Raw genomic sequence first — 52,720 nt, 5'->3', positions numbered from 1 at the left:
ACGCCCACCGGGTCCATGCTCTGCCGCGGCCCGATGACCGGCGCGGGCAGCCACCGGCGGGCCAGCGGCAGCAGCACCAGGCCGATCGGCAGGTTGACCAGGAAGACCCAGCGCCAGCCGAAGTCCGGGCCGAAGGCGGTGACCAGCGCGCCGCCGATCAGCGGCCCGGCGGCGGTCGAGATGCCGATCGTCGCGCCCAGCGCGCCGAAGGCCCGGGCCCGGTCGTAGCCCTGGAACATCTGCTGGATCAGGCCCGACACCTGCGGGTTCAGCACGCCGGCCGCCACGCCCTGCAGCAGCCGCGCGACGATCAGCACCGGCATGCTGCCGGCCAGCCCGCAGGCCGCGCTGGCCAGCGTGAACAGCGCCACGCCGGTCATGAACACCGCGCGGCGGCTACGGGCGTCGCCGAGCCGCCCCGCCGGAACCAGCAAGAGGCCGAAGGTCAGCGCGTACCCGGACAGGATCCACTGCAGCCCGTCCTCCGTGGCGTGCAGCCCCTCCTCGATGGAGGGGGTCGCCACGTTGACGATGCTCACGTCGAGCCCGGTCATGAAGGCCGCGACGAGACAGACGCCCAGGGCTTTCCGCCGAGTATCCGACATGCCTCGTCCTATGCCCCGCGACGGGTATGCCGACCTTCACGTCAGAGGCCGTATTCCTCCAGCAGGCGCAGCCAGATCTCGCTGACCGTCGGGTAGGCGGGTACGGCATGCCACAGCCGCTCCAGCGGCACCTCGGCGGTCACCGCGATCGTCGCCGCGTGCAGCAGCTCGGCGACGCCCGGGCCGGCGAAGGTCACCCCGAGCAGCACCTTGCGCCCCTCGTCCACGACCGCCTTGGCCCGTCCCTGGTACCCGTCGCCGAGCAGGTGGGCGCCGGACACCTGGCCCAGGTCGTACTCCACCACCCGCACGTCGAAGCCCTCGGCGCGGGCCGCCTCCTCGGTCCTGCCGACCGCGCACACCTGCGGGTCGGTGAAGACCACCTGCGGCGCGCCGTACTTGTCCGCCTCGTCCAGCACCGACGGCTCCTGGCCGCGCGCCCGGGCCACGATCGCGTCGCCGCAGATCCGGGCCTGGTACTTGCCCATGTGGGTGAGCAGGTTGCGGCCGTTGACGTCGCCGACGGCGTACAGCCAGTCGCTGCCCGGCACCCGCAGCGACTCGTCCACCTCGATCGGCCTGCCGTCGTGGCTGGCGGGCTTGCGCCCGGTGGCCACCAGCAGCTCGTCGGCCTCCAGCGTGCGGCCGTCCTTGAGCGTCACCCGCACGGTGCCGTCGGCGGCCCGGCTCACCTCGCTCGCCTCGGCGCCGAAGAGCAGCTCGATGCCCTTGCCGCGCATCGACTCGGCCAGGAGCTCACCGGCGAACGGCTCGTTGCGCTCCAGCAGCCGCCCGCCGCGCACGATCATCGTCGTGTGCCCGGCGCCCAGCGCGTGCAGGGCCTGGGCCATCTCGCACGCCACCACGCCGCCGCCGAGCACGATCAGCCGCGCGGGCACCTCCTTGACCGTGGTCGCCTCGCGGCTGCCCCACGGCTGGGCCTCGGCCAGCCCCTTGATCGGCGGCAGGACCGGGACGCTGCCGGTGGCCAGCACCACCGCCCGCCGGGCGCGCACGGTCGTCACCGAGCCGTCCGGCGCGGTCACCTCGACCTCGCGCTCGCCGCTGACCCGCCCGCTGCCGCGCACGAAGGTCGCCGGCTGCTTGGTGATCCACTCGACCTGGGAGCTGTCGTCGAGGTGGGCGATCACCTCGTCGCGCCGCGCCAGCACCTTCGCCACGTCGACCGGCCCGAGCTCCAGCCCCGGCAACCGGCCCACCTCGTCGGCCAGCTCCATCGGCCGCAGCAACGCCTTGCTCGGCATGCACGCGTAATAGGAGCATTCGCCCCCGGCCAGGTGCGACTCCACGACCACACAACTCAACCCGCCGGCGGCCACCCGCCCGGCCACGTTCTCTCCGGCCGGACCCGCACCGACGATGATCACATCCGCTTCTGTCATGTTCTGACGGTACGGCTTGCGCCATCGGGGGACGAGAGGGCGCGCCAGCCCAGCGGGCTCGACAAGATCATCATGCTCGACGGCTGACCGTAGGCCGACAGCCGGTCGATCAGCGCCTCGAAGGCGGCCATCGAGGTCGTCGCCACCCGGATCAGGCAGCAGGTGTCGCCGGTGACCCGGTGGATCTCCAGGATCTCCGCCCACCCCGGCACCGACTCGTCGCGCAACACGCAGCGCGCGCCGTAGCAGCTCATCCGGATCATCGCCGAGACCGGCCGCCCGGCCGCCACCGCGTCCACCCGCGCGTGGTAGCCCGCGATGATCCCCGCCTGCTCCAGCCGGCGTACCCGCTCGGCCACCGCGGGGGAGGACAGGTGCACCCGGCGCGACAGCTCGCTGTAGGACAACCGGGCGTCGGCCTGGAGCTCGGCGAGGATCTGCCAGTCCATCGCGTCCATGCGGTCACTCCCTGTCATGGTGAAAGCCTTTCCGCCAAGAGCCTTGTGAACGGCAAGCCGTACGGGCGATGTGCCATCGGTCCGGACTTCGGAAGCGGCTCGATGGCCACGACCATAGTGGGTGCCGAGCCGTACCAGGGAGAGCTGATGATCAGACCGGTGAACGCCGAGCAGCGCGCCGAGCGCGCCGCGGCCAACGAGGGACGGCCCACGCTGGAGTTCTCGCGGGGCACGCCGTACGACGACTACGTCGGGACCGAGGTCCTGCACGGGCTGCAGAACACGGTCACCGGGCTCCCCGAGGAGCGGGCCTTCCTGGTGACCACCCAGGTGATGGAGCTGTACTTCGGGCTGCTGTGCGCCGAATGGACCCTCGCGCAGGAGCAGCTCGACGCGGGTGACGCGGCCGCCGCCGTCACCACGCTGCGGCGCAGCTCACGGCACGTCGAGGCGCTGAACGCCGCCTGGGCGTCGCTGAGCTGGCTCACGCCACGGCAGTTCAACGCCTTCCGCGACGCGCTGGGGGAGGCGTCGGGGTTCCAGTCGGCCAAGTACCGGCAGGTGGAGTTCCTGCTGGGGGAGAAGAGCGAGGCCATGCTCCGGCCGCACCGGCGCAGCCCGGCCTACCCCGAGCTCCTGGCCGCCTTCGAGGGGCCCAGCCTGTACGACAGCGCCGCGGCCCTGCTGGAGCGCGAGGGCTTCACCGGGCCGCAGGCCTGGGTCGCCATCCACGCCGCCGACCGGCCCGACCTGCACGAGCTCGCCGAGGCACTGCTCGACCTGGCCACCGGCTTCGCCGACTGGCGCCACCGCCACGTCATGTCCGTCCGCCGCTCCATGGGCGCCAAGCCCGGTTCGGGGGGCTCCAACGGGCTGCGCTTCCTGGAGGAGAACCTCCGCCGCGAGATCTTCCCCGCCCTCTGGCAGGCCCGCACCCACCTCTGACCGGCCCGGAACCTCAGGGTCTCCTCCCTTCTTTTTCTCTCTTCCTCGATCCACCTGTACCCCCGCGCCCGGCACCGTCGGCCGCCCCCCGGCCACCGAAGTCGGCGAGCGTGCCAACTCACCCCCCACCCAAGTGAGACCCCACCCCAGAAGGGAAGGACCCAGCCATGCGAGATGGAGCCCCCCAGGAGGTGGCGATCGTCGGAGCCGGCCTGGTCGGCTGCCTGCTCGCCTGCTTCCTCGCCCGCCGCGGCCACCAGGTCACCCTCTACGAACGCCGCCCCGACCCCAGACAGGCCGGCGCCGAACGAGGCCGCTCGATCAACCTGGCCCTGTCGGAACGCGGCCTGGACGCCCTGCGCCGCCTGGGCCTGGACAAGCGGGTGCTGGCCGAGGCGATCCCGATGCCCGGCCGCATGATGCACGCCGTGGACGGCACCCTCACCTTCCAGCCCTACAGCGCCGACCGCCGCCGCGCGATCAACTCCATCAGCCGCGGCGACCTCAACCGCGTCCTCCTGGAGGCCGCCGACGCCCACCCCTCGGTGACCGTGCGCTTCGACCACAAGCTCACCGGCCTCGACCCCGACCAGGGCACCTTGACCTTCGACAACGGCCGGACCGAGCAGGCCACCCTGGTCATCGGCGCCGACGGCGCCTACAGCGCGGTCCGCGCCCTGGCCGAACTGCCCGCCACCCGCGACCAGCTCGACCACGGCTACAAGGAGCTGACCATCCCGGCCCCGCACCCGTTCGAGCCGGGCGCGCTGCACATCTGGCCGCGCGGCAGCTCCATGATGATCGCCCTGCCCAACCCGGACGGCTCGCTGACCTGCACCCTGTTCTGGCCGAAGACCGACTTCGCCGCGCTCGACACCCCCGAGCGCGTCTCCGCGCACTTCGCGCAGGTCTATCCCGACGCGCACGCCCTCATGCCCGACCTCGCCCAGGAGTACGCCGCCAACCCGGTCGGCAGCCTGCTCACCGTGCACACCGCCCCCTGGGTACGGCGCGGCGAGCGCATGACGGTCGCGCTGATCGGCGACGCCGCGCACGCCATCGTCCCCTTCTACGGGCAGGGCGCCAACTGCGGCTTCGAGGACTGCGTCGAGCTCGACCGCTGCCTGGAGGAGGCGGACGGCTTCGACGCCGCGCTGACCCTGTTCGAGCGCCGCCGCAAGCCGAACGCCGACACCATCGCCCGCCTGGCGCTGGACAACTTCGTGGAGATGCGGGACAAGGTCGCCTCCCGCGCCTTCCTGGCGCGCAAGAAGGCCGAACACCTGCTGGAGCGGCTGTTCCCCGGGAAGTACGTCTCGCGCTACGAGCTCATCTCGTTCACGACCGTGCCGTACGCGGAGGTCGAACGCCGCATCGCGCGGCAGAACAGATGGGTGGCGGCCGTCGCGAGCGCGATCGTGCTCGCCGTGGCGTGGTGGACGATACTGGGATTGAACCAGTGACCTCTTCCGTGTCAGGGAAGCGCTCTCCCGCTGAGCTAATCGTCCGGGATCATGGAGGTGGAGACGGGATTCGAACCCGTGTAGACGGCTTTGCAGGCCGTTGCCTCGCCTCTCGGCCACTCCACCGAGCAGGAAGTTCCGAGCGGAAGACGGGATTCGAACCCGCGACCCTCACCTTGGCAAGGTGATGCTCTACCCCTGAGCCACTTCCGCGTTGCCGCTTGTTCGCGGCGACGTAGAGAACTGTAGCGAAAACCGGCCGACTCCCCAAACCGGATGGGCCGATCCTTCGACCGGGCTCGAAACGTGCCTCGCCTACGCTCGAGAGATGGACGCCGACATCGCACCCGTCGCCGCGCTGATCGCCGAACCGGCCCGCGCGGCGATGCTCAACGCCCTGGTGGGCGGGCGGGCTCTGGCCGCGGGCGAACTCGCCCGCCTCGCCGGGGTCAGCGCGCCGACCGCCAGCTCCCACCTGGCCAAGCTGCTGGACGGCGGCCTGGTCGAGGTCGTACGGCAGGGCCGCCACCGGTACTACCGGCTGGCCGGGCACGAGATCGCCGAGGTGCTGGAGACGCTGTCGCGGATCAGCAACCGCCCCGCCGTACGGTCACTCAAGCAATCACGCGAGGCGCGGCGGCTGGAGGAGGCCCGCACCTGCTACGACCACCTGGCCGGGCGGGCCGGCGTCGGGCTGCTGGACGGCATGGTCGCCCAGGGCTACCTGCTCGGCGGCGAGCTGAGCGAGCGCGGCGAGCAGGTGCTGACCGAGCTCGACGTGGACGTGCCCGGCGCGCGCCGGGCCCGGCGGCACTTCGCGCCCGAGTGCATCGACTGGACCGAACGCCGCGCCCATCTCGGCGGCGCCCTGGGCGCGGCGCTGACCAGGGCGATGCTCGCCTCCGGCTGGATCGAACCCGGATCCTCGCCGCGTGCGGTGGTGGTCACCGAGCGGGGTAGGGAGGGCCTCGCGACATGGTTCGCTTGTAAGGAGCTAACATCGCCTTAGCCGGTTACCTGAGAGCGAAAGAGTGCGATATGCGCGACAACGAAGTCGTGAACGTCGGTCCCGAGCCGTTGAGCTTCGCCGACGTCATCCGCGTTGCCCGAGGCGGTGCGCCGGTCCGGCTCACCGAGGACGCCGTCGCCGCCATCGCGGCAGCCCGGCAGCGGGTCGAGGAGCTCGCCGAGAGCCCCGTGCCCGCCTACGGGATCTCCACCGGGTTCGGCGCGCTCGCCACCCGGCACATCGACCCCGCCCTGCGCGCCCAGCTCCAGCGCTCCCTCGTGCGCTCGCACGCCGCGGGCAGCGGCCCCGAGGTCGAGACCGAGGTCGTGCGCGCGCTCATGCTGCTGCGCCTGCACACCCTCGCCACCGGCCACACCGGCGTGCGGCCCACCACCGCCAAGGCCCTCGCCGGGCTGCTCAGCGCCGGGATCACCCCGATCGTGCACGAGTACGGCTCGCTCGGCTGCTCCGGCGACCTGGCCCCGCTCGCGCACGTCGCCCTGGCGCTCATGGGCGAAGGCTCCGTGCGCGACGCCTCCGGCCAGGTCACCAGCGCCGCCGAGGCGCTCAAGCAGGCCGGCATCGAGCCCGTCGAACTCGCCGCCAAGGAGGGCCTGGCTCTCATCAACGGCACCGACGGCATGCTCGGCATGCTCATCCTCGCCCTCGACGACCTCACCCGCCTGCTCAAGACGGCCGACCTCAGCGCCGCCATGAGCGTCGAGGCCCTGCTCGGCACCGACCGCGTCTTCGCCCCCGAGCTCCAGGCCCTGCGCCCGCAGCCCGGCCAGGCCCTCGCCGCCGCGAACATGGTCCGCCTGCTGGCCGGCTCCGGCATCATGGCCAGCCACCGCGACCCCGAGAACTGCACCCCCGTCCAGGACGCCTACTCCCTGCGCTGCGCCCCCCAGGTCGCCGGCGCCGCCCGCGACACCGTCGCGCACGCCGCCAACGTCGCCGCCTGGGAACTCGCCAGCGCCGTCGACAACCCCGCCGTCCTCGACGACGGGCGGGTCGAGTCCAACGGCAACTTCCACGGGGCGCCCCTGGCGTACGTGCTCGACTTCCTCGCCATCGTCGCCGCCGACGTGGCCTCCATGTCCGAGCGGCGGACCGACCGCTTCCTCGACGTCTCTCGCAACCACGGGCTGCCCGCCTTCCTCGCCGACGACCCCGGCGTGGACTCCGGCCACATGATCGCCCAGTACACCCAGGCGGCGATCGTCTCCGAGATGAAGCGCCTGGCCGTGCCGGCCAGCGTGGACTCCATCCCGTCCTCGGCCATGCAGGAGGACCACGTCTCCATGGGCTGGAGCGCCGCCCGCAAGCTCCGCCGGGCCGTGGACGGCCTCACCCGGGTGCTGGCCGTCGAGATCCTCACCGCCGCCCGTGGCCTTGACCTCCGCGCCCCGCTCACCCCGGCCCCGGCCACCGCCGCCGTCGTCGCCGCCCTCCGCGAGACCGTCCCGGGTCCGGGCACCGACCGGTACCTCGCACCGGAGATCGAGTCCGTCGTCCACCTCGTCGCCGACGGCACCGTCCTGACCGCCGCCGAATCCATCACCGGCCCCCTGGCCTGACCGGCGCCATGCCCTAACCGGCCGTGGAACTGGGCGACGACTACCCCAACCGGCGACTGCCCCAACCGGCGCTGGGCCTGGCCGACGACTGCCCCGACCGGCGCTGGGCCTGGGCGGCCCCGGTCGTGGCGGACGCCCTGCGGCAGTGCCCCCACAGCAGTGCCCCCGCACCAGTGCCCCCGCATCAGTGCACGGGTGGCAGTGCTGCGGGGGCGGGGCTTGCTGGGTGGCAAGGCCGACGTGGCGAGACCCGCGCGTGCCCCTCGCCCGGCGAGGTCCTCGTGCAGCTAGCCCTGCGCGGCGAGGTCCTCGTTCCGCGAGCCCCGCACGGCGAGGTCCTCGTTCGGGGCCGGCGTGCGGGGCTCGCGTGCTGGGTCGGCTGCAGCTGGATGAGGCTGGCCTCCTCACCCTCGTCGGCCCCTACCGGTTACCGGCCTCTACCGGTTACCGGCCTCTACCGGTTGCCAGCCGCTACTGGCCCCCTCTACCGGCCGTCCCCTCTACCGGCCTTCTACGGCGCTCCTATGGCGGCCCCGCGAGGCGAAGGACCCGCGCGAAGGAATCCTCGCCAAGGGTCCCCGCCCGCGAGCGCACTCCGGGCACCCCTAGGGCGCGCCCAACCCGGCGAGGCGCGCACCTCACCCGAGAGAGGATGCGGCTGGGCACCCGGCCAAGCGAGGACGTGAGGCTGGCAAGTGCCTGTGAGGTTGCCCGCGCACCCTTCCACCGACCACATCGGGGCAGCGATCGTGGACCAATGACCCCAAGGCTCCTCACCACCGCAGCCTGCGCCACCCTCCTGGCGTTGGCCGCAACACCAGCCCAGGCCCACCCCGGAAACACCACCCAAGCCGCAACCGGCCCAGCCGGAGCAGCCCAATCCGGGAACACCCACGCGAAGCCGGTCGAAGCCGGAGCGGTGGACCGTGAGAAGCCCGACAACACCAAGACCTTCCCCACCTCCTTCCCCCTCCCGGACGGCTTCCAGCCAGAGGGCATCGCCATCGGCCCCGGCCCGGTGGCGTACTTCGGCTCCCGCGCCACCGGCTCCCTCTACCGGGCAGACCTGCGCACCGGCCAGGGAACGGTCTTCAGCCAGGGCCCGGGCACCCCGTCCCTGGGGTTGAAGAGCGACCACCGCAACCGCCTGTTCGTCTCAGGCGGGAACGCCGGAAACGCCCGGGTCGTGGACACGGCCACCGGCGCGGTCCTCAAGAGCTACCAACTAGCAACCGGCCCCTCCTTCATCAACGACGTCGTCCTGAGCCGGGGAACCGTCTGGTTCACCGACTCGACCAACCCTGTGCTCTACAAGCTGACCCTGGGCCGCAAGGGCGCCCTCCCCGACTCCGCCCAGCCTGTCCCGCTCTCCGGAGCCATCCAGTACGGCACGGGCATCAACGCCAACGGCATCGAGGTCACCCCCGACCGGACCGGCCTGCTCATCGTCCAGTCCAACACCGGCAAGCTCTTCCGTGTGAACCCCTCGACCGGGGCGACCACCGAGGTGGACCTGGGCGGTGCGGCCCTGACCAACGGCGACGGGCTGTTGTTGCGTGGCAACACCCTCTACGTCGTGCAGAACCGTCTCAACACCATCGCCGTCATCGAACTCTCGCCCGACGGGAGCAAGGGGACGGTCGTCTCGCGCATCACCGACCCGCGCTTCGACGTCCCCACGACGGTTGCGGCGTTCCGTGGACGGTTGTACCTGCCGAACGCCCGCTTCACCACGCCCCCCACCCCGGAGACCGACTACACCGTAGTCGCCGTCAAGCGCCCCCGCCGCTGACCCCTCACCGCCCCTTCGAACCTGCTGAATCCGCGGAATCCGCGGAACCCGCAGAAATCGCAGAACCGGCCAGCCGAACCAGCCGAACCCACGCCCTCTCAGAGGACCCGATCCCGGCGTCGAACCTGAGCCCGCCGTCCGAACGTCAGCACGCCGTCGAACCCGAGCTTGCCGTCGCAACCCGGGCCCGCCATCGAGCCCAAGCCCGCCGATGCTTCCGAGCCCGCCGTAGACCCAGAGCCACACCCGTGGACCGAGCCACCCGAAACCATCCAGCACCCCAGGGGCGGATGAGCGGGAGGGGAAGTCGGCCATGGGGTGGCTGGCGAGCGGGGTTGCTGGGTGGTCCGGGTTGGGCGCCGCAGCGGGAGGCGGAGGCGCTGGCAGGTGGGAGCCAGCGGGGCGGACCCGTGGGCGCCGCCGGCCGAGGCCCCCGCCGGGCGGGAGCCCAGCCGGGCGGGAACCCAGCCGGGCGGGAACCCAGCCGGGCGGGAACCCAGCCGGGCGGGAGCCCAGCGCGGCGGGGGCCTGGCCGGGGGTGGCGGTCTCGCGGAGGCGGCGGCCAGTCAAGCGGCGCCCAGTCAAGCGGCGCCCAGTCAAGCGGCGCCCAGTCAAGCGGCGCCCAGGGAGGTCGGGGGTCACTGAAGCGGAGGCCCAGTGAGGTGAGGCCCAGTGAGGCGAGAGCCATTGGGAGGTTGGGCGGGTGAAGGTTAGGCGGGTTGGGTGGGGAGGGTGGCGATGACGTCGACCTCGAGCAGCAAGCCGGGCATGAAGAGGCGTGATACCTCGACCGTCGTGCTGGCCGGAGGGGGGCCGGTGATGTAGCGGCGGCGGACGGCGCCGTAGGCGGCGCGGTCGTCCATGTCGGTGAGGTAGGTGCGGATGAAGGCGACGTCCTCGAAGCCCGCCCCCTGGGAAGCGAGGATCTTGGCGATGTTGGAGAAGACCACCTCGGCCTGGACGCCCATGTCGCCCTCGCCCACGACCTTGCCGTTCTCGTCGAAGGCGGCCTGGCCGGAGATGTACAGGGTCTGGCCGGTACGGACGGCGTGGGAGTAGAAGCCGTTCGTGGCCGGGATGTCCGGCGGGTTCAGGGGCTCGAGATGAGGTGTGGTCGTCGGCTCGGCGTCGTCACCCGAAAGGAGAGGAGCCGCGCCCGAGCCAACAGGAGCCACGCCCAAGCCGTGAGGAACGTCCCCCGAGCCCTCAGGAGCGTCAGCCGGCGGTGAGGCGTGGGCGGCCAGGTAGGGGGCGATGGAGGTGACGTCGCGCGGGCCGTAGCCGGCCGACTCGGCCTCCTCCAGCCGCCGCAGCGCGGCGGCGGCCAGGGTGTCGGCGGGGCGGACGGCCAGGCGGAGGTCCTTGGCCGCAAGGGCCAGGGAGAAGCGCGTCTCGGCCGCGGGCTGCCGCAGCCGGTCGGCGATGCCGCCCAGGGGGGTGGCGGCCAGCACGTCGAGCAGCGCCTCGGGATCGGGCACCCCGGCCAGCGCCTCGGCCACCAGCACCTGGGCGGGCAGAAGCACGCTCATCACCGCGAGCTTCATGGCCGCCCCAGCCCCCAGGGGCCCCACCTCGCGCACGTCGCCGAAGACGGACAGGATGTCCCGCACCCCGGTGAGGTCGCCTCCGGCCAGCACGGTGAGGGTGCCGCCCGCCGCGGGCTGGACACTGCCGAGCACGGGGGCGTCGACCAGCCGCACGGAGTCGGGCAGCAACGCGCGCAGCTCGGCCACGGCCTCGGGGCCGATGGTGGACATCTCGATCACCGTGCAGCCCGGCCGGAGCCCGGGCCGGGCGGCGGTGAGCACCTCCAACACCGCCGCGGGGTCGCTCAGCATCGTGATGACGACGCCGGCCCCCTCCACCACCGGGAGCAGCTCGGCCCCACGCCGCCACGTCGTCACGTCATGTCCGGCGCCGGCCAGCCGCCGCGCCATGGGGACGCCCATGCGCCCCTGTCCAAGGAAAGCAATCACGGCACCATGTAAGTCCCTCGCGAGACATTCCACAACCGACTAGATTTCATGCCAGCCATGATTGACACGAATACCTTGAGGTTGTTCGACGAGATCGCGCGCAGCGGCTCGTTCACCGCCGCCGCCGAACTCCTGGGTTACACCCAGTCGGCGGTCTCGCGCCGGATCGCGGGGCTGGAGCGCGAGGCGCGCGGCCCGCTGTTCGAGCGCCTGGCCAGGGGCGTCCGGCTGACCCCGGCCGGCGAGGCCCTGCACCGGCACGCGACAGCCGTACTCGACCGCCTGGAACGCGCGGAGGAGGACCTGGCGGCCATCCACGCGGGCCTGGGCGGCACCGTCCGGGTCGGCGCGTTCGCGACGGCCAACATCGAGCTGGTCCCCAAGGCCATCCGGGCCTACGCGACCTCCCGGCCGCGGGTGCGGGTACGGCTGACCGAGGCGCTGAGCGGGCGGCTGTTCGAGCGGCTGGGCGCGGGGGCGCTGGACGTGGCCGTGGTCAGCGACTACCCCTCCGGCCTGGTGAGCGGCGACGCCGAGCTGGTCGAGCTGATCGAGGACCAACTGCTCGTCGCCCTGCCGGCCGATCACCCGCTGGCCGGGCGCGAGCGCCTCGATCTGGCCGAGCTCGCCGGCGAGTCCTGGATCGAGGCCGCGCCGCGCGGCCAGCCCACCCAGCTCCTCGCCGCCTGCGCCGCCGCCGGGTTCACCCCGCGCAGCGGTCCCCGGGTGGCCGAATGGTCGGGGAAGTTCGGGTTCGTCGCCGCCGGGCTGGGCCTCACGCTGGTGCCCAGGCTGGCTGCGCGTGCCGTACCGGCTGATGTGGTGACCAGGCCCTTGACGCGCGGGCCGGTGCGGCGGGTCTACGCCGCGCTGCCCGAGCGGCCCCTGCCGGCGGCTCTGGAGCTGGTCGCCGAGCTGGAGCGGGCGGCGGCGGGCCTGCGGGAGCAAGGCCCAGACGGCTCGGATTCCCTGGGACAATAGGCACGTGCACGACAGTCTCGCCCACGTGGGCGGCCTGCTCGCCACCGGCCTGCGCGACGTGACCACCGACCTGTCGGCGCTCGACTCCGCGGGCTGGTGGGCGGTGGTCGTCGACTACGAGGGCAAGGTCACCTGCGCCCGCTTCGAGGAGGTACGGCGGGCGCCGCTGCCGCCTGCCACGACGCCTTGGCACGGTCCAAGGCCGGAGGAGTGGCGCAGCTCCCTCGATCAGGCCGCCTACGAGGCCGGCGTCGAGCGGATCCGCGCCTTCATCGAGCAGGGCGAGGTCTACCAGGCCAACCTGTGCCGCGTGCTCAGCGCCCCGCTGCGCCGCGGCGCCGACCCGCTCGCCCTCGCGCACCGCCTGGCGGAGGGCAACCCCGCCGCCTACGCCGCGACGATCGTGCTCCCCGGGCTCGCCGTCGTGTCCGCCTCGCCCGAGCTGTACCTGTCGCGCGCGGGCGCGGTCGTGGAGTCCAGGCCGATCAAGGGCACCGGCGTCACCGCCGCCGACCTGCTCGACAAGGACTACGCGGAGAACGTGATGATCGTCGACCTGGTCCGCAACGACCTCGGCATCGTCGCCGAGGTCGGGTCGGTCGAGGTCCCCGAGCTGTGCGCGGTCGAGGACTACCCCGGCTCGGTGCACCTGGTCTCCACGGTCCGCGCCCGGCTGGCCCCGCAGTACGGCTGGCCGGAGCTGTTCGCGGCGACCTTCCCCCCGGGCTCGGTGACCGGGGCGCCCAAATCTTCGGCTCTGCGCATCATCAATGCGCTCGAACCCGAGCCGCGCGGGCCCTACTGTGGGGCAGTGGGCTGGGTCGACGCCGACCGGCAGGCGGCGGCGCTGGCCGTGGGCATCAGGACGTTCTGGACGTCCGGCGACGAGATCCGCTTCGGCACCGGAGCGGGCATCACCTGGGGCAGCGACCCCCGTCGCGAATGGCGCGAGACCGAGCTGAAAGCCTCGCGACTCATCGCACTCGCTTCTTCTTCAGGAGGTTCGGCATGACAACTCCCGTCTGGGTCAACGGGGCACTCCTCGACCCGGAACAGGCCAAGGTCTCGGTCTGGGACCACGGCCTGATGGTCGGCGACGGCGTCTTCGAGACGATCAAGATCGTCAACGGCCGCTCGTTCGCCCTCACCCGGCACCTCGACCGGCTCGCCCTGTCGGCCCAGCGCATGGACCTGCCCGCCCCCGACCTGGAGGCGATCGCCGACGGCGTCGGCCAGCTCCTCGACTCCGCCCCGGCCTGGACGCTCGGCCGCATCCGCATCACCTACACCAGCGGCCCCGGCCCGCTCGGCTCCGACCGCGGCAAGATCGGCGCCACCAGCGTGGTCATCGTCGACGAGCAGCCGCCCTTCCCGGCCACCGCCGACGTCACCGTCGTGCCCTGGCCGCGCAACGAGCGTGGCGCGCTGTCCGGCGTGAAGTCGACCTCCTACGGGGACAACGCCAAGGCCCTGGCCTACGCCAAGGCCCGTGGCGGCGGCGAGGCCATCTTCGGCAACCTCGCGGGCAACCTGTGCGAGGGCACCGGCTCGAACATCTTCCTCGTGCACGGTGGGCGGCTGGTCACCCCCACCCTCGAGTCGGGCTGCCTGGCCGGCGTGACGCGCGCGCTGGTCCTGGAGTGGTTCGGCGCCGAGGAGACCGACGTGCCGCTCCAGGCGCTCTACGAGGCCGAGGAGGCCTTCCTCACCTCGACCACGCGCGACGTGCAGCCGATCCGGATGGTCGACCAGACGCTGCTGCCGGTCGCCCCCGGACCGGTCACCAAGAAGGCCATGGAGGTCTTCGCCGAGCGCGCCGCGGGCGACCTCGACCCGTGACGAGCCTGCGCGGCCCCGGGAGTCCCGGGGCCGCGGCTCAACCGCGTGCTCAGTAGGTCTTCTGCGTCTGGACGTTGAAGTCGTCCATCTTGACCTGCTTGGCCGGGTCGGTCAGCGGGTCGTCGATCTGGATGACGTCCAGGCCCTCCAGGATGTCGCTGGAGTAGATGTAGCCGTTGTAGTAGTACGCCGACCAGGAGCCCGCGATCGGCGTCCCGGCGGTGCTCGGCCCGCGGTCGAAGAAGCCGATCTCGCGCGGCGCGGCCGAGTCGGTGAAGTCCCAGATCGAGACGCCGCCCTGGTACCACCCCTGGACCATGATGTCCTTGCCCTTGACCGGGATCAGCGAGCCGTTGTGCGCCACGCAGTTCTCCCGTGCCGTCTGCTCGCGCGGCATCTTGAAGTAGCCGCGCCGCTCCAGCTTGCCGTTCACCACGTCGTAGATCGCGTTGGCGCCCTTGGTGGCCGGCGTCCTGGAGTCGCAGGTGGCCATCCCGCCGCCGCCGAGCTCGTCGCCGAAGACGACCTTGGTGCCGTCGTTGTTGAAGGTCGCCGAGTGCCACAGGTCGAAGTTCTCGGTGTCGCGGATCTGCTGCAGCACCTTGGGCTTGGCCGGGTCGGCGATGTCCAGCAGCACCCCGTCGCCGAAGCAGGCGGCCGCGGCGAGGTCCTTCTCCGGGAAGGCGGTGACGTCGTGGCAGCCGGTGAAGCCGCCGCTCTCCTGGCCGTCGGGGAAGATGTCCTCGCTGCTGGAGACCTTGGCCGAGCGCGGGTCCTGCAGCGGGATCGCCACCACCTGGATCATCCGGTGCGGCGGCGGGCAGGTCTTCACCGACGGGGCCGGGCCGGGGGAGGAGACGTAGACGTACAGCGTCTGGCCGTCCTTGCCCGGGACCATCGTGTGGGTGTGCGAACCGCACTTGGTGGCGACCGAGGAGATGTACTTCGGCTGCTTCTTGTCCGTGATGTCGAACAGCCGCAGCCCCTCCCACGCGTCGCCGTGCTTGGAGGTGCAGGTCTCGTCGGTGCGGGTCTCGTCCACCGACAGGATCAGCAGGTTCCCGTAGACCGACACGTCGTTCTGCTGGCCGGGGCACGAGACCGTGCTGACCACCTTCGGCTTGGCCGGGTCGGCGATGTCGACCACGCTGAAGCCGTCGAAGTTGCCCACGTAGGCGTAGTCGCCCTGGAAGGCCAGGTCGGAGTTCCAGGCCAGCGGCCCGTTGAGCGGCGCGGGCCGCGGCAGGTTGGCCACCAGCTTCACGTTCGGGCTGGTGGTGATCTCCTTGGCCGCCGGGGCGCTCGTCCCCGCCGACTGCGACTGGGCCTGCGGCTCGGCCGTGGGCGGATCGGACTCGCCCGGAGCGCAGGCGCTCAGCACGAGCAGCGCCGCGCAGACCGCGGCGGACACCTTGGTGAAGATCACCTGAGCTCCCCTTCGACGTGAGTGCAGCACTATGGAAGCTATGGCAGGAAGGTTCCAGACCGGTTGGGTAATTGTCACAGTTCTGCTGACAGTTGGCTGCACCGGGTGTGCCGAAGAGCCCACCGGCGTCGTCGGCACCGGCCCGCCGGTGATCGTCCCGGGGGCTCCGGGGTCGCCCGGCCGTACCGCCACCCCTGGTGAACGGCTCGCCAGCAGCCGCGAGCCGGTCGCCGCGGACGTGCGCTTCGCCGAGGGGATGATCCCGCATCACCGGCAGGCCCTCGACATGGCGGGGCTGGCTGCCGGCCGTACCGGATCGAAACCGGTGCGGGCCCTGGCCGAGCGCATCGCGCTCACCCAGGAGCCCGAGATCCGCCTGCTCACCGAGTGGCTGGCCGCCCTCGGGCGCGCCCCCGGCGCGCACGGGCACACCTCCGGCCAGGCGTACGGCATGGCGTCCGAGGAGCAGCTCGCCGCGTTGCGGGCGGCGCGGGGGCGGGAGTTCGACCGGTTGTTCGTCGAGCTCATGATCAAGCATCACGAGGGGGCCATGAAGATGGCCGAGGAGGAACTGGCCGCGGGCAACGACCACCGGATGCTCATGATGGCCCGCGACGTCTACACCGACCAGGGCATCGAGGTCGCGCGCATGCGAGCCCTGACATGACGACGGCGAGCCTCCCCGATGGGAGCCTCGCCGTGGTGCGTCTCAGCCGGTCAGGACGGCCAGAGCATGTTGGTCAGCTCGGCGTCCAGGTCCATGAAGTCGGTCTCCCGCCCCGCCGGGACCAGCTCGTAGGTGCGGTGCAGGAACTCCGTCAGCGGCGCCAGCGGCACCTCGAAGAGCGCCTGGCCGAACGGGGAGGTCAAACTGATGTGCAGGGTGCGCTCGCCGTCGGCGCGTGCGGGCCACACCTGCACGTCGCCGTCCCCGACGCGGCGCACGATCCCCACCGTGAGCAGTTCCCTGGCGAAGATCCACTCGACCGGTTCGTCGTTCCCCACGTGGAAGGCCATGCGAATGGCGTACGGGTCGTCGGCTGTGTAGCTCAGCCCGGCGAGCAGGGGGACGGTCGTCCGGTCGGGGACCACAAGCCGAAGGCCAAGCTCGGCGGAGACGGTGGTGCTGTTCATCGTCAGCCAAACCTTTTCGTCGTACGGTCCCCCAACGGGGCTTTCACTGCTCTGACGGACTTCGCCCTGAGCTATGACGCGGAACGAAGAAACCTGTAGGAAAGATTCCGCTTCCAGGGCCTTCTGTAACGCACATCACAGCAGGACATTTAGCCATCTACCTGGCGAAACATCCGCAAGCGGGCCATGTTTGCAAGGGTTTTGCGTCTTGCAGAGCTGGCCCCGACGGACCCTTCCGCATCTTCCGGGCGAAAGATCACGTTAGGTGCCTACCGGGACAGCACGATGCTATGCGACTCGCTGCCATGCTGGAGGCCAAGCGCCACATTGACCACGAAACCGCGTCCGTTTCGCGGGTGCGGCCGGAGTGCGGTATGGTTTTCCACGTCGGACCCACGCGGGACCGGCAGATCCCGGGCGATTAGCTCAGCGGGAGAGCGCTTCGTTCACACCGAAGAGGTCACTGGTTCGATCCCAGTATCGCCCACCCTGGTCAGAGGCCGTTTCCCACGATGTGGGGGACGGCCTTTCTGATCGTTAGGGGAGAATCCGGGGAGACAAGATCATCCTCGGGTCTCACCCCGCGCGGCGGATCGGGGTGACCGTCGCGGACGCCGTACCGGCACGCCACGGCTCCATCCACCGGTCGAGCAGCGGCACGGGGGAGCGCGGGTGGATCTGGAAGCGCTCCTGCACGGCCGACTCCCACAACCCCTCCAGCAGGTCGAGCAGATCGGTGACCATGCCCTCGGTGATGTGCCCGTAGAGCGCGCTCATCGAGGCGTCCTCGTGCCCCATCCTCGCCTTCTTCAGCGAGGACCTGATCCCGGCGTCGTCCATCCAGGTCTGGTGTCCGTGGCGCATGCCGTGGGGCGTGAGCCCGGGCACCAGCGGCAGCCACGTAGCGATCTGCCGGCTGGCGTCGTCGTCGCGGTCGAAGGACCATTGCCCGCGCCGGCGCGGCATCACGAACTCCTCCGGGATCGGCTCCCACGCCCACGCCATCTCCGGCGGCCGTGCCGCGTACGGCCAGGCGGGACGCAGTGGCCGCCCCGGGAACGGCATGGCGTCGCCCTGGTCGCCGCCGCCCACCTGGACGACCACCGGGCGCGGCGGCCGCGCCCGCCTCCCGGTCCTGGCCGGGTAGAACCCGTCCGCGGCCGGGCGCATGACGTCGCTGAAGTCGCCCCGCCCGTAGTGCGAGCCCGACGACGTCAGGAACAGCGCCCGGCGACCCGGGCACCACTCCACCGACTCCTCGCCGTCGACGGCCGGCAGGGCCTTGTCCCGGCCCGAGCAGCCGCACGCCCTGGCCCGCTTGGCGAGCTCGGTCAGGAGCGTGTGCAGGAACGGCGGCAGGTGGATCTTCCGGATGCTGCCGTCCTTCGGGTAGCCCCAGTAGAACCCCCCGAGCTCGTACAGCTTCCACTTCACGTGCAGCATCTGGCCGGGCAGGAGTGACTCCGGCCGCACCCCGAGCACCTCAGACCAGCGCATCCCGGTCCAGGCCTTCGTGACGAGCATCGCGAACACGTCCATGTCGCCGGCCAGAAGCGCGGCCCGCTCGGCCACGAGCAGCGCCTGCAGGGGAGTCGTCCAGGGCTTCTCTTCCTTGAGCGCCCGGGCCACGCGGCGCGTCGCCTTCTTGCCGGTGCCTCGCGGCCGCAACGCGGGGTTGAGCGGGATGTGCACGGGCACCGCGGCGTTGAGGATGGTGATGAGCAGGGACCGGCAGTCGTACGCCGTCCGTTCGGCGTAGTCGGCCCGCACGATGTTGCGTTCCCACGGGGCCATCTCCTGGGCGGTGATGCTGGCCAGCGTGCGATGGCCCCAGACGGGTATGAGGTGCCGTTCGAGCAGGATCAGGTACTTCCTCATGGTCGACGGCTCCAGGGCCAGGCCCGCGTACCAGATCGCCGCCCACTCCTCGAAGGTGATCTTCGGGGCCTTGGGGTCCAGCCACTTGCCGCGCTTGATCAGGGCGACCTGGTACCGGCCGAACTCGTCGGCCTCCTCCTCGCTGGCGAAGCGCTCGCCGTCGTCGTTGCGGGTGTAGGGGACGTACTTCTTCTTGTCGGAGGGGCTCTGCACGCGGACGCGCCAGAGCCCCCGGTGCAGCTCGACGTAGTAGGACATCGATCACTCTCCGGTCCGGAGTCGCGGGGGGTCAGAGCCAGGGGAGGGGGCGGTCAGGCCCAATTCTTACCTTGGGCTGGTAGTAGAAGCGGGTGATACCGGATCCCAGGTCTTCGATGTCGAGCTGCAGGTCGACCCGCATCAGGAGCGGGGGCAGGGGGACCACGATGCCCGCGGGCGTGATGGTCGGCTCGATCTCGCCATCGAGGTACTCGTCGATCACGAAGTGCACGCGTCCCCAGGGCTCCCCCAGCACACCCAGCGGACGAGGTTTCAGAGAGCTGGCGATCGTCGTGCTGGTGACGGACAGTCTGCGAACGAGGCGGCTATCGATCTGGTCGCGATCGACGTGCGCTTCTACGACACCGTCGTCGCGCACGTACGCCGCGGCGGACAGGCCGGCGGGCAGCGCAGAGCGAGGCCGCGGGACGTATAGGACAGAGTGCATTGAGGGCCCCCCGGTTGGGCGGTGGTGCTGTGGTACGGATGTACACAGTCAGGCGTGCGAACGCAGACACACCTGTTGGAGCTTGAACCGGGAGTGTTACACCGGGAGCCGCCCTCGTCACAGGGGGACGTCCTGGCCGAAATGGGCAAATCGGCCCTTAATGGTGCAACAGATAGCGAATTTGCACCTTAGGGATAGTAATGGTTAATAACTTTCTAACCTGAGTCCCCCTTGCGCACTCGGTCGAGATGCGCTGCGAACTCTTCAGCTTGGCGCTTGATCAGTTCCCGGTCCTCGTCCGAGAGGGTCTCGGGGATGCTCACCAGCATGTGCCCACGATCGACTTCCACTGGCAGGACGGTTGTGGGTGGCCGGGTCATGCGGGCAAGGACCTCTGCGGCATCACGCCGGCCCACCTCTTCAAGGTCCGCCGGCTTGAGGCCCACGACCTCGGCCATGTGCGCCAGCGTGGCCGCGGTGGTGACTACCGGCACGCGCCCGCCTTTGGCCCGAATCCTGTAGCCGCGTTCAACATGCCCCCAGGTGTCCGGGCTGACGCCCGCCCTCACCGCCGCCTCGGCGACGCTCAGTCGTGGGCGCATTGACGTTCGGGCGAGCTTGATCAGCGCCCCCTCGCCACCTGCCTCCAGTTCGCTCGCCATCGCGGCTGGTCCTCTCATCCGGTGCAGCGGAGTTCAGAGAAATACAGAGTAACGCCGCTGGTCAGTGGCATGAAGAGGCCATGGGTGGACATGATATTCCATCGTTTTCTCTGTCCTCACTTGTCTTTCTCTGGCCAACTCTGCAATTCTCTGTCCATGACCCGACATCAGACCTCAAGATCGAAGCGGCTCACACAGGATCCCCGAGCCATCACCCGCCGGCGTATAGCCGCCGGGTTATCAATCACAGCCCTTGCGCACAGGGCCGGGATCAGCATCGGCTTCCTCTGTCATATCGAGAAGGGCGAGAAGTCGGCGTCTGCGGAGACGCTCGGCAAGCTCTCGGCCGCCCTCGACTGCGAGATCACCGACCTAATGGCCGAGGAGCTCGTGGGATGAGCGCGCTGCCCGACGTCCCGCCGTACCGGTGCTACAGCAGCGAGGTGGCGGCCGAGCGGATCAACGGCGCGTTGCCTCCTGGCTCCACGCGGCTGGCGACGAAGTCGCTGCTGGATGCGGCGGCTCGGTCGGGCGCCTGGCACACCCGCCTCGGCAGGAGCATCGCCTGGACCGACGAGCAGCTCGGCGAGCTCATCAAGTCATGGCAGGTCAACGGCGAGGCGGGCGCGGAGGCGAAGGCCTCGCCCGCCACCAAGACCACGACGTCTGACCCCGCCGCGGCGATGCCGTACGGCAACATCCGCAAGCTCAAGTCGCGGCCCGGTTCCCGCTACGCGAACGCCCATGCCTGACCTGGAGACCACCATGCCCGCCGAGTCCCCGACCGTGGTCCGGATCCACAGCATGTCGACGCCGGACCCCGAGCTCTCGGTGATCACCGTCGTCGTCGACCCGGTGGAGAACCGCGTTGTCGTGCATGTCCCGGAGCAGGAGCAGATGCTCCAGATCACTGTGGCCGAGGCATGGGCTGTGTGGGCCACCCTGTCCGACGCGCTCGGCGCGGACGAGCAGCCGCCCGAGTGGGTTGCGGCCTTGTCCTCCGTGACGTACGGCACGCGGTCGTCCGAGGCGGACGAGCCGCCGTTCTAGCCCTGCCTGTCCTCCGAAGGGGCGCGCACTCTACACGCCCCCACCGACAGAAAAAGGCGGCCTCCCGCTCTCACCCGGGGACCGCCAAATCGAGAAGGAATCTCATGATCAACACTATCTACGTCGACTGGGTCCCGCAGCAGCGGACCGACCTGGAGCCCTCGCCCGCGCCCAAGAGCCCGCCCTGCGCGATGGCCATCGAGGAGGCTTGGGGCCGCTGGAGCGAGGCCCACCGGGTGCCGGCCGGTCAGCCGTGATCGCCCCGGAGTACCTGGAGTGGCGCGACCTCGGCCACGCGGGCGGCTGCACGCGGACCGGCTGGGAGGCGTCGACCAAGGCCGTCGACTTCCCGGGCGGCCGTCGCGAGTTCGCGGTCCGGCTGGTGTGCCCCAAGCCGAAGGGCTGCGGCATGTTCCACGAGTGGTCCGCGATCATCCCCCCGGGCGACGACAGCGAGGACTCGCGCACGGGGATGTCCATCGAGAGCGGTCCCGTGGAGTACATCGGGTACGGCACGGCGCCGATCAAGGCCGGGAGCGTGTGGCTCCACGCGGGGCCGCCCCGGCAGCGCGGCCGCCTGGGTGAGGACAACAGCCCGGAGTACTTCGTGGTCAGCGTCACCGCTGCCCGTCCGCGCACGATGGCCGACGCGCTCGGCGTCGTCGGGCCGGCCATCTCGCGGGGGCGGCAGGTCAAGGGCCGGTGGTTCGCCGGCGGCATCGTCGACCACGAGCGGTACGGCCCCAGCGCGTCCCCCATCCGCGACGACCTGGCCAGCCGTACGGCCGCCGTGCGCTGGGTCCTCGTAAACGCACAGACCAGGCAGGACACATGATCATCAGGACCGATGACGAGAAGCGAAGGTTGCAGGTGCTCGCAACCGAAAACCTGTTGCCCCTCCAAAGGCGACCCGATCTGCCCCTCATGATCTGGGAGATCGGTCACGTCTGGAAGCCGGTCGACGGTCACGACCCGGTCCTTGCCGGGCACCCCGACGATGATGGGCGCATCCCGCAACGGGAGACGTGGGCGGTCCGCGCGTGGGCGGCCGCGATGGGCCTGCCCTCTCCCGCCTGGGAGCTCGCTCAGAACTCGCACCATGGCGAGGGAGTGTTCCTAACGCGGGGCACTTACGAAGGCTCCCAGGTGTACCTCTCCGCCACTCTCGATGCCGAGCCTCGGAAGCCCCGCGCGGCCAGCCCGACCGTCTACCGCCGGCCTGACCACCAGTTCACGGCCCTGGCCGGCGGGGTCGAGGACCTGGAAGCGATCGGCATGTCCCAGCTGCTGGCGTGCGACGTCATCCCGGCCCGGTTGGTCGGCATCGACGAGTGGGGCCTGGCCGGGCTCGGGTTCGAGCTCGGCGACCTGGTCGACGGGGACCCGCTGTTTCGGTACGCGTGCCTGCCCGAGGGCTGGACCCGGAAGCCGTCCGACGGCCCTCGCACCGGCTACCTGGTCGACGAGCGCGGGCAGCGCCGGGCGGTGCTCTGGTACAAGGCCGCCCCGTACGACCGCCGGGCCACATTGACCCTGCTGGCATTCCCCGAGAGAGAGGCACTGTGAGCGTCGCAGAGAAGACCACCCGGCAGACCATGGGCAAAGCCGTGCCCGGACAGCTCATCGTGGGGCCGGACCGCACGCAGGCAAGCGTCGTCTTCGGCAACCCCGCCAACCCCGACGTCGTCCTCTGGTTCGACCGTCGTGACGATCTGCTCGCGCTCGTCAACGCGGCCAACAAGCAGCTCGCCCGGATGGACCTGGACGCCGAGCGCCGGGCCCAGCTGGCCCGCCCTGCCGGTCGCCATCACGGCGGACCAACCCAGGCCCCGGCCCCTTCTCCGGTCCGGCCGTTCGTCCCCGAGGCACCCGAAGTGCCTGCCCCGCCGGCGACCCCTGGCCGGGGTCCGGTGGTGCCGGGCCCTCCTCTGGCGGCGGTGCCCACCGGCGCGGCCGCCGCCCCCGAATTCTGGCCACTTCACTGGCCGCCGTCGGCCGCTGGCTCGCCGCTCGCTGGCAGTCGTTCCGAGCCGAGTCCGGCGACTTCGTCCACGTGACGTCCTGGACCTGACCAACCCGCTCGTGCTGGCCCACTTCCCCGGGCCAGCACGGCCGCGGCGGGCCGTCCCCGCCGCGCCCGCACCCAGCGAGCGCGCCACTGTCACCCGGTGAGCGCCGGCCGCACCGGCGCCCACCCGCACCACCCGGAGAGTGATCATGACCATCACCCATCCCGCGCCCACTCACCCGGGCCCGACTGTCACCGCCACGATCATCCGCTCGCCGCTCGACATCGAGCACGCCGTGGAGCTCGTGCAGTTCTTCCACCACGGCATGCCGCAGGGGATCCTCCCGCTGCCCCGAGTGGCCGCGCTGGAGCTTACGGCCCGCCTGGACGAGCCGCCGACGAACGAGCCGTACCTGACGGCCGACGTCGTCGCCGACGTCCTGGCCGCGTTCGACCCCAAGTTCGAGCACACCGTCGACCAGTGGACGCGAGAGCTCATCACGCTGATCATGTGCGCGTCCACGGAGCAGCGCCGCCAGATCAGCGGCGCGTACGCCGCCCTGGTCGCCGCGGTCTCCATCGGCGACGGCGAGGACGGCACCGGGCGATTGCGACGCCTGCACGAGGAGCTGCTCGCGCAGACCTCGGCCCGGCCGTGACTCCTGCCCAAATCTCCGCCCTGGCCAAGCAGGTCGACGCCCGCCGGCGCGCGCTGAAGCTGCCCAAGTGGAGGGTCTGCGTGACCCTCGACGTCAGCCGTTACACCTATGACCGCGCGCGGGCCGGGCACGCGAGCCGGAACCTGATCATCGGCATGCTCCTGTGGCTCGACGGCCATCCGGCCCCAGCGGAGAGCGCTCCTACCTGTAGAGAGGCAAGCACCACCATGGCGGCGCCGAGCCCCAGCGGGCTCCCCCCACACGCCCAGCCCCCGCGGGCGGGCACATGACCCTGACCGGAACGTTCGTCCTGGCCTACACCCACGCCAGCGACACCCTGGAGGCTCTGGCCAACGCTGCCCTGGGCACGGCGGCGCTCGGCCTGCTGCTGCGCTACCTCACGCGGCCGCCCGCACCGGGCGCCTGCCGCGAGAGCGTCGCCGAGTCGTACGGCGTGAGCATCGGCCAGATGCGCGCCGGCCACGCCGAGCTGGCGGCCTCGGGCCACCTGCTGCAGGCCCGCCGCTCGGTCGGCCAGGGGCGGTGGCAGCACCTGATCGTCGTCACCGACACCCCCGAGCGGCTGCCCGCGACGCACGAGGCGTGGGTCCTCCTGGACGCCTCGCTGGCCGCTGAGCAGGCCCACATCTCACCGGAAACCGCACATGTGACGACCTGCGACAACGCGGAAGAACCGCAGGTCGTGACATCTGCCGAAAAACCGCACATAGAACCAGTTACCCCCTTCTCCTGTGACCTTGACCCGTCCGGGGTGTCGGTGGTGGCCACCGTCCAGGAGCTGACCCGTCTCGCCGCCCTCCCGCCGTTGGAGGCACCGACGAACGAGCTGGCGGACATCTGGCTCACCCCGGGCCAGGTGCTCAGCCTGCTGCGCAAGTTCCCGGCCCGGTACGGAGATCTGGCCCTCGGGTTCCTGGCGAAGCGCTCGCTGCCGTGGTACCTGGCACCGCGCGTCGTGGCGCTGCTGGTCGCCGGTTACGACACCGGGCAGCTCGGCCGGGCGCTCGTCGGGATCGAGGAGGGTGGTCACCCCGTCGCGCTGGCCCGCTGGCGGCTGGACCGGCTCCTCCTGGAGCCCGAGCCGGACCAGGTCGCCTGGCGGCCGCCGAGCACGTTCGTACCCGTGCAGACGACCCCGCCGGATCCGGTGGCGGCGAGCGCCCGAGGCGCTGCGCTGGCCCGGGCCGGGCTGCGCGCGAGGGGCCTGCCCGCATGACCAGGTGCCCGCACAACCGCGCCGACCCCCGGATGTGCCCGGAATGCCGGGACATCCGGCTCGGCCTGCGCGCGGCCCCGGTCACGGCAGTGGCCCGGGCCATCGCCCGGCAGGCGACCGCCGATCAGGGCCTGGTCGCCCCGCCGGACCTCGACGTCATGCTCGCCGCGTCCGCAGACCTGCTGCAGGTCCTGGCCCGGGCCGGGTTCGTCGTCGTCCGGCAGCGCGACGCGCAGCACCTGGTGCACGTGGCCGAGGGGCTCACCGAGCTGCGCGCCGCGGTGCTCGTGCGGGTCAGCGACGCCCTGGCCGAGGCGCCGCGCCTGCAGCTGGTCAGCCGAAATGCCGTTCCGCCGGACGGATCTATGCACGATCATGAAACTGAGGGTCAACCCCCGTTGACCGATCCGAGTCCGGGATGACGCTGGAGGCCACCGTGATCCCCACCCGCCACGACCTCGAACCCTGCCCCCACGGATGCGGCGAGCCGGTGCTGTGGACCATGACCGAGCACGGCCGCCGGATGCCAGTCGACGCCCAGCCGGACGAGCTCGGCAACCAGGCCGTCACCCGCGACGGCACCGGCCGGTGGAAGTCCCGCTCGCTCAACGGCCGCGACGCCCGCCCGCCGGACCCGTGGGAGCACACCTACCGGCCGCACGTCGCCACCTGCACCGAGCCGCCGCCCCGGCAGCTCGCCCTCCCCGGCCTGCCCGGCCGGCCTCGTACCCGCCGGCGGGCGCCCGCCCGCCGCTACCCCGGATGGACAACACGATGACCGACACGCACGCCGAGCTCGCCGAACTGCCCGCGGCCCCGCTCGATTTCGACGCCTACCACGTGTTCGCCGAGGACCTCGTGCCCGGCCAACTCCCGCGGCTCACCCTGACGTGCCCGCCTGGCCACTGCCCGGACGACCACACCCACTGCCCCGTCGGCGACTGCGTGTACGACCTGATCCCGGCCGCCAAGCGGGGCTCGCACATCGCGCTCGGCACCCTGCTGGACCTCGCGATCAAGCACGATGTCGAGCGTCGCGGCGGAGTCGAGGGCGTCGGATGCGGAGTGGCCGACGCGGCCGGGGTCAGGGAGCTGCGCGTCCAGGTGGCCGAGCGCCTGGCCCAACTGCGCGCTGTGTGGTGCAACCGGCTGCAGGTGGCCGTCTGCGACCGTGACGCCTCCGACGGCGCCACCGCGGCGGCCGCGAGCGTCCGCGTCGACGTGCTTCGCCAGTGCATCGCCGATCTCGACGCGGCGCTCTGCCGTGGCTAGGCCGAAGGGCGCCCCCGGGAAGGACCGGCCGCTGCCGCCCTCGCCCCCTCGGCCAGGCCGAGAGCCGCTGTGCGTCTTCGGCGTCAACCTCAGCAGCGGGTGGAGGTGGTTCGAGCGGACCGGCTGGGAGCGCGTCTGCGACCGGCACCCGGGGAGAGCCAGAGACTATGTGCCCGACACCGCGGTGACCCTACGGCAGGATTCGGGGGCGGGGTTGTGACGACCGACGCCGACGCCATCTTCATCCTCGGGAACCGGGACCCTGACGCGCCGCCGAGCTGCCTCATCAGCTGGTGCGGTCAGGACTGGGTTGCCGACGTCAAGCACGTCAGATCGACCGCGCTCGATCTCATGACGTGCGCGGCTTACGCCGACATGCTTCTCCACCTGACGCTGCAGCTCGGCATCGACCCCAGCACCGCCGGCGGCTTCGCCGGCTCCCTGATCTACACCCAGACCGGCCGCCAGTCCTTCGGCAGCGCGCACACGATATCTCTGCTGCCCGTCGGCTCCACCCGGCAGCGGATGAGCGCGGTTCGCATCACCCGTGGCCGCCTCTCCGGCCTCGTGACCGCCGCCGAGGCCCGCGAGATGAGCCTGGTCTGGCTCTCGGCCGCCGAGGCTGCCGAGTCGGACCAGGTCGTCGCCGAGGCGCTGCGCGCGGTCGGGCGCCTCGACGAAGACCGTGTGGAGCAGGTGTTCACGTACATGCGGGAGCTGCGCTCCAGCGGAGAGGCTGATCATGACTGATGTGTCCCCTCGGCCCAAGGTTCGCAGGCGCCGCGGCTCGATCACGGCGGGTGTGCTGCTGATACTCGACGCCTTCCGCGTCGCGATCGTCGTCAGCTTCCAGGCAGGGGTCTACTGCGCGGCCGCCGGCGTGCTGCTCGTCTTCCTGGCGGTCCGTGACCGCCAGCTGGACGAGCAGCAGGCCCTTAACGACGAGCTAACCCACGCGCTCGAAAAGAGCCGCCAGCAGGCTGGGACGTGAAATCACGTCGTCCGAGGCTTGGGCCCGCGGGGGAGCGCCCCGACGCCCCGCGCTCGCAACTCCTTGCGGATGGTCACCGCGGTGACCGAGGAGCGTGCCGCGAGCGTGTCCGGCGTGTCGAGGCCCTTGCGGACGCGGTCGGCGCACGCTGCGAAGAAGGCGGCCTTGGCCGCGTCAAGCTGCCGGATCAGGTCCTGGACGGTCTGGTCGTGCTGGGGGATGGGGTCGCTGCTCATGCCATCTAATCTAGCGCAACGCCCTTACGAAAAATAGTAGCGAAAGCAGCTTGCGAAACCTGAGCTCGTGGGTCATACTTAATTCATAAGGGAGTTACGAAACAGGGAGACGAAATGAACATCCAGCAGATCACCGCCAACCTCACCGCCGCCCGCGCCGCCAACGACAACGCCGAGATCCGCCGCTGGGAGACCGCCTACATCCAGCTGATGGACCAGACCGAGGCCCGCCTCAACCGCCTCGCCGCCCAGTAGAGCCACCGGCCCGGGGGAAACCCCGGGCCACCGCACCACCCAGGAGCACGCCCTGAGCCCCACCACCGAGGGACACACCCCGTCGACCAGCCCGGCCTTCGAGGTCGCCCTCCTCGTCGACGAGCTCATGCCACTCCTGGAAGCCCTGTACGACCTGCTCCCGGAGCCCGTGGCCACCCCGGCCACGGGCTCCACCCACGCCGTCGTCATCGACTCCCCAGCCCCCTGGCACCCCGAGGCCGGCCCCGTCCTCTACCTGATCTCCGAGGAGGCGCGCCGCCTGGAAGCCAGCATGCGCCGCGACGTGACCGGCCGGCTCGGCGAGCGCCGCGGCGGCAGCGACCGCAACACCGTCGCCGCCCTCCGCGCGATCGAGCAGCTCGCCCACGCCGTCCCCGAGGAGCGCGCCCGGGCCGCCTGCCGCATCATCGCCCGCTGGATCCGCTCGGCCCGCCAGGTCGCCGACATCGGCCTCGAGGAGCGCGCCGTACCGCTCCCACGACTGCCCGGCCAGCTGCCCCCGCCCTGCCCGTACTGCGGCACCTACAGCCTGCGTGTCCTCGTAGGAGATGGCCGCATATGGTGCATCAATAGGACATGCGAGGACCAAAACGGGCACCGCCCGCGCGGCCATCTCGACCAGGGCCGACAGGAGGGCGGAATCACATGGGCCGACGGCCGGACGACGTACCGCAGAGACTGGGCGTGACCGGCTGGACCGCCCGAGAAGCCGCCGAACACCTCGACCCGCCCCTGACCGAGGACGAGGTACGAGCCCTCATCACGATCTTTCAGGTGCCAGCGATCGGCCAGCGCACCGGCGGCCGCGGACGCCCAGCCGACGAATACGCCCAGGACGCGATCCTGCACGCCCACGCCATCGTCATCGCCGCACGTCACGGCCACCTCGCCAGCCCCTACGTCACCCCTGGTTGACGAGCACCGCATTTTCTGGCCTAATTCTGTGCCAGCAGACCTATGCCGAGATTCGTCCGGAATCCGGTTCAGGTGGATGCGCCCGGCCGCGGGGGTCGGGGCCTGGGCAGTCTTTCGGAGGCCGCGACGTTCACCGGCGTCGCGGCCTCTCTGCATCTAGCCGTAGTAGTGCTTCGTCGTGATCTTCCGCCGGACCACCAGCCGATAGATCCACAGCGGCAACCACACGAACACGCCCCACAGGCCGCACGTGAAGATCGTCACCATCAGGTGAAAGCCGTGGCTCTTGCCCGACAGGCCGCGCTGCTTCTGCACGCTCCTCGACGGCATCGCCGCCTGCGGATACGGCTGCTGCGGATACGGCTGCTGCTGGGGGTAAGGCTGATGAGGCTGCTGCCCATAGTGGGGCTGCTGAGGGTCAGGATGCACACCGATCTCCTGATGCCGAAGGATCCCCCGATCCGCCGTCACCGTAACGGTCCAAAAGCGCCCCACGAGGCCGATGTGACCAACCCGGTATCAGGGAGCCACCCCATGCCGAAACGCGCCCCACGCCGCTGCACAGCGGCCGGCTGCCCCAACCACGCCACCGACGGCCGATGCCCCCAGCACCGACACCCGCCCCGCCGCACCCAGGGCAAGCCCCGACCCTCCTCCTACCAGCAGGGCTACGACGCGGCATGGGCCGAGCTCTCCAAGAGGATCCGCCGCCAGCGCCCCATCTGCGAGACGCCCCGCTGCAGCGAGCCCTCCAAGCACGTCGACCACATCGACGGCGACAACACCAACAACGAGGAGTGGAACCTGCAGGCGCTCTGCCACCCCTGCCACTCCCGCAAGACCGCCAAGCACGACGGAGGATTCGGCAACCCCAGGACGCCACGCTGAGGAACGATGGACGGATGAGCTCACTGATCGACTTCATCGACGCACGCCTCAACGAGGACGCACGCATAGCCCGCGCTGTTCCCGTGGCCAAAGGATGCGCACCACCCGCACACTGGAGCCCCGGCGCCGACCCGCACGGCGCGGAACAGTGGGTGATGGGGACCTTCCAGGACATCGACGCGCACACCCCCGAGGCGGCCGAGCACATCGCTCGGCACGACCCGGCACGTGTCATGCGCGAGGTCGAGGCCAAGCGCCGAACCCTCGGCCTGCACCGGAACTGCGGAAGCGGCTCTGGCTACTGCGATGAAGGCGGCCATGGCTGGAGCGCGGAAGCCGAGGGATTCGCGGGCTGCAGCGATCTGGTCGACCTAGCCTCGCCATACAGCGATCACCCCGACTTCAGGACCATCTGGCGCCTGGTCAACTAGCCCACCCCCACCGAGCACGTCGTTGACGTGCTGCTCGGCACCCGCCGATCATCACGCTTCGTGACCGCCGCCCCCGGGGGAGGGGCGGGTCGGATCTCTGCCGGGAGGGAGCCCGAACGCGCGGGGGGGAACCCGAAGAGAGCGTGACAGGTTTCGGGACCCGTTTTTCCGGATGATCTTGAGGGGGTGGTGACGGTGGGTAAGCGAGGCCCGGCGCCCAAACCGACGAACCTTCGGCTGCTCCACGGCGACCGCGCCGACCGGATCAACGACGCCGAGCCGGTGCCCGCGGCCGCCGACATCAAGATCCCGTCGTGGCTGCCGGTGACCGCCCGCGCAGTGTGGCGTCAGTACGCGCCCGACCTGCAGTCCAAGGGCGTCCTGACCGCGTGGGATGTGGAGGCGTTCGCGATCTTCTGCGACGCGGCCGCCCGCCGGCGCAAGGCGGTGAAGGAACTGCGCGAGCACGGCGAGGTCAACCGCATCCCGATCATGGACGCGATGGGGAACGTCGCCGGCTATCGGCTGCAGAAGAGCCCGTGGACGCTCGTGCTGAACGAGGCCGACGCCCAGGTGCAGCGGTACGGCGCCCGCTTCGGCCTCACCCCCAGCGATAGATCCCAGCTGCGCATCGGAGGGGGCGGGCACCGTGACCCGACGGAGGACCTCCTCACCTGACCGGGACCTGACGGATCACGACCGGCGCTGGCGGCCGGCCGACCGCAAGGGCCCGCCGTGCGGGTACACGCTGCGCGGCAAGACCTGCACCAAGAAGGGCGCGCACTACTGCGAGCCCCGGGCCGACCGGTTCGTGCTCTTCTGCGCGCAGCTGCTCGTCTTCACCAAGGGCCCGCACCGGCGCAAGCCGTTCATCCTGCGGTTCTGGCAGGAGCACGAGATCGCCCGCCCGCTGTTCGGCGAGGTCGTCTGGTCGGCCGAGTGGGAGCGGTACGTCCGCCGCTACCGGCTCGCGCACATCGTCGTCGCCCGCAAGAACGGCAAGAGCGAGATCGCCGCGGCGATCCTGCTCTACCTCCTGGTCGGCGACGACGAGGAGTTCGCCGAGGTGTACTCGGCCGCCGCCGACAAGGTCCAGGCGCGCAAGGTGTTCGAGCCCGCCGTCCGCATGGCCCAGCTGTCGCCGGCGCTGAGCAAGCGCCTCAAGCACCTGAAGGACCAGCAGCGCCTGGTCGACGAGAAGTCCCACAGCCACTACGAGACCATCACCGGCGACGCGGACAAGGAGCTCGGCCACAACCCCCACGGGTTCAACCTGGACGAGGTCCTCTCCCAGCCGGACGGCGCGCTGTGGAACGCGATGGTCACCGCGGCCGGCGCCCGCGAGCAGGAGCTGATGTTCACCACCACGACCGAGACGAACGACTCCGCGTCGTTCGGCGCGGCGATGATCGACGACGCCGAGCGCATCCAGGAGGACCCGGCCCGGGCGCCGCACGTGTTCACCTTCGTGCGGAAGTTCCCGCACACCAAGAAGCAACTGGAGCGGCTACAGCGCATCTTCGCCGGGCACCCCGACGTGCCCGTGTCCCTCGACCCGTACGACGAGCGGAACTGGAAGTGGCCGAACCCGGCGCTGGACGACTTCAAGAGCCGCGAGGCGATGCGCCGGCAGGCCGTCGACGCCCGGGCCTCGACCCGGGCCGAGAACGGCTTCCTGCAGTTCCAGCTGAACGTCCGGGTCCAGCAGGTGACCCGGTACATCTCCCTGGACGAGTGGGACGCCTGCACGGGCGAAGTCGCTCCGTCCTCGGAGTGGATCCTGCCGAAGATCGACGGCCGCAAGTGCTGGGGCGGCCTCGACCTGTCCAGCAAGCTGGACCTCACCGCCTGGTGCCTGCACTTCGACAACGGGTGGACCTGGTGGCGGTTCTGGTGCCCGGAGTCGGTGGCGCCGATCCTGGACGACCACACCGGCGGCAAGTTCAGCGAGTGGGTGCGCGACGGCTGGATCACCCTGACCGACGGCGACACGATCGACTACGACGCGATCTACGACGCGATCGAGGAAGACCACAACCGCTTCCGCATCGTCGACGTCACCTACGACAAGTGGTCCGGTGAGCCGGTACGGCAGGAGATCGTCAAGCGCACCAACCTGACCATGTTCGAGTCGAACACCACCTACGAGCGGATGACCGACCCCATGAAGGAGCTCGCCCGTCTGCTGAAGAAGCACGACGGCGAGCTGCTGCACGGTGGCCACCCGGTCGCCCGGTGGATGGCCGACTCGCTGGAGGCCAAGAGCCCGGCCGACGACCCCGAGCGGCTGCGGCCGGTGAAGCCGAACCGGGACAAGGTCGGCAAGCGGATCGACGGCATGATCACGCTGCTGTACGGCATCGACGGCCGCCGCCGCGGTGCCGAGTCCGAATCCGTGTACGAGTCGCGCGGCCTGACCGTGCTGTGAGGAGGTGGGCCATGCTGAAGCGGCTACGCCAGGTCGTCGCGGGTGTCGACGCCCTGGACGCTCTCGGGGTGTGGGCGGTGCTGGCCATCTCCGTGGGCCTGGCCCTCGTGGCCGGCGTCGGCGTGGCCCTCATCGTGCACGGCGCGCTCGTGCTCGCCGGCGTGCTCTGGGCGGCCGCGGCCGCCGAGCGCGGCGCCGTGGCCGCGGCCGCCCAGCAGCCGGGCCGCTGACGTGGGCCTGATCCGCAGCGCGGTGCGCGCTGCCGTGATGCCCTCTTCGGGCCCGGCCACCCCGGAACGGTGGGTCGAGGAGTGGTTCTCCGGAGGGTCGGCGAGCTCGGCCGGCGTGTGGGTCAGCGAGGAGACCGCGCTGCACTACGCGCCGTACTTCGCCGGCGTGCGGGTGATCGCCGAGGACGTGGCCTCGCTGCCGCTCATCACCTACGAGCGGCTGGCCAGGGGCAAGCGGCGCGCGAGCGAGCACCCGCTGTACCCGCTGCTGCACGACCAGCCCAACCCCTACATGACGTCCGTCGGGCTGCGCGAGACGCTGCAGGGGCACGTGATCACGTGGGGCGACGGCTACGCCTACATCATCCGCAACAACGCCGGCGACGTCGTCGAACTGTGGCCGCTGCGTCCCGACCGCATGCACCCGGAGTTCACCCCGAGCGACCGGCCCGGCAAGGGCAAGCTGATGTACCGCTACGACGACCCGGTCAACGGCATCAAGGCGATGCTCCACCCGGACGAGGTCCTGCACATCAAGGGACTGGGCGGCGACGGCATCCGCGGCTACTCCGTGATCGGCATGGCTCGCCAGTCGCTCGGCCTGGGCGTCGCCGCCGAGGTGTTCGGCGCCCGCCTGTTCTCCAACGGCGCCCGCCCGGGCGGTGTGCTCAAGCACCCCGGCCGCCTATCCGAGGGCGCGTCCAAGCGGCTGAAGGACGACTGGGAGACCATGCACCGCGGCCTGGACCAGGCGCACCGCGTGGCCATCTTGGAGGAGGGCCTGGAGTGGCAGGCCCTCGGCATCCCGCCGGACGACGCCCAGTTCCTGGAGACCCGCAAGTTCCAGGTCACCGAGATGGCGCGCTGGCTACGGCTCCCGCCGCACAAGCTCGCCGACCTCGAGCGCGCGACGTTCTCCAACATCGAGCACCAGGCGATCGACTACGTGACGAGCGCGCTGCGGATCTGGCTGGTCCGCTGGGAGCAGGCGATCGGGCTGAGGCTCCTCACCGATACCGAGCGGCCGACGTACTTCGCCGAGCACCTGGTCGACGCGCTCCTGCGCGGCGACACCAAGAGCCGGTATGAGGCCTACGCGATCGCCCGGAACTGGGGATGGGCGTCGGCCGACGACATCCGGGAGCTGGAGAACCAGAACCCGCTGCCCGACGGCCGCGGGGAGGTGTATCTCGTGCCGCTCAACATGAAGCCCGCCCCCACCCCGGAGGAGGCGGCCACACCGCCGCCCGCGCCGGCACCGCCGGCACCGGAACCCGACGAGGACCCGGACGGCGACCCGGACGACGGCGACCCGGAGGAGGATCCGCGACGGCTGCGCGGGGCCCGCGGTATCGAGGCCCGCCGCGAGATCGCCGCGGTGTATGCCGCCCGCCTGCTCGACGTGGACCGCGAGCTCGCCGAGATGGAGCAGACCAAGGTCGGCGCGCTCGTCCAGGCCCTCGCGGACGGCGGATCGATGAGCACGTTCCTCGCCGAGCTGGAGGAGCTCTACGAAGGCGAGATCCGGCAGGCGACGATCGACGCCTGGCTGCCGATCTTCCTGGAGTTCGCCGCGGCGATCGCCGAGGACGCTGCCGCCGACGTCGGCGCCGAGGTCCCGGACCTGGACACGTGGGTGCACGCCTACGTCGCCTCGCACGTCGGCTACCGGATCGCCTCCGAGCTCGGCCAGCTGACCGGCCTGGCCGGCCTGGCCGACGCGGCGGCCGCGCTCGCCGAGCGGCTGCAGGCGTGGGTGGAGGGCCGGCCCGAGCGCATCGCGCGCTGGCAGGCAGCCCAGCTGCCCAACGCCGTGGCGCGCGAGGTATGGAAGGTCGCCGGCGTCACCTCGCTGAAGTGGCTCACGTTCGGCTCGGACGACTGCCCGTTCTGCAGCGCCCTCGATGGCGAGGTGGTCGGCATCGATGAGGCGTTCGCCGTCGCCGGCAGCTCGCTCGGCCTCGGCGAGCAGATGAAGATCAGCCGGACCGTGCAGCACCCGCCGCTGCACCCCGGCTGCGACTGCCAGATCCAGCCCGCATAGGAGATGCCGTGTCACTGTCACACGCCAAAATCCCTCTTCGGATCCGCGTCGGTGACAGCTCCGAGGAGCTGGTCGTCGCCGACGTCATGTTGCCCGTCCAGATGACCCTGGTCGACGGCATGCTCACGGCCCGCATGGATCCTGCCGCCTACCGCGACGCCATCGTCCAGGCCTTGCGTGACACCGCCGACCACATCGCAGAGTCTTCGGTCGAAATGGAGGGGATGTCATGAGCACGCGTCACCTTCGCGGGTACGGCTACGCCGAGATCGACGCCCGGGCCGCCGAGGGCGGGCCGATCCCGTTCACGGCCGCCACGGCGGGCATCAAGGCCGACGGCCTGAACCTGCAGATGGACCGCCTGGACCTGGCGCGGTACCTGGCCAACCCGGTCGTCATGTACGACCACACCTACTGGGGCCGCGACTCGCTGCCGATCGGCCGGGCGGTCGAGGTGACCGTCGACGGCGACCGGCTGCGCACCCCGCTGGACTTCGACCTGGAGGACGACTTCGCCGCCAAGGTCGACCGGAAGATCCGCAAGGGCTACCTCAACGCCGTCAGCATCGGGTTCGGCGCGTACGGCATCGATGAGCAGGGCGTCCCGGAACGCTGGGAGCTGTACGAGATCAGCGTCGTGCCGCTGCCGCTCGACCCCGACGCGATCGCCGACCCCGACCGGTCCATGGCCCTGGCCCGGGCGCTGATCGGCGGCAGCCGTACCGAGGCCGTCGACCAGCAGGCGGTACGGCAGGCGATCGAGTCCCTGCAGGGGCTCCTCCCGCCGGCGGCCGCGCCGCCGGCCGCCAAGTCGGCGGCCGCCGACCGAGCCCGCCGGCTACGGGCGCTGGAAGCGTCCCTCTAACACCACGTCGTCTCCGCCCCAGGACACCGGTCCTGCGCTGGCGGCTGCCCGAAAACACAGATCAGGAGGCAAGGGTGGACGTCAACGCCCTCAAGCAGGAGCGCGCCCGGCTAGCCAAGCAGGCGCGCGACATCATGAACGTCGCCGAGGCGGCGAGCCGGGGCATGACCGGCGAGGAGGAGACCGAGTTCGACCGGCTCATGGAGCAGGCCGACCGGGTGGAGCGGACCATCGAGCGGGAGGAGCAGCTGCGCGAGCAGGAGAAGCGCATCGCCGACCGCAACCCGCCGAAGAAGGACCCGGCCCCGGGCGTCGGCGACGACGTCGCACGGGCCGAGGCCGCCTGGCGGACGTTCCTGCGCGACGGCCGAGCCGGCCTGAACGCCGAGCAGGTCCGCGCCCTCAACATGGGGTCCGACCCCGAGGGCGGCTACCTGGTCGCCCCGCAGCACTGGGTCGAGCAGCTCATCAAGAACATCGACGACGCGGTCCCGCTGCGCGGCCTGGCCACCGTGATGACCCTCACCCAGGGCGAGAGCCTAGGCGTGCCGACCCTGGACACCGACCTGGCCGACGCCGACTGGACGTCCGAGCTCGGCACCGGCAACCAGGACGACTCGCTGCGGTTCGGCGCCCGCGAGCTCCGCCCGCACCCGCTGGCCAAGCGCGTCAAGATCTCCCGCACGCTGCTGCGCCGCGCGGCGATGAACCCCGAGACGATCGTCCGCGAGCGGATGGCGTACAAGTTCGGGGTCACCACCGAGAAGGCGTTCATGACCGGCGACGGCAACCAGAAGCCGCTCGGCCTGTTCACCGCCTCCAGCCAGGGCATCTCGACCGCGCGTGACCGCGACATCAAGATCAGCGGCTCGGGGTTCGACTCCACCAACGGCGCGTCCGCGGACGACCTGATCGACATCAAGTTCGCGCTCAAGGCCGCCTACCACCCGCGCGCACGCTGGCTGTTCCACCGGACCGTGTTGGCCGAGATCCGCAAGCTGAAGACCACCGACAACCAGTACATCTGGCAGGCGGGTCTCGCGGGCGACCGGCCCGACACCATCCTCGACATCCCCTACGTGCTGTCGGAGTGGGCGCCGGCCGCCATCGCCGACGAGGCGTACGTCGGCATGCTCGGCGACTTCTCCAACTACTGGATCGTCGACACCCTCGCGTTCGACGTTCAGCGCCTGGTCGAGCTCTACGCCGAGAGCAACCAGATCGGCTTCATCGGCCGCCAGGAGATCGACGCCATGCCGGTCCTGGAGGAGGCCTTCATCCGCATCCAGGCCGAGGCCAACTGATCGGCCACCCCACCATCCGAGCCACACAGGAAGGCTGATCATGTCCAGGCAGGACCTGAAGAGCAACATCTCCGTCGCCCGCACGCTGGCCCCCGCCAGCCAGGCCGACCCGGCCCTCCCGGTCAACGGGACCGGCGTCGACCTGTCGGGGTTCGACTCCGCCCTGGTCGTCATCAACGCCGGCGTCATCGCCGGCGCCAGCGCCAGTCTCACGTTCGAGGTGCAGGAGAGCGACGACAACAGCTCGTTCACCGCGGTCGCGAACAGCGACCTCGACGGCACCGAGCCCGTGATCGCCGCGGCGAACGATGACCAGGTGCACCTCATCGGATACCGCGGCACCAAGCGCTACATCCGGGTCGCGATCACCGCCAAGGCCGGCACCACGCCCACCATGCCGTGCGACGCCACCGTGCTGCGCTCGCGCGGCCGTCGCAAGCCGTACTAGCCGACCCCGGCCCGGCCCGGGTCACCCCACGCCCGGGCCGGGCCGGCCACCACGGAGGAGAGATCCATGGAAGTCGAGATGGTCACGCTGTACGCCGACCATGAGCGCAGCGTCCAGCCCGGGCAGCGGGCGAAGTTCACCCCGGAGAAGGCCGAGGCGCTCATCGCCGGCGGGTTCGCCAAGGAGGTCGTCTCCGGTGAGGAGCGGCACGCCCGCCGCTCGGAGGCCGACAAGACACGCAGGCGGACCACGGGCAAGACGCCCGCCAAGGCCCAGGCCGAGACACCCGAGAAGTCGGCGGACGGCCAGGGCGGCGGGCCCGAGACGCCGCCGAGCTGATGCCGTACGCGACGCCGGAGCAGCTGGCCGTCCTGATGGGCCGCGGTGACGTCCCGTTCACCGCGGCCGAGCAGGCCCGCGCCGAGCTCGTGCTCACCCTGGCCAGCGGCGTGATCGACGGCGAGACCGGCCAGCCGCTCGACCTGGCCACCACGACCGTGGAACTCGACGGCAACGGCACGCAGCTGCTTCTCCTGCCGCGCTGGCCGGTCACCGCGGTCACCGACGTGAGCGTGGTCGACGACATCGACCAGGCGCCAGCGGACCTGGTCGAGAACGTGGACTACCGCTGGTCGCGACACGGGCGGCTGCGGCGGCTGCGCTGCCGCTGGCCGTGCATCGAGCGCGCGATCACCGCCACGGTCACCGCCGGCTGGGACCCGATCCCCGACGAGGTCCGGGCGATCTGTCTGCGCCTGGCCCAGGCCGGGTGGGACAACGCGGCCGGGCTGGAATCCGAGCGGCTGGGCGACTGGTCCGTCAAGTACGCGGTGCCCGGCATGAACCCCACCACCAGCGAGCGTTCCGCACTCGGTCTCTACCGGGCACGTCCTTGAGAGCTACGGAGTAGATCCGCCAAGCCCGCGCGGCGTGCCCGGCGTGCCTGGCACGTTCGGCGGAGCTGCCATCGCCTTGGTGTAGGCCTTCGCCAGGTGCTCCATCTCGTAGACGATGCGCAGCAACTGCTCCGTGAAGCCCAGCGTCATCTCCGCCCGCTTCTTGTCTGGGGTCGGCAGCTCGTGGTTCGCCTCGTTTCCGTGCAGCCGGATCTTGTCCACCCATGTCTTCATGGGTGGCGTGATGTACCCCTGGGTCTCCAGAGCGCTCAGGTAGTGGGCGAAGGTCTTGCCGGCTGGCTCGCCCTTATCGACGGCCACGTACATGAGGATCTTGCGGCACATGATCTCCGACGCCGTGTAGCAGCCCGCACCGAGGCTGGAACGCGCTTCTCCCCAGGCGTCGTCGACGGACCGGGGGAGTCCCTGGAGGCTTGAGCCGGGGGAACTACCAGGGACGATCACAAGGGAGACGGAGAAGCCAGGGCTGTACACCCCTCTTGCGTGGGCCACCATGCCCATGTGGCAGACCGTGCAGCGGAGCCACCACACCCTAGGCATCTGGGTCTGACGAGCCGGCGCGGCCGCGATGACCGCAGCACCGACTCGGGTTCCACAGTGGCCGCACTCGACCTCCATGTGAGCGTCAGCTCTAGCCCTGGCGTCGAAGCCGTAGTGAGTGACATCCCCGTGGCCAGTGTCGGCATCCATGTAGTGCATCGAGACGTCCTTTGATCCCTTCGCGTCAGTCCGGTTGACGCGCAGCCTTGCATCCTTTCACGCCCGGCATTCTCTGGGCCCGTCTTCAGGAGAACCTGTGGCACGAACACTGATCGCCCCCACACCGTCCAGCGAGGACGGCATCAACCTGGAGGCCGTCGACGGCCCCGCCGAGCTGACCGACGGCAACAGCTTCGCCTGGACCGCCAACCGCCGCGTCTGGATCAAGAACGGCGACGACGCCGCGCTGACGGTCAACTTCGTCACCCCCGCGACCGTCGGCCGCGGCAACCGCGCCGTCGCCGACGGCGGCGGCGCCATCCCCGCCGGCGAGCACCGGCTGTTCGGCCCGTTCGGCCCGGAGTACCGGCAGGCCGACGGCACCGTGCACTTCAACTACTCCGGCACCACGCCGACCAACGTGACCGTGGCGGTGCTCGACTGATGGGCCGCTACGAACGCGTCGACGACGCCGGCAACGTGGTCGAGACGAGCTACGCACCGGACGGCACCTACGAGGACACCCGGCTCGGCCTCGCCGCGCTGGAGAACGCCAACGGCTGGCGCGTGGCCACCGAGCCCGCCCCTGACGACGACCCGGCGCCGAGCACGCCGCCGGCCGCCAGCGCCACGGCGGGCAAGCCGACCCGGAAGCGCGCGGGCTGACCATGCTCCCGGACCGGCTGATGCGCCACACGATCACCGTCCAGCCGTACATCGGGTCAGGGCCGGGCGGCCGCGTGTTCGGGGCGCCGGTCACCTACCGCGCGTACGTCCAGGACAAGCGGCAGCTCGTCCGCAACGCCGCCGGCCAGGAAGTCGTCAGCGAGGCCACCGCCTACGTGGGCGATCCCGCCGCGAACATCCCAGCCGACTCCAAGGTCACCGTCCCTGCCGGCCGCACCGCCCTGGTGATCACGGCCAACCGGCGCGAGGGCGCCCTGCACGCGCTGCGTGACCACCTGGAGATCACCCTCACCTGATCCGGAGGTGCCCGTGGTAGCTCGCATCCGCATGGACCTGAAGTGGAAGGGCGGGCTGGCCAAGGCCCGCTCGCGGGCCGCCACCATGCGCGGCCTGGAGCGCGCGGCCGAACACCTCTACGACGCCTCCCAGGAACTGGTGCCGACCGAGACGCTCGCGCTGAAGGAGTCGGGCACCGTCTCCTCCGACGCCTCACAGCTGCGCGCCGCCGTCTCCTACGACACCGAGTGGGCGGTCTGGCAGCACGAGGACCCCGACCTGGAGCACGAGGCAGGCGAGCGCTCGAAGTACCTGGAGCGGCCGTTCAACACCGAGCGGGACGAGCTGCGCAGACTCATCGCCGCCGAGCTCGGCCAGGAGCTGGGATGAACCTGCTGCAGGAGTTCGGCCGGCTCCTGGCCGAGCTCGGCCTGGGCGACTACCAGGACGGGCCGGGCGGCGACATCTACCTGCGTGCCAGCCCCCCGGAGCCGGACACGTGCCTGGTCGTCACCCGCTACCCGGGAGCCGAGGCGAGCTCGGCCCAGCCGTACGAGCGGGTGAACCTGCAGATCATGATCCGCGGGCCGGCCGACGAGGAGAACGCGACCGAGGACCGCGCCCAGGCGGTCTACGACACCCTGCACGGCCTCGACTACCGGCCCCTGGCGGGCGGCACCTTCCTGGAGCTCGCGATCGGGCTGCAGGGCGGGCCCATCCCGATGCCGGCCGACGCCAACCGGCGGCCGCGCTGGACGGTGAACGTCGGCCTCGACATCCAGCGATCCACCCCGAACAGACCCTGATTGGAGGCTGCCGTGACGCAGCGGCGTATCAACGCGCGAGACATGATCTTCCAGGTCGAGGACGCCACCCCGGACACCTGGCTGGCCGTGGAGCGACTTCAGAACTTCAACGTGAACCCCGGCGAGAACGAGGAGACCGCCGAGGTCACCGACTACGACAGCGACGGCGCCTACGAGCAGGAGATCATGCAGCGCGGCGCCAGCATCGAGTGCGAGGGCCTGGTCCTCATGGACGACCTCACCGGCGCGCTGCCGCCCGGCCGCGCCCGCATGGAGGCGATGTGCGGGGAGGACAAGGTCGGCTACGACAGCCTCGGCCGGGTCCGTTTCCGTCACCCGTTCAGCACGACGTGGCGGATCTGGACCTGCACGTTCTCGCTGGGCGAGCAGGGCGGCGAGACCAACGACAAGACCTCGTGGTCCTGCACCGTCACCAAGTCCGGCAAGACGACCACCGCGGCGGTGGTGTGATGACCGAGATCAAGCCCGACCTCGAGCACGACTACGACGAGCAGGAAGAGAGCCAGGAGTCCTGGGACGACTTCTGGGCCGACGTCTCCGGGGCGGCGAAACCGCGAACGGAGATCATCCGCGGCATCACCGTGCCCGTCCCCACCGGGCTCACGGTCCGGTTCGCGGAACGAGCCGAGAAGCTGCAGGCCTCCACGAAGACCGAGGACATCGCCGCCATCCTCAACGACTTCTACGGCGCTGACGTCGTGGAGACGTGGAAGGAAAACGGCATGGAGCTGGAGGAGTTCCAGGTGCTGCTGGCCTGGTCGGTCTCCCACGCGATGAAGAAGCCGATCACCTTCCGTCAGGCCCACGCCGAGGTTCGCGAGCTCACCGCGGCCGTAGAGGCTGCTGAGCAGGCCAGGGCGGGAAAAGCCGCCAGGCGGGCGGGCTCGGCCCGCTAAAGCGGCACTGGGGGCTGATCGTCGCGGACTTCCGCCGCGAGTACGGGGTCACCCGCACCGAGCTCGCCGACATGCCGTTCAGCGAGTTCACCACCCTGCTGTACGGGCTGTCGGCGTCCTCGCGGTACGCCAACGCCGTCGCGCGTGAGCCGATCGAGCTGCACGGCGAGGCCGCCGCTTCCTACATCGACACCCTTTGACGTGATCCCCGGGAGGTGACGCTCCCGTGGCTCTCACGATCGGTGAACTGGTCGCCTACATCACGGCCGATGACTCGGCCTTCCGCAAGACGCTCGACGGCACCCAGGCCGCGCTGGGCGGTGTGGCCAGGAAGACCGGCGCCATCTCTGGTGCCGCGCTCGTGTCCGGCGGCGCGCTCATGGGCCTGGGCGTCGCCGGCGTCGGTGTCGCGGCCGGCCTCGCCGGCGGCTTCATCAAGGTCACCGCGGCGATCGCCAAGATCGGCATCACCGCGGCGATGGAGGCCCAGGCGGTCAAGTCCGCGTTCGCGAGCCTGGGCGAGTCCGTGAAGTCGGACCTGGCCAAGTCCGCGACCGTTCTGCAGGGCCCGCTCATCGCGATGGCCGGCGAGGTCAAGAAGACCTTCTCCTCGACCATCGCGCCGGCGCTGCAGCAGATGTTCGGGCAGATCGCCCCGCTCATCGGCCAGTTCACCGCCGGCGCCCAGGCGATGCTCGGCCCGCTCCTGCCCGCCGTACAGGGCATCGTCGCGGCGACGGCGCCGATGCTGACCCAGCTGGCCGGGGTGATGGGCCAGTTGGGCGGGCAGCTGGCCGGGTTCCTGGAACCGATCAGCGCGGCGTTCGCAGCGAACTCCGGGTTCCTCGCGCAGCTGGCCACCGGGATCGGCGGGCTGCTCCAGGCGCTCGGCCCACTGCTCGCGGCGTTCGTGCAGTTCGCCGCCGTACTGGTCGGTCCGCTGTTCGCCGGGCTGCAGACCATCGCTACCGCGCTGTCGCAGTCGCTCGGCGCCGCGCTGACCGCGCTGGCGCCGGTGATCGGCCCGATCATCACGTCGTTCGCGCAGTTCATCGCCGCGCTGATGCCGCTGCTTCCGCCGATCCTGCAGCTGGCCGCCACGCTCGCCTCGGCGCTGCTGCCGGTGCTGGCCCAGGTTGCCGAGGTCCTCGTGGGTGCGCTGTCCCAGGCGCTGACCGCGATCACCCCGGCGATCGGGCAGATCGCCACCGGCTTCGGTCAGCTGATCACCGCGATCGCTCCGCTGCTGCCGCCGATCGCTCAGCTCGCCGCGCAGCTGATCAGCGCGCTGCTGCCGGCGATCGCTCCGCTGCTGCCGATCATCGGGCAGCTCGTGGCCGCGCTCGGCGGCGCGCTCGTCAAGGTCGTCACGATCCTGGCCGACGCGTTCACCCCGCTGCTCGGCCCGATCAGCGAGCTCGCCCAGGTACTCGGCGGGGTCCTGGTCCAGGCGGTCCAGGCCGTCGCCCCGCTGCTCGTCCAGATCGCCCAGGTGATCGCCGCGCTGGTCCCGGTGTTCATGCCGATCGTCCAACTCGTCACCCAGGTCGCCGCGCAGATCGGGCAGATCCTGGTTCAGGCGCTGGGCACGCTGGTCCAGGCGCTGATGCCGCTCATGCCGGTGCTGCAGCAGGTGGCCACCACCCTCGGCCAGGCGCTCGGCCAGGCCCTGCAGGCGATCGCCCCGCTGCTCGTCATGGTCGTGCAGGCGGCAGCGAGCCTGCTCCCGGTGTTCACGCCGATCATCGAGATCATCGCGAAGATCATCGGCGCGTTCTCGCCGCTGATCGAGGCGATCATGCCGGTGCTGGTCGAGCTGATCAACGCGCTGATGCCGATCGTCACCGAGCTGGCCGGCGTCTTCACCGAGCTGATCGCGGCGGTGCTGCCGATCCTCGACCCGCTGATGGAGATCGTGGACGCGATCATCCCGATCATCACCTGGCTGGCCAAGCTGGTCGGGCAGATCACCAGCGCGGTCATCCCGATCTTCACGAAGATCGTGGGCGTGATCACGGACGTGATCACCTGGTTCGTCAAGCTCGCCGGCGGGATCATCGAGGCGATCGCCGGCGCGATCAGCTGGCTGGTCTCCAACCTCGGCAAGCTGCCCGACAAGATCGCCGAGTGGTTCGGCAACGCCAAGGAATGGGCGATCCGTAAGTGGAATGAGCTGATCGACTGGATCAAGGGCGTGCCCGACAAGATCCTCACGGGGATCGGCAACCTGGGCAACCTCCTCATCCAGGCGGGCAAGGACCTCGTCAACGGCCTCATCAACGGCATCAAGAACATGGCCTCGGCCGTGGTCGACGCCGCCAAGGGCGTGGTCGACGGCGCGATCGAGGCCGCCAAGAACCTGCTCGGGATCAGCAGCCCGTCCAAGGTCTTCGCCGAGATCGGTAAGTGGACCGTGGCCGGCCTCGTGAAGGGCCTGCGCGACGCCCAGTCCTCGGCCGTCGACACGGTCAAGAAGATGGTCGACGACATCAAGAAGGCGTTCGAGTCCCGCCCCGATGTCGCCGACGGCCTGGTGGCGTTCGTCACCAAGGGGAACGACTCGCTGCTCGCCCTGGCCAAGCAGCGCGACGACATCGTCAAGAAGCTGGCCGAGGCCCGGGAGATGGCCAAGACGCTCGCTGGCGACGCACGCGAATGGGCCTCCATCACGGGCCTGACCGACGAGGAGCTGCAGTCCGGCGACTTCTCCAGCAGCCTCCAGTCCCGCGCCCAGCAGATCCAGAACTTCGCCCGCAACATCCAGGAGCTGGCCAGGAAGGGCCTGAACAAGACCACCCTCCAGCAGATCATCAACGCCGGTGTCGAGGGCGGCTCCTCACTGGCCGAAATGCTGGTCGGCGCCGACGGGTCCGAGATCAAAGCGATCAATAAGGCCCAGAAGCAGATCAACACCATGTCGCAGAAGCTCGGCGAGACCGGCGCCGGCGCGATGCTCGGCGTCGGCAAGAAGGCCGGCGAGGGCTACATCCGCGGCTTGGAGGAGAGCCTCGCCAAGCTCGACAAGGTCATGCAGAAGATCGTCGACGCACTCGTGAAGGCGATCAAGAAAGAGTTGAAGATCAAGTCGCCCAGCCAGGTGTTCGCGGCGATCGGCGCCCAGACCATGGCCGGTCTGGCCAACGGCATCACGTCCTCGGCCGGGACAGTACTCGGCGCGATGAGCTCCGTCGCCGGCTCTTTGGCCGGCCATGCCGAGGAGGGGCTGGCCGGGATGCTCGCCGGCTCGTTGCCGGGTGGCCGTGGCGGCCGCCAGGCGGTCGACCCGCAAAATGCCACCGCGGCGGCGCCAGGCGCCACCGCACCGGCCGGCACAACGGTCAACATCATCAACCCGGTCGTCCGCGACGTTGACGACATCATCACGATGCGGCGCGAGATGGGCTACGAGCTCGCGGTGCTGCAACGGTAGGAGGCGCCGCATGTCTGTGATCAAGCCCGCCAGCCAGGCCGACCTGAACGATCTGAGACGCCGTCTCGCCGAACGTGGCCTGGGCCGTCCATCCACCCGCGACCTGGTGCTCGGCTACCGCGACGCGACCGGCCGCCCGGTGAAGCTGACGGTGGATCAGCTCGGCCACCTGGTGCAGGAGCGGTGGACCGGCCAGGACGCCGAAATTTTCCTGCCCCATCTGCGCGTGCAGTGGCGGCCGATCGCAACGGAGGAACGGTGAACAACGGTTTCGAGCTGCAGACAGCGCAGCCGAGCGTGCGGGAGCTGCGCGAGCAGCTGGCCATGGCCGAAGCACTGGAGCCCATCGAGCTGGAGCTGCAGGCGGCCAAGCAGGCCTACCGGGACGCGCTGGAGGACGGCGATCCGCAGACGATCGCCGCCGCCAAGCAGCGCAAGCAGGACGCCGCCAACCACATCAACGAGACCAGGACGTGGCTGCGCAGGGAGCGGCGGATCGCCAAGCTGCTCACGCAGATCCCGGCCTTGGAGGAGCGGCTGGCCGGCCAGATCCTGGATGACGACGGGCGCGAGGACGCCGACCTGCGCGCGCAGCTCCAGGCACGCCTGGCCGGGATGCGCGAGGAGTTGCCCGTGCTGGAGGCGGAGGCGGCGCCGCTGCGCGAGCTGTTCGGGACACCGCAGCCGTCGCCCGTCGTGGTCGAGGACGGCAGCGCCGACGTGGACGCCCCCGCGGTGACGGCGACCGCGAAGGCCCGTACCGGGAAGGGGAACTGAGATGCCGTCCGGCCTGTACGTCAGCACCCTCCAGGATGTGCTCGACACGACCCAGCTCGCGCTGGACCTCGACCGCGAGGACCACAAGGTCGCCCTCTACACCAGCTCGAAGACGCAGGACTACAACGCCGACTCGGCCTACAGCTCAACCAACGAGATCACGGGCACGGGCTACGCGTCGGGTGGCAAGGCCATCACCGGCACCGCCCTCAGCCTCCCGGGCGCGGGCGTGCTCAGGTACAGCTCGGACGCGGTGTCGTGGCCAAGCTCGACGCTGACCGGCGTGGCGAAGATCGACATGTACGCGGCCGCGCTGGCCGGGCTCGCCCTGATCCTGGGTATCGATCTGGGCACCACCTACAACACCTCGGACGGAACGCTCCTGGTCTCGCCGCACGCCAACGGTCTGCTCACGGTGGACTGCACCCCGTAGGCCCAGCTCGACCCGCACGCCGATGCCGCCTCCGGGCGGCTTTTTCATGCCCGCACTCCCGACGACGAAAGGAGGCGGGCATGCCGATCGCGCCCCACGCGTCCACCCCCGCTGTGGCCACCGGCGATGGCAGTATCACCACGACCGCCTTCTCTCCCCCCGCCGGGAGTCTGCTCGTCGCCGTGCTGATGGCCGGAGCCTCCAGCCCGTCGATCAGCAACAGCGGCACCGCCAGGACGTGGACGCTGCGCAAGCAGCACGCCAGCACCGCCGGCGTCCGCATCTACACCGCGCCCAACCCGACCGCGCTGACGAACACCACGGTGACGGTGACGAGCGCCACCGGCGGCCTCAAGATCTACGTCATCACCGGGCAGCACCCGTCCAACCCGATCGGCGCCAACGGCTCCGGGTCGACCACGACGAACAACGCCAACGTGGCCGCCTACACCAGCACCGGCAACGGCTCGCGCGGCATCGTGGGCGCGCTGGATCTGGCCTCGCTGGGACAGCCCACCTCCACCGATGACGAGTCGGCCTGGACGATGTCGGGCGAGAGCAGCTTCTACGGCCTGGCGGCCATCAAGGCCGCCAACACCCCCACCGCAGGGACCGGCGTCACCTTCAACCTGGACGCGGCCGGCACATCGGCCGCCGACTGGGCGTGGGTGGCGCTGGAGATTCTCGCCGGCAGCGAGGACGCCAGCGCCAACCTGTCCGTCGTCGAAGTCGCCTCGGGGGTCTCGGCTCCGTCGGTCAGCGCCGGCGCCAGCGCCGAGGCCGCCACGGTCGCGGCCAGCACGACGGTCCCGGCGCCGGGGGTGTCGGCGGGCGCCTCGGCGACGCCCGCCACGGTGGCGGTCGCGGCCAGTGTCCCGGCCCCGTCGGTCACCACCGACAACGCCGTCATCGTCTCTCTGGCCACCGTCGCCGCCGCGGCGAGCACGCCGGCCCCTGCCGTGTCGGCGTCAGCGTCGGCCGCCCCCGCCACCGTCGCCGCGGCCGCCAGCGTGTGGCTGCCGGACGTGGACGCCGAGTTCAACGCCGACGTCACCCTCCCGCACGTGGCGGTGGCCGTCGCAGTGCCCGCGCCGCTCATCGTCGTCCCGGTGCTGCCCGGCGACCAGCTCGACGGCCTGCCCGGCCAGCTTGAATGGAACGGGTTCGTGCTCGGCCGGGGCACGCCGTACCGCATCACGGGCGGGCTGGACGGCTTCCGCGGCAAGGAAACCCCGGACTCCGGCCACGCCCCGAAGGCCAACGACCACGGCTCTTCGCCGGGCCGGCCGCTCGCCCGCGACCGGCAGGTGGTGCTCACCGGCCACATCCGGGCGCCGCGCGCCCAGGTGGAGGAGATCGTCCTCGCCCTGGAGAACGCGACCCCGTTGCTGGAGGACGCCACCCAGTGGCCCCTCGTCGTCAACGATCTGGGGACGCCGTACCTGATGCGGGCGCGGATCGGCCGGGTGCACATCCCGGTCGACCGGCTGCTCCGGCTCGGGTGGGGGAAGATCGCGGTCGAGTGGCTGCTGGCCGACCCGCGCCGCTACAACATCAACAGCACAGGCGTGACCGTCCCTATCGACACCATCGTCGACGTCACCAACGCGGGCAACGCCGCCACCAAGCCGCTGCTGCGCATCCCCGGCCCGGTCGAAACACCCAAGATCCACAACCTGACGTTGAACCGAGTCTTGGAGTTCAACCTCACCCTCGACGACGGCGAAGAGCTGGAGATCGACACCGATCTGGAGCGTGCCCGCGTCGGCTCCACAAACGTGATCAGCTCGCGCTCTTCCGGCTCGGTGTCGGTCCCGGACTGGATTCTGGCCCGCGGGCCGCAAGAGATCGAATACACCGCGGCCTCCGGCGGGACGCAGGCCGAAGTCCTCTACCGCGACGCCTGGAACTGAGCGAGAGGGGAGCGCCCATGTCGGCCAGCGTGCGCCAGACGTCGAACGGCACAGGAGTCGGCGGCACCATCACCGTGCCCCGCCCGCCGGGCACCCTCGACACCGACAGCCTGTGGGCGTTGCAGGTCGGCGGCGACCACTCCGAGATGACCGCAGCCGGATGGACGTCCGTGGTGGACGTCACCGACGAGATCACCGGCGCGCTCAAGGCCCGCCTGTGGCAGCGTATCGCAGGCAGTGCCGCCAGCTACGCGTTCGGCCACTCCGGTCTGGGCCGCGTCCTGATCGCCGCCGTACCGGGCGTCACCCCCGGCGTCGCCGCGCGCGTGGCCATCTACGCGGCGGGAATCGGCGAGGACGGGCACGCCACCACCCCGTCCGTCACCCCGGCCGCCTCCACTCACCTGGAGCTGCGCTGGATCGCCGCCTCCTACAACGAGGGCGGCTCCTACGAGACGACCGCGACGTGGCAGGCGCCGACCGGCTACCAGCTTCACACCAGCGGCTCCGGGTCGGCCAGCGCGCCGGGGTCGCCCGCCACCATCCTGGCCTCCAAGCTCATCACCTCCAGCTCGCCGTCCGGGCCGAAGGACTTCATCACCGACGCGGGCGCCATCACGGTCGGCATCACCCTGTCGCTGCCGTCGGGGGCGCTCGAACCCGAGACGCCGCCCATCCCGGCGGATGCGCCCGGCCGCGGCGACGCCCTCTACACCTACGAATTCCGCAGGCTGGACGGCAGCTTCCTCGGCACCCTCAAAGGCCTGCGGGTCGACTCCTTCGAGCGGAAGCTCAACCGGCGCGGCCAAATCAACGCCGGAACGTTCTCCGCCTCGTTCCCGATCAGCAACGAGGACGACGGAGACCTGGTCGCCCAGCTGATCGCCCGCGACGCCTCCGACCTCACCTTGGGGCCGGGGACGATCGTGTGTGACGTGTGGCGGGCCGGCGACCACTGGGGCCGGTACTGGATCATCGGCTCGAAGATCACCAAACAGCGGCGCTCCCACCCCGAGCTCACCTTGTCCGGGATGACGTTCGACGGCTACCCCGACCTCGTCGCCCTAGAGCACACGCTCGGACCGTACACCGGCATGGACCGCGCCGAGATCGCCCGCCAGGCCCTCACCCACATGGCCACCCAACCGGACGCCGACCTGGGCCTCATCCTCGCCTCCGGCAGCAGCGGCTCGACGCTGACGCGCACCTACGAGCCGTTCCAAGGTAGCTATGGCCGACCGCTCCAGGACGTCACCGAGGGCGTCGACGGTATCGAATGGACCCTGGACACCGTGCTCGGGACCGGCGGGGTGGAGCTGCACTGGCGGTGGGGGGCGCCGCTCGGCAACCCGGACGCCGGCCACGAGTTCAACGACAGCCCGAACGGCGGCAACCTGCTCGACTACTCGATCGAGCAGACCCCGCTCCAGCGCGGCACCCGCTGGCGGGCCCGCGGTGACTCCGTCAGCACGGACGCCTCCACCACTGCGACGCCGCTACTCAGCGACCCGTACTCATCGCCGCACCTGGCAACCGGTCGCTGGCTGCGCATGGACCGCACCGTCGACCGGCCGGGCGTCGTCGACAAGAACATCCTGGACGGTGTCGCCGAGCAGCTCGCCGCGACCGCGGGCGGCGCGCCCCAGATCCTGTCCATCACCGTGCTGCTCGGCGAGCAGCCCACCATCAAGCCCAACCTGGTCGGGGACGTGTGCCGCATCGTCATCACCGACGAGTGGTTCAAACGCATCAACGGCGGCGCCGGCCTCGACACCCGGCGGCGGATCCTCGGCATGCGCACCATCCCGGTCAGCCGCGACCACGGCAGAGACGAAGCCGAAATCTTCTTGGACCCGCAGGAGGTGATCTAGGCGTGGACGACTTCCCGGCAGATCAGACCCGAGCCATCCGCGCCGTGCAGGCGGCAGCGTCCACCGCGCAGAGCTCGGTGCAGCGCCGACAGCCGCTCAAGGAAGCGTCCCAGGGCTGGATCCTGCGCTCGTCGCCCGGCCCCAACCTGTCCGAGCTCGGCCCGGGCGACGTGTGGATCGGGGCCGAGAGCGGCCGCCTGGTCGCGATCGACTCCTCCGGGACGATGATCCCCCTGGTGGAGATCCCACCGTTCCCGCAAGCCGACTCCGTGGAAGTCGGCGTGGTGAGCATCCCGTCCGCGCCCGCCACCTACGACCAGAATCACAGCGCCACCCTCCGCCTGATGATCTTCACGCTCAACAACGCGCTGACCGCGCTGATCGCCGAGCTGAAGGAGTCCGGCCAGATGCGCAGCTTCTGACCCACCCCGCCACGGCGCTCTGGCCGACTCCCTGATCGTGGCCGCCCGTCCCTCCCTTGGAGGATGCGCGGGGCGGGCGGCTACCTCCCTCCCCATGCGAAGGTGCCGATGCAAGATCCGAACATCATCGGCCTCCTGCTCAACGCGGGACTCGCCGGACTGATCCTCGCCCTGTTCGTGAAGGGCTGGATCACCGCCAAGCCGCACATCGACCGGCTGGCCAAGGAGTCCGAGACCTGGCGAAAGCTCTACGAGACCGAGCGGGCTGCCCACGATCTGACCCGCCAGGCTCACGCCGAGGAGACCAAGGCGGCACTCGAAGCCGCCACCGAGGGGACCCAGGTCGCGAACGTCCTGCTGGCCGAGATCAGAGCCCGCCAGAGCGAGGTCCAGCGATGACGCAACCCGAAGACCGGCCGGACATAGAGCAGGCCGCCCGCCAGGCGGCCGAGTCTAAGCTCCGCGCGCAGCGCGAATACGCCTCGACCCAGGAGCGGGTCGCTCAGGCCCGCAGACGCCGTCGCAAGCTGCGGGCGATGCGTGAGGCGAACGGGTGGGCGGCGATCCTCGACGACGCGTTCGGAGGTGCCCGTGACTGATCCGAGGTTCCTGGTCGGCAGCGCCCTGCTGATCTTGTCGGCAGTGCTCGCGCTGGCGTGCGTGGTCGCCCAGGCGCTCCTGGCCCGGTGGTGGAAGACGGGCGCGGGTCGTCACGTCTTCGCCTTTCAGGGCGTACTCGCCGCCGTACTCGTGTTGTGGACGCTTCGGGTGTGGTTCCCGGACATCGAGTGGATCATCGCCGCCCGGATGATCGCCTTCGCATGCGTGCCCCTCGTCCTGAGCTGGCGGCTCGCCATCATCCTGCGGACCTGGAGAGCCCAGCGCCGCAAGCACACCGAGGAAGGCTGACCATGGCCGACATCGTCTCTCGCGCCGAGTGGGGAGCCGTAGCGCCCTCGCGCCGGCTCGACCGCCTCGCGCACACCCGTGGCGTGAAGGTCCACTACACCGGCAGCCACGTCGACGTCCGCATCATCGACGACCACGGCCGGTGCTTGAAGCTGATGCGGGACATCCAGCGCATGCACATGGCCGGCGGCCGCGGCGAGGTCTACTCCGACATCGGCTACACCGTCGGGGCCTGCTGCCACCGCCAGGTGCTCATCGGCCGGGGCCCGCACATCCTGCCCGCCGCGAACGGGGCCGGCCTCAACAGCCAGCACTACGCGATCTTGGCTCTGATCGGGAACAGCGGGTACGCCGTGCCCACGCCCGGCCTGCTGCACGGGATCCGGGACGCGATCGAGTTCCTGCGTGCGCACGGCGACGCCGGCAACGAGATCAAGGGTCATCGCGACGGCTACAAGACCGACTGTCCCGGCGACCGGCTGTACGCCTGGATCCGCCGCGGCGCACCCCGCCCGGGCGGCGACCGGCCGAGGCCGGCGCCGACGCGCTTCCCCGAACTGCAGCCGGGCGACAGCTCCCCGTACGTCGTCCGCATCCGTAAGGCGCTCGGCGCGGTCGACCAGACGTCGACCGCCTACACCGCGGAGGACCCGGACCTGATGGCCCTAGTCGCCGCGTTCAAGGCCCGTCACAAGCTCGGTACCGGTCTGGACTGGAACGCCAGGTGCTGGGCCAACCTCGACAAGGAGAACCCCTCGTGAAGAAGATCCTCGCCATGCTGGTCATCTTCAGCGTGCCGTTCGTGGGCGGAGGCATCGTCTACGCCTCGACCGGCTGGAAGGAACCGGCCAGCTCGTACGGTGCCTGCGTCTCCCACAAGACGGGGTACATGCGGGCCCTGGAGCGCAAGAACCTGCCGAAGTCCGTGGCCGGCGCGTGCAAGTCCACGGAGTCGAAGACCACCTGGTACTCCCGCTCGGGAGTCGACAAGCTCGTCCGCCCGCTGACGCACGGCTTCGAGCTGACCTTCGAGGGCCAGCTCGTCCAGTGCAAGCCCGGCAAGCCGGGCGCCTCGAAGCTGAACCGCTTCGACTGCGTCAAGGTCCCGACCCCGTCCCCCAGCCCCACCTCGTAGGAGGAGATCATGCACGGAGAGCCCGTCCGATACAGCCGTCCGCCGGTCGAGGCCAAGGTGAAGTGGGCGAGCGTCGGCGCCTACCTCGGCGCCGTCGCGGGCACCGCGGTGCTGCAGGCGATCGACGCCGACCACAGCCTCATCGCCATCCTGCCGGACTGGCTGGAGGCCCTCACCATCCCGCTCCTGCCGACCGGCCTCGCGTGGCTCGCCGGCTTCAGGGCCAAGCACACCGCCCGGCCCGACCTGCCGGTCGGCCAGCGGTAACCTGATGATCGTCTCGCCCCGCGCGATCCCGGTTGGGGACCAGGACCTGGGCGAGCCGTGGCGTCTGCAGCGTCACCTGTGGTGGGCAGCCCCCCGGGCGGGCCACCACCGCAGACCCGGCA

General features: G+C 70.8%; 71 protein-coding genes and 4 tRNA genes (1 of these 75 cut by a window edge). 60 read left to right on the top strand and 15 right to left on the bottom strand.

The annotated features are described in order from the left end of the window. The 3 genes in view from AB0I67_RS25820 to AB0I67_RS25810 are tightly spaced (at most 41 nt apart) and all read right to left on the bottom strand, a layout consistent with a single transcriptional unit that may run on beyond the window. Window positions 1-605: the 5' end (the start) of an MFS transporter gene (locus AB0I67_RS25820; RefSeq protein WP_357928035.1), read on the bottom strand. Its footprint begins 760 nt before the window's first position; the window shows 605 of its 1,365 coding nt (coding positions 1-605); the start codon lies at window positions 603-605; the stop codon falls past the left edge of the window. A 41-nt stretch (window positions 606-646) separates the two neighbouring features. After that, a complete protein-coding gene (locus tag AB0I67_RS25815; protein ID WP_357928033.1) occupies window positions 647-2,008 on the bottom strand; it encodes an NAD(P)/FAD-dependent oxidoreductase in 1,362 nt (453 codons plus the stop codon). Then, window positions 2,005-2,466 carry an Lrp/AsnC family transcriptional regulator gene (locus AB0I67_RS25810; protein ID WP_357928031.1) on the bottom strand — a complete coding sequence of 154 codons (462 nt, stop codon included), beginning with the start codon at window positions 2,464-2,466 and terminating at the stop codon, window positions 2,005-2,007. Before AB0I67_RS25810 ends, AB0I67_RS25815 begins: the two co-directional genes overlap by 4 nt. Window positions 2,467-2,613: 147 nt before the next feature. On the opposite strand from AB0I67_RS25810, the gene AB0I67_RS25805 reads away from it, so the two are divergent. Then, entirely contained in the window at window positions 2,614-3,411 is a 798-nt protein-coding gene (locus AB0I67_RS25805) for a tryptophan 2,3-dioxygenase family protein (protein WP_357928030.1), read from the top strand. A 167-nt stretch (window positions 3,412-3,578) separates the two neighbouring features. Further along, window positions 3,579-4,874 (top strand): NAD(P)/FAD-dependent oxidoreductase, encoded by a 1,296-nt coding sequence (locus tag AB0I67_RS25800; RefSeq protein WP_357928028.1) that lies wholly within the window; start codon window positions 3,579-3,581, stop codon window positions 4,872-4,874. On the opposite strand, the gene AB0I67_RS25795 is transcribed toward AB0I67_RS25800, so the two are convergent. The 3 genes from AB0I67_RS25795 to AB0I67_RS25785 form a co-directional block, all read right to left on the bottom strand. Continuing rightward, a tRNA-Val gene (locus AB0I67_RS25795) sits at window positions 4,845-4,919 on the bottom strand. The genes AB0I67_RS25800 and AB0I67_RS25795 overlap by 30 nt on opposite strands. Before the next feature lie 7 nt (window positions 4,920-4,926). Continuing rightward, window positions 4,927-5,000 (bottom strand) — tRNA-Cys (locus tag AB0I67_RS25790). A gap of 15 nt (window positions 5,001-5,015) precedes the next feature. Then, window positions 5,016-5,087 (bottom strand) — tRNA-Gly (locus AB0I67_RS25785). Window positions 5,088-5,202: 115 nt separating this feature from the next. Between AB0I67_RS25785 and AB0I67_RS25780 the strand changes: the two genes are divergently transcribed. From AB0I67_RS25780 to AB0I67_RS25770, 3 genes are all read left to right on the top strand, one after another. Further along, entirely contained in the window at window positions 5,203-5,883 is a 681-nt protein-coding gene (locus tag AB0I67_RS25780; protein ID WP_357928026.1) for a helix-turn-helix transcriptional regulator, read from the top strand. A 29-nt stretch (window positions 5,884-5,912) separates the two neighbouring features. After that, a complete protein-coding gene (gene hutH / locus AB0I67_RS25775; protein ID WP_357928024.1) occupies window positions 5,913-7,463 on the top strand; it encodes a histidine ammonia-lyase in 1,551 nt (516 codons plus the stop codon). 919 nt (window positions 7,464-8,382) lie between these two features. Then, window positions 8,383-9,255 (top strand): superoxide dismutase, encoded by an 873-nt coding sequence (locus AB0I67_RS25770; protein ID WP_357928022.1) that lies wholly within the window; start codon window positions 8,383-8,385, stop codon window positions 9,253-9,255. Between the two features lie 710 nt (window positions 9,256-9,965). On the opposite strand, the gene AB0I67_RS25765 is transcribed toward AB0I67_RS25770, so the two are convergent. After that, the gene (locus AB0I67_RS25765) at window positions 9,966-11,231 is read right to left on the bottom strand and encodes a Rid family hydrolase (RefSeq protein WP_357928020.1); all 1,266 of its coding nucleotides are present in this window, start codon (window positions 11,229-11,231) and stop codon (window positions 9,966-9,968) included. A gap of 57 nt (window positions 11,232-11,288) precedes the next feature. Between AB0I67_RS25765 and AB0I67_RS25760 the strand changes: the two genes are divergently transcribed. The 3 genes from AB0I67_RS25760 to AB0I67_RS25750 are packed head-to-tail and all read left to right on the top strand — an operon-like array spanning window position 11,289 to window position 14,051. Beyond that, the gene (locus tag AB0I67_RS25760) at window positions 11,289-12,212 is read left to right on the top strand and encodes a LysR family transcriptional regulator (protein WP_357928018.1); all 924 of its coding nucleotides are present in this window, start codon (window positions 11,289-11,291) and stop codon (window positions 12,210-12,212) included. Window positions 12,213-12,216: 4 nt separating this feature from the next. After that, entirely contained in the window at window positions 12,217-13,224 is a 1,008-nt protein-coding gene (locus tag AB0I67_RS25755) for a chorismate-binding protein (RefSeq protein WP_357928016.1), read from the top strand. Beyond that, window positions 13,221-14,051 (top strand): aminotransferase class IV, encoded by an 831-nt coding sequence (locus tag AB0I67_RS25750; RefSeq protein ID WP_357928014.1) that lies wholly within the window; start codon window positions 13,221-13,223, stop codon window positions 14,049-14,051. The genes AB0I67_RS25755 and AB0I67_RS25750 overlap by 4 nt, the downstream gene beginning before the upstream one ends. A gap of 49 nt (window positions 14,052-14,100) precedes the next feature. Here AB0I67_RS25750 and AB0I67_RS25745 read toward each other — a convergent pair whose 3' ends face one another. Next, window positions 14,101-15,477: a beta-propeller domain-containing protein gene (locus AB0I67_RS25745; protein ID WP_357928012.1), complete on the bottom strand. Its 1,377-nt coding sequence runs from the start codon at window positions 15,475-15,477 to the stop codon at window positions 14,101-14,103. Between the two features lie 40 nt (window positions 15,478-15,517). On the opposite strand from AB0I67_RS25745, the gene AB0I67_RS25740 reads away from it, so the two are divergent. Continuing rightward, window positions 15,518-16,144, top strand: a complete 627-nt coding sequence (locus tag AB0I67_RS25740; protein ID WP_357928010.1) for a DUF305 domain-containing protein — start codon at window positions 15,518-15,520, stop codon at window positions 16,142-16,144. A 50-nt stretch (window positions 16,145-16,194) separates the two neighbouring features. Here AB0I67_RS25740 and AB0I67_RS25735 read toward each other — a convergent pair whose 3' ends face one another. Continuing rightward, on the bottom strand, window positions 16,195-16,611 hold the full coding sequence (locus AB0I67_RS25735) for an SsgA family sporulation/cell division regulator (protein ID WP_181613788.1): 417 nt from the start codon (window positions 16,609-16,611) through the stop codon (window positions 16,195-16,197). A gap of 415 nt (window positions 16,612-17,026) precedes the next feature. Between AB0I67_RS25735 and AB0I67_RS25730 the strand changes: the two genes are divergently transcribed. After that, a tRNA-Val gene (locus AB0I67_RS25730) sits at window positions 17,027-17,098 on the top strand. Between the two features lie 89 nt (window positions 17,099-17,187). On the opposite strand, the gene AB0I67_RS25725 is transcribed toward AB0I67_RS25730, so the two are convergent. The 3 genes from AB0I67_RS25725 to AB0I67_RS25715 all read right to left on the bottom strand — a co-directional run bounded on the left by AB0I67_RS25725 (window position 17,188) and on the right by AB0I67_RS25715 (window position 19,857). After that, window positions 17,188-18,747, bottom strand: a complete 1,560-nt coding sequence (locus tag AB0I67_RS25725) for a hypothetical protein (protein ID WP_357928008.1) — start codon at window positions 18,745-18,747, stop codon at window positions 17,188-17,190. A gap of 31 nt (window positions 18,748-18,778) precedes the next feature. Further along, window positions 18,779-19,126, bottom strand: coding sequence for a hypothetical protein (locus AB0I67_RS25720; RefSeq protein WP_357928006.1), 348 nt, complete (start codon window positions 19,124-19,126; stop codon window positions 18,779-18,781). Between the two features lie 284 nt (window positions 19,127-19,410). Next, window positions 19,411-19,857, bottom strand: a complete 447-nt coding sequence (locus tag AB0I67_RS25715) for a helix-turn-helix transcriptional regulator (protein WP_357928004.1) — start codon at window positions 19,855-19,857, stop codon at window positions 19,411-19,413. Window positions 19,858-20,013: 156 nt separating this feature from the next. Between AB0I67_RS25715 and AB0I67_RS25710 the strand changes: the two genes are divergently transcribed. From AB0I67_RS25710 to AB0I67_RS25645, 14 genes are all read left to right on the top strand, one after another. After that, the gene (locus AB0I67_RS25710; protein ID WP_357928002.1) at window positions 20,014-20,256 is read left to right on the top strand and encodes a helix-turn-helix transcriptional regulator; all 243 of its coding nucleotides are present in this window, start codon (window positions 20,014-20,016) and stop codon (window positions 20,254-20,256) included. Then, the gene (locus AB0I67_RS25705) at window positions 20,253-20,609 is read left to right on the top strand and encodes a hypothetical protein (protein WP_357928000.1); all 357 of its coding nucleotides are present in this window, start codon (window positions 20,253-20,255) and stop codon (window positions 20,607-20,609) included. The genes AB0I67_RS25710 and AB0I67_RS25705 overlap by 4 nt, the downstream gene beginning before the upstream one ends. Beyond that, window positions 20,602-20,907 (top strand): hypothetical protein, encoded by a 306-nt coding sequence (locus AB0I67_RS25700; RefSeq protein ID WP_357927998.1) that lies wholly within the window; start codon window positions 20,602-20,604, stop codon window positions 20,905-20,907. The genes AB0I67_RS25705 and AB0I67_RS25700 overlap by 8 nt, the downstream gene beginning before the upstream one ends. Window positions 20,908-21,011: 104 nt before the next feature. Beyond that, the gene (locus tag AB0I67_RS25695) at window positions 21,012-21,164 is read left to right on the top strand and encodes a hypothetical protein (RefSeq protein WP_357927997.1); all 153 of its coding nucleotides are present in this window, start codon (window positions 21,012-21,014) and stop codon (window positions 21,162-21,164) included. Continuing rightward, the gene (locus AB0I67_RS25690) at window positions 21,161-21,742 is read left to right on the top strand and encodes a hypothetical protein (protein ID WP_357927996.1); all 582 of its coding nucleotides are present in this window, start codon (window positions 21,161-21,163) and stop codon (window positions 21,740-21,742) included. The genes AB0I67_RS25695 and AB0I67_RS25690 overlap by 4 nt, the downstream gene beginning before the upstream one ends. Further along, a complete protein-coding gene (locus AB0I67_RS25685; protein ID WP_357927995.1) occupies window positions 21,739-22,473 on the top strand; it encodes a hypothetical protein in 735 nt (244 codons plus the stop codon). The genes AB0I67_RS25690 and AB0I67_RS25685 overlap by 4 nt, the downstream gene beginning before the upstream one ends. Further along, window positions 22,470-22,964: a hypothetical protein gene (locus AB0I67_RS25680; protein WP_357927993.1), complete on the top strand. Its 495-nt coding sequence runs from the start codon at window positions 22,470-22,472 to the stop codon at window positions 22,962-22,964. Before AB0I67_RS25685 ends, AB0I67_RS25680 begins: the two co-directional genes overlap by 4 nt. A 160-nt stretch (window positions 22,965-23,124) precedes the next feature. After that, the gene (locus tag AB0I67_RS25675; protein WP_357927992.1) at window positions 23,125-23,574 is read left to right on the top strand and encodes a hypothetical protein; all 450 of its coding nucleotides are present in this window, start codon (window positions 23,125-23,127) and stop codon (window positions 23,572-23,574) included. Between the two features lie 286 nt (window positions 23,575-23,860). Continuing rightward, window positions 23,861-24,811, top strand: a complete 951-nt coding sequence (locus AB0I67_RS25670; protein WP_357927990.1) for a hypothetical protein — start codon at window positions 23,861-23,863, stop codon at window positions 24,809-24,811. Further along, window positions 24,808-25,233: a hypothetical protein gene (locus AB0I67_RS25665; protein ID WP_357927989.1), complete on the top strand. Its 426-nt coding sequence runs from the start codon at window positions 24,808-24,810 to the stop codon at window positions 25,231-25,233. The genes AB0I67_RS25670 and AB0I67_RS25665 overlap by 4 nt, the downstream gene beginning before the upstream one ends. A gap of 14 nt (window positions 25,234-25,247) precedes the next feature. Beyond that, window positions 25,248-25,589 (top strand): hypothetical protein, encoded by a 342-nt coding sequence (locus AB0I67_RS25660; protein WP_357927987.1) that lies wholly within the window; start codon window positions 25,248-25,250, stop codon window positions 25,587-25,589. Next, the gene (locus AB0I67_RS25655; protein ID WP_357927986.1) at window positions 25,586-26,083 is read left to right on the top strand and encodes a hypothetical protein; all 498 of its coding nucleotides are present in this window, start codon (window positions 25,586-25,588) and stop codon (window positions 26,081-26,083) included. The genes AB0I67_RS25660 and AB0I67_RS25655 overlap by 4 nt, the downstream gene beginning before the upstream one ends. Window positions 26,084-26,299: 216 nt before the next feature. Further along, entirely contained in the window at window positions 26,300-26,833 is a 534-nt protein-coding gene (locus AB0I67_RS25650; RefSeq protein WP_357927985.1) for a hypothetical protein, read from the top strand. Further along, window positions 26,826-27,074 carry a hypothetical protein gene (locus tag AB0I67_RS25645; RefSeq protein ID WP_357927983.1) on the top strand — a complete coding sequence of 83 codons (249 nt, stop codon included), beginning with the start codon at window positions 26,826-26,828 and terminating at the stop codon, window positions 27,072-27,074. The genes AB0I67_RS25650 and AB0I67_RS25645 overlap by 8 nt, the downstream gene beginning before the upstream one ends. A gap of 2 nt (window positions 27,075-27,076) precedes the next feature. Here AB0I67_RS25645 and AB0I67_RS25640 read toward each other — a convergent pair whose 3' ends face one another. Continuing rightward, on the bottom strand, window positions 27,077-27,310 hold the full coding sequence (locus AB0I67_RS25640) for a hypothetical protein (protein ID WP_357927981.1): 234 nt from the start codon (window positions 27,308-27,310) through the stop codon (window positions 27,077-27,079). Between the two features lie 114 nt (window positions 27,311-27,424). Between AB0I67_RS25640 and AB0I67_RS25635 the strand changes: the two genes are divergently transcribed. From AB0I67_RS25635 to AB0I67_RS25625, 3 genes are all read left to right on the top strand, one after another. Further along, on the top strand, window positions 27,425-27,565 hold the full coding sequence (locus AB0I67_RS25635) for a hypothetical protein (protein ID WP_357927980.1): 141 nt from the start codon (window positions 27,425-27,427) through the stop codon (window positions 27,563-27,565). A gap of 127 nt (window positions 27,566-27,692) precedes the next feature. Then, window positions 27,693-28,274, top strand: a complete 582-nt coding sequence (locus AB0I67_RS25630; protein ID WP_357927979.1) for a hypothetical protein — start codon at window positions 27,693-27,695, stop codon at window positions 28,272-28,274. Then, window positions 28,271-28,501 carry a hypothetical protein gene (locus AB0I67_RS25625; RefSeq protein WP_357927977.1) on the top strand — a complete coding sequence of 77 codons (231 nt, stop codon included), beginning with the start codon at window positions 28,271-28,273 and terminating at the stop codon, window positions 28,499-28,501. The genes AB0I67_RS25630 and AB0I67_RS25625 overlap by 4 nt, the downstream gene beginning before the upstream one ends. Window positions 28,502-28,657: 156 nt before the next feature. On the opposite strand, the gene AB0I67_RS25620 is transcribed toward AB0I67_RS25625, so the two are convergent. Continuing rightward, window positions 28,658-28,972: a hypothetical protein gene (locus AB0I67_RS25620; RefSeq protein ID WP_357927976.1), complete on the bottom strand. Its 315-nt coding sequence runs from the start codon at window positions 28,970-28,972 to the stop codon at window positions 28,658-28,660. A gap of 63 nt (window positions 28,973-29,035) precedes the next feature. On the opposite strand from AB0I67_RS25620, the gene AB0I67_RS25615 reads away from it, so the two are divergent. From AB0I67_RS25615 to AB0I67_RS25560, 12 genes are all read left to right on the top strand, one after another. After that, window positions 29,036-29,389, top strand: coding sequence for an HNH endonuclease signature motif containing protein (locus AB0I67_RS25615; protein WP_357927975.1), 354 nt, complete (start codon window positions 29,036-29,038; stop codon window positions 29,387-29,389). 14 nt (window positions 29,390-29,403) lie between these two features. Next, complete coding sequence (locus AB0I67_RS25610; protein WP_357927973.1) at window positions 29,404-29,820, top strand: DUF6221 family protein; 417 nt, start codon at window positions 29,404-29,406, stop codon at window positions 29,818-29,820. 195 nt (window positions 29,821-30,015) lie between these two features. Next, entirely contained in the window at window positions 30,016-30,498 is a 483-nt protein-coding gene (locus AB0I67_RS25605; protein ID WP_357927971.1) for a phage terminase small subunit P27 family, read from the top strand. Continuing rightward, a complete protein-coding gene (locus tag AB0I67_RS25600) occupies window positions 30,470-32,248 on the top strand; it encodes a terminase TerL endonuclease subunit (protein ID WP_357927969.1) in 1,779 nt (592 codons plus the stop codon). Before AB0I67_RS25605 ends, AB0I67_RS25600 begins: the two co-directional genes overlap by 29 nt. Window positions 32,249-32,259: 11 nt before the next feature. After that, window positions 32,260-32,478 (top strand): hypothetical protein, encoded by a 219-nt coding sequence (locus tag AB0I67_RS25595; protein ID WP_357927967.1) that lies wholly within the window; start codon window positions 32,260-32,262, stop codon window positions 32,476-32,478. A gap of 37 nt (window positions 32,479-32,515) precedes the next feature. Continuing rightward, window positions 32,516-34,522 carry a phage portal protein gene (locus tag AB0I67_RS25590; protein ID WP_357928365.1) on the top strand — a complete coding sequence of 669 codons (2,007 nt, stop codon included), beginning with the start codon at window positions 32,516-32,518 and terminating at the stop codon, window positions 34,520-34,522. Between the two features lie 8 nt (window positions 34,523-34,530). Beyond that, window positions 34,531-34,755 (top strand): hypothetical protein, encoded by a 225-nt coding sequence (locus tag AB0I67_RS25585; RefSeq protein ID WP_357927965.1) that lies wholly within the window; start codon window positions 34,531-34,533, stop codon window positions 34,753-34,755. Continuing rightward, complete coding sequence (locus AB0I67_RS25580; protein WP_357927964.1) at window positions 34,752-35,387, top strand: HK97 family phage prohead protease; 636 nt, start codon at window positions 34,752-34,754, stop codon at window positions 35,385-35,387. The genes AB0I67_RS25585 and AB0I67_RS25580 overlap by 4 nt, the downstream gene beginning before the upstream one ends. Window positions 35,388-35,461: 74 nt before the next feature. Continuing rightward, the gene (locus tag AB0I67_RS25575; RefSeq protein WP_357927963.1) at window positions 35,462-36,691 is read left to right on the top strand and encodes a phage major capsid protein; all 1,230 of its coding nucleotides are present in this window, start codon (window positions 35,462-35,464) and stop codon (window positions 36,689-36,691) included. A 40-nt stretch (window positions 36,692-36,731) separates the two neighbouring features. Beyond that, window positions 36,732-37,139: a hypothetical protein gene (locus AB0I67_RS25570; RefSeq protein ID WP_357927962.1), complete on the top strand. Its 408-nt coding sequence runs from the start codon at window positions 36,732-36,734 to the stop codon at window positions 37,137-37,139. A gap of 66 nt (window positions 37,140-37,205) precedes the next feature. Further along, window positions 37,206-37,478: a hypothetical protein gene (locus AB0I67_RS25565; RefSeq protein ID WP_357927960.1), complete on the top strand. Its 273-nt coding sequence runs from the start codon at window positions 37,206-37,208 to the stop codon at window positions 37,476-37,478. Next, complete coding sequence (locus tag AB0I67_RS25560; RefSeq protein WP_357927959.1) at window positions 37,478-38,035, top strand: hypothetical protein; 558 nt, start codon at window positions 37,478-37,480, stop codon at window positions 38,033-38,035. The genes AB0I67_RS25565 and AB0I67_RS25560 overlap by 1 nt, the downstream gene beginning before the upstream one ends. A gap of 3 nt (window positions 38,036-38,038) precedes the next feature. Here AB0I67_RS25560 and AB0I67_RS25555 read toward each other — a convergent pair whose 3' ends face one another. Beyond that, on the bottom strand, window positions 38,039-38,551 hold the full coding sequence (locus AB0I67_RS25555) for a DUF4145 domain-containing protein (RefSeq protein WP_357928362.1): 513 nt from the start codon (window positions 38,549-38,551) through the stop codon (window positions 38,039-38,041). Window positions 38,552-38,852: 301 nt separating this feature from the next. Here AB0I67_RS25555 and AB0I67_RS25550 point away from each other — a divergent pair, with 301 nt between their 5' ends. The 21 genes from AB0I67_RS25550 to AB0I67_RS25450 all read left to right on the top strand — a co-directional run bounded on the left by AB0I67_RS25550 (window position 38,853) and on the right by AB0I67_RS25450 (window position 52,598). Then, entirely contained in the window at window positions 38,853-39,200 is a 348-nt protein-coding gene (locus AB0I67_RS25550) for a hypothetical protein (protein ID WP_357927958.1), read from the top strand. Further along, a complete protein-coding gene (locus AB0I67_RS25545; protein ID WP_357927956.1) occupies window positions 39,200-39,421 on the top strand; it encodes a hypothetical protein in 222 nt (73 codons plus the stop codon). The genes AB0I67_RS25550 and AB0I67_RS25545 overlap by 1 nt, the downstream gene beginning before the upstream one ends. Window positions 39,422-39,441: 20 nt before the next feature. Next, a complete protein-coding gene (locus AB0I67_RS25540; protein WP_357927955.1) occupies window positions 39,442-39,738 on the top strand; it encodes a hypothetical protein in 297 nt (98 codons plus the stop codon). 13 nt (window positions 39,739-39,751) lie between these two features. Continuing rightward, window positions 39,752-40,108, top strand: coding sequence for a hypothetical protein (locus AB0I67_RS25535; RefSeq protein ID WP_357927953.1), 357 nt, complete (start codon window positions 39,752-39,754; stop codon window positions 40,106-40,108). Further along, on the top strand, window positions 40,105-40,524 hold the full coding sequence (locus tag AB0I67_RS25530) for a minor capsid protein (RefSeq protein WP_357927951.1): 420 nt from the start codon (window positions 40,105-40,107) through the stop codon (window positions 40,522-40,524). Before AB0I67_RS25535 ends, AB0I67_RS25530 begins: the two co-directional genes overlap by 4 nt. Before the next feature lie 12 nt (window positions 40,525-40,536). Beyond that, a complete protein-coding gene (locus AB0I67_RS25525; protein WP_357927950.1) occupies window positions 40,537-40,995 on the top strand; it encodes a hypothetical protein in 459 nt (152 codons plus the stop codon). Next, a complete protein-coding gene (locus tag AB0I67_RS25520; protein ID WP_357927949.1) occupies window positions 40,995-41,441 on the top strand; it encodes a hypothetical protein in 447 nt (148 codons plus the stop codon). Before AB0I67_RS25525 ends, AB0I67_RS25520 begins: the two co-directional genes overlap by 1 nt. Before the next feature lie 71 nt (window positions 41,442-41,512). Continuing rightward, window positions 41,513-41,641 (top strand): hypothetical protein, encoded by a 129-nt coding sequence (locus tag AB0I67_RS25515; protein WP_357927948.1) that lies wholly within the window; start codon window positions 41,513-41,515, stop codon window positions 41,639-41,641. Between the two features lie 26 nt (window positions 41,642-41,667). Beyond that, a complete protein-coding gene (locus AB0I67_RS25510; RefSeq protein ID WP_357927946.1) occupies window positions 41,668-44,871 on the top strand; it encodes a hypothetical protein in 3,204 nt (1,067 codons plus the stop codon). A gap of 10 nt (window positions 44,872-44,881) precedes the next feature. Continuing rightward, the gene (locus AB0I67_RS25505) at window positions 44,882-45,133 is read left to right on the top strand and encodes a hypothetical protein (protein ID WP_357927945.1); all 252 of its coding nucleotides are present in this window, start codon (window positions 44,882-44,884) and stop codon (window positions 45,131-45,133) included. Continuing rightward, window positions 45,130-45,648, top strand: a complete 519-nt coding sequence (locus AB0I67_RS25500) for a hypothetical protein (protein ID WP_357927943.1) — start codon at window positions 45,130-45,132, stop codon at window positions 45,646-45,648. The genes AB0I67_RS25505 and AB0I67_RS25500 overlap by 4 nt, the downstream gene beginning before the upstream one ends. Window position 45,649: 1 nt before the next feature. Then, window positions 45,650-46,081: a hypothetical protein gene (locus tag AB0I67_RS25495; protein WP_357927941.1), complete on the top strand. Its 432-nt coding sequence runs from the start codon at window positions 45,650-45,652 to the stop codon at window positions 46,079-46,081. Window positions 46,082-46,161: 80 nt separating this feature from the next. Then, window positions 46,162-47,994, top strand: a complete 1,833-nt coding sequence (locus AB0I67_RS25490; protein ID WP_357927940.1) for a hypothetical protein — start codon at window positions 46,162-46,164, stop codon at window positions 47,992-47,994. A 17-nt stretch (window positions 47,995-48,011) separates the two neighbouring features. Beyond that, window positions 48,012-49,865 (top strand): hypothetical protein, encoded by a 1,854-nt coding sequence (locus tag AB0I67_RS25485; protein ID WP_357927938.1) that lies wholly within the window; start codon window positions 48,012-48,014, stop codon window positions 49,863-49,865. Window positions 49,866-49,867: 2 nt separating this feature from the next. Then, entirely contained in the window at window positions 49,868-50,287 is a 420-nt protein-coding gene (locus AB0I67_RS25480; protein WP_357927937.1) for a hypothetical protein, read from the top strand. A gap of 108 nt (window positions 50,288-50,395) precedes the next feature. Continuing rightward, window positions 50,396-50,686, top strand: a complete 291-nt coding sequence (locus tag AB0I67_RS25475; protein WP_357927935.1) for a hypothetical protein — start codon at window positions 50,396-50,398, stop codon at window positions 50,684-50,686. After that, window positions 50,683-50,886 (top strand): hypothetical protein, encoded by a 204-nt coding sequence (locus AB0I67_RS25470; protein ID WP_357927933.1) that lies wholly within the window; start codon window positions 50,683-50,685, stop codon window positions 50,884-50,886. Before AB0I67_RS25475 ends, AB0I67_RS25470 begins: the two co-directional genes overlap by 4 nt. After that, window positions 50,879-51,196 carry a hypothetical protein gene (locus tag AB0I67_RS25465; protein ID WP_357927931.1) on the top strand — a complete coding sequence of 106 codons (318 nt, stop codon included), beginning with the start codon at window positions 50,879-50,881 and terminating at the stop codon, window positions 51,194-51,196. The genes AB0I67_RS25470 and AB0I67_RS25465 overlap by 8 nt, the downstream gene beginning before the upstream one ends. 2 nt (window positions 51,197-51,198) lie before the next feature. After that, window positions 51,199-51,957 (top strand): N-acetylmuramoyl-L-alanine amidase, encoded by a 759-nt coding sequence (locus AB0I67_RS25460; protein WP_357927929.1) that lies wholly within the window; start codon window positions 51,199-51,201, stop codon window positions 51,955-51,957. Continuing rightward, window positions 51,954-52,331 (top strand): hypothetical protein, encoded by a 378-nt coding sequence (locus AB0I67_RS25455; RefSeq protein ID WP_357927927.1) that lies wholly within the window; start codon window positions 51,954-51,956, stop codon window positions 52,329-52,331. The genes AB0I67_RS25460 and AB0I67_RS25455 overlap by 4 nt, the downstream gene beginning before the upstream one ends. A gap of 9 nt (window positions 52,332-52,340) precedes the next feature. After that, window positions 52,341-52,598, top strand: a complete 258-nt coding sequence (locus AB0I67_RS25450; protein WP_357927925.1) for a hypothetical protein — start codon at window positions 52,341-52,343, stop codon at window positions 52,596-52,598. The last annotated feature ends 122 nt before the right edge of the window (window positions 52,599-52,720 follow it).

The sequence above is a fragment of the Nonomuraea sp. NPDC050310 genome (assembly GCF_040655795.1).
Classification (GTDB): domain Bacteria; phylum Actinomycetota; class Actinomycetes; order Streptosporangiales; family Streptosporangiaceae; genus Nonomuraea.
The sequence above is the reverse complement of the archived record's forward strand: the minus strand, read 5'-3'. Positions and strand labels throughout refer to the sequence as shown.

Coding starts and splice junctions, on each gene's coding strand:
- AB0I67_RS25560 (WP_357927959.1), top strand. CDS start 37,478: ATGCCGTACGCGACGCCGGAGCAGCTGGCCGTCCTGATGGGCCGCGGT.
- AB0I67_RS25475 (WP_357927935.1), top strand. CDS start 50,396: ATGCAAGATCCGAACATCATCGGCCTCCTGCTCAACGCGGGACTCGCC.
- AB0I67_RS25515 (WP_357927948.1), top strand. CDS start 41,513: ATGCCGTTCAGCGAGTTCACCACCCTGCTGTACGGGCTGTCGGCGTCC.
- AB0I67_RS25700 (WP_357927998.1), top strand. CDS start 20,602: ATGCCTGACCTGGAGACCACCATGCCCGCCGAGTCCCCGACCGTGGTC.
- AB0I67_RS25810 (WP_357928031.1), bottom strand. CDS start 2,466: ATGGACGCGATGGACTGGCAGATCCTCGCCGAGCTCCAGGCCGACGCC.
- AB0I67_RS25725 (WP_357928008.1), bottom strand. CDS start 18,747: ATGTCCTACTACGTCGAGCTGCACCGGGGGCTCTGGCGCGTCCGCGTG.
- AB0I67_RS25555 (WP_357928362.1), bottom strand. CDS start 38,551: ATGGTGGCCCACGCAAGAGGGGTGTACAGCCCTGGCTTCTCCGTCTCC.
- AB0I67_RS25800 (WP_357928028.1), top strand. CDS start 3,579: ATGCGAGATGGAGCCCCCCAGGAGGTGGCGATCGTCGGAGCCGGCCTG.
- AB0I67_RS25635 (WP_357927980.1), top strand. CDS start 27,425: ATGAACATCCAGCAGATCACCGCCAACCTCACCGCCGCCCGCGCCGCC.
- AB0I67_RS25520 (WP_357927949.1), top strand. CDS start 40,995: ATGACCGAGATCAAGCCCGACCTCGAGCACGACTACGACGAGCAGGAA.
- AB0I67_RS25735 (WP_181613788.1), bottom strand. CDS start 16,611: ATGAACAGCACCACCGTCTCCGCCGAGCTTGGCCTTCGGCTTGTGGTC.
- AB0I67_RS25780 (WP_357928026.1), top strand. CDS start 5,203: ATGGACGCCGACATCGCACCCGTCGCCGCGCTGATCGCCGAACCGGCC.
- AB0I67_RS25540 (WP_357927955.1), top strand. CDS start 39,442: ATGCGCCACACGATCACCGTCCAGCCGTACATCGGGTCAGGGCCGGGC.
- AB0I67_RS25760 (WP_357928018.1), top strand. CDS start 11,289: ATGATTGACACGAATACCTTGAGGTTGTTCGACGAGATCGCGCGCAGC.
- AB0I67_RS25615 (WP_357927975.1), top strand. CDS start 29,036: ATGCCGAAACGCGCCCCACGCCGCTGCACAGCGGCCGGCTGCCCCAAC.
- AB0I67_RS25695 (WP_357927997.1), top strand. CDS start 21,012: ATGATCAACACTATCTACGTCGACTGGGTCCCGCAGCAGCGGACCGAC.
- AB0I67_RS25750 (WP_357928014.1), top strand. CDS start 13,221: ATGACAACTCCCGTCTGGGTCAACGGGGCACTCCTCGACCCGGAACAG.
- AB0I67_RS25490 (WP_357927940.1), top strand. CDS start 46,162: ATGCCGATCGCGCCCCACGCGTCCACCCCCGCTGTGGCCACCGGCGAT.
- AB0I67_RS25470 (WP_357927933.1), top strand. CDS start 50,683: ATGACGCAACCCGAAGACCGGCCGGACATAGAGCAGGCCGCCCGCCAG.
- AB0I67_RS25570 (WP_357927962.1), top strand. CDS start 36,732: ATGTCCAGGCAGGACCTGAAGAGCAACATCTCCGTCGCCCGCACGCTG.
- AB0I67_RS25565 (WP_357927960.1), top strand. CDS start 37,206: ATGGAAGTCGAGATGGTCACGCTGTACGCCGACCATGAGCGCAGCGTC.
- AB0I67_RS25495 (WP_357927941.1), top strand. CDS start 45,650: ATGCCGTCCGGCCTGTACGTCAGCACCCTCCAGGATGTGCTCGACACG.
- AB0I67_RS25460 (WP_357927929.1), top strand. CDS start 51,199: ATGGCCGACATCGTCTCTCGCGCCGAGTGGGGAGCCGTAGCGCCCTCG.
- AB0I67_RS25485 (WP_357927938.1), top strand. CDS start 48,012: ATGTCGGCCAGCGTGCGCCAGACGTCGAACGGCACAGGAGTCGGCGGC.
- AB0I67_RS25805 (WP_357928030.1), top strand. CDS start 2,614: ATGATCAGACCGGTGAACGCCGAGCAGCGCGCCGAGCGCGCCGCGGCC.
- AB0I67_RS25675 (WP_357927992.1), top strand. CDS start 23,125: ATGACCATCACCCATCCCGCGCCCACTCACCCGGGCCCGACTGTCACC.
- AB0I67_RS25590 (WP_357928365.1), top strand. CDS start 32,516: ATGCCCTCTTCGGGCCCGGCCACCCCGGAACGGTGGGTCGAGGAGTGG.
- hutH (WP_357928024.1), top strand. CDS start 5,913: ATGCGCGACAACGAAGTCGTGAACGTCGGTCCCGAGCCGTTGAGCTTC.
- AB0I67_RS25815 (WP_357928033.1), bottom strand. CDS start 2,008: ATGACAGAAGCGGATGTGATCATCGTCGGTGCGGGTCCGGCCGGAGAG.
- AB0I67_RS25710 (WP_357928002.1), top strand. CDS start 20,014: ATGACCCGACATCAGACCTCAAGATCGAAGCGGCTCACACAGGATCCC.
- AB0I67_RS25655 (WP_357927986.1), top strand. CDS start 25,586: ATGACCGACACGCACGCCGAGCTCGCCGAACTGCCCGCGGCCCCGCTC.
- AB0I67_RS25610 (WP_357927973.1), top strand. CDS start 29,404: ATGAGCTCACTGATCGACTTCATCGACGCACGCCTCAACGAGGACGCA.
- AB0I67_RS25645 (WP_357927983.1), top strand. CDS start 26,826: ATGACTGATGTGTCCCCTCGGCCCAAGGTTCGCAGGCGCCGCGGCTCG.
- AB0I67_RS25640 (WP_357927981.1), bottom strand. CDS start 27,310: ATGAGCAGCGACCCCATCCCCCAGCACGACCAGACCGTCCAGGACCTG.
- AB0I67_RS25530 (WP_357927951.1), top strand. CDS start 40,105: ATGAACCTGCTGCAGGAGTTCGGCCGGCTCCTGGCCGAGCTCGGCCTG.
- AB0I67_RS25580 (WP_357927964.1), top strand. CDS start 34,752: ATGAGCACGCGTCACCTTCGCGGGTACGGCTACGCCGAGATCGACGCC.
- AB0I67_RS25685 (WP_357927995.1), top strand. CDS start 21,739: ATGATCATCAGGACCGATGACGAGAAGCGAAGGTTGCAGGTGCTCGCA.
- AB0I67_RS25670 (WP_357927990.1), top strand. CDS start 23,861: ATGACCCTGACCGGAACGTTCGTCCTGGCCTACACCCACGCCAGCGAC.
- AB0I67_RS25705 (WP_357928000.1), top strand. CDS start 20,253: ATGAGCGCGCTGCCCGACGTCCCGCCGTACCGGTGCTACAGCAGCGAG.
- AB0I67_RS25715 (WP_357928004.1), bottom strand. CDS start 19,857: ATGGCGAGCGAACTGGAGGCAGGTGGCGAGGGGGCGCTGATCAAGCTC.
- AB0I67_RS25505 (WP_357927945.1), top strand. CDS start 44,882: ATGTCTGTGATCAAGCCCGCCAGCCAGGCCGACCTGAACGATCTGAGA.
- AB0I67_RS25595 (WP_357927967.1), top strand. CDS start 32,260: ATGCTGAAGCGGCTACGCCAGGTCGTCGCGGGTGTCGACGCCCTGGAC.
- AB0I67_RS25545 (WP_357927956.1), top strand. CDS start 39,200: ATGGGCCGCTACGAACGCGTCGACGACGCCGGCAACGTGGTCGAGACG.
- AB0I67_RS25630 (WP_357927979.1), top strand. CDS start 27,693: ATGCCACTCCTGGAAGCCCTGTACGACCTGCTCCCGGAGCCCGTGGCC.
- AB0I67_RS25740 (WP_357928010.1), top strand. CDS start 15,518: ATGGCAGGAAGGTTCCAGACCGGTTGGGTAATTGTCACAGTTCTGCTG.
- AB0I67_RS25665 (WP_357927989.1), top strand. CDS start 24,808: ATGACCAGGTGCCCGCACAACCGCGCCGACCCCCGGATGTGCCCGGAA.
- AB0I67_RS25450 (WP_357927925.1), top strand. CDS start 52,341: ATGCACGGAGAGCCCGTCCGATACAGCCGTCCGCCGGTCGAGGCCAAG.